This is a genomic window from Pseudomonas serbica, from assembly GCF_028823535.1.
In the GTDB taxonomy this organism is placed as follows: domain Bacteria; phylum Pseudomonadota; class Gammaproteobacteria; order Pseudomonadales; family Pseudomonadaceae; genus Aquipseudomonas; species Aquipseudomonas serbica.
Genome location: NZ_JAQIYM010000010.1, coordinates 56910 through 114580 on the forward strand (window position 1 = coordinate 56910; position 57671 = coordinate 114580).

52 protein-coding genes and 2 pseudogenes (2 of these 54 cut by a window edge) are annotated in these 57671 nt (G+C 59.5%); 21 read left to right on the forward strand and 33 right to left on the reverse strand.

Translation table 11 applies throughout. From position 1 onward, the window contains the following. Positions 1-1137: the 3' portion of a sensor histidine kinase gene (locus NQL71_RS17555; RefSeq protein WP_274643095.1), read on the forward strand. The gene continues 450 nt to the left of window position 1, outside the view; only the last 1137 of its 1587 coding nucleotides appear in the window; its start codon lies off the left edge, out of view; its stop codon occupies positions 1135-1137. Positions 1138-1139: 2 nt separating this feature from the next. Beyond that, positions 1140-2471 (forward strand): sigma-54-dependent transcriptional regulator, encoded by a 1332-nt coding sequence (locus NQL71_RS17560; RefSeq protein ID WP_248686983.1) that lies wholly within the window; start codon positions 1140-1142, stop codon positions 2469-2471. Between the two features lie 11 nt (positions 2472-2482). Here NQL71_RS17560 and thiO read toward each other — a convergent pair whose 3' ends face one another. From thiO to NQL71_RS17595, 7 genes and pseudogenes are all read right to left on the reverse strand, one after another. Further along, positions 2483-3583 carry a glycine oxidase ThiO gene (gene thiO, locus NQL71_RS17565; protein ID WP_274643065.1) on the reverse strand — a complete coding sequence of 367 codons (1101 nt, stop codon included), beginning with the start codon at positions 3581-3583 and terminating at the stop codon, positions 2483-2485. 55 nt (positions 3584-3638) lie between these two features. After that, complete coding sequence (locus NQL71_RS17570; RefSeq protein WP_046815705.1) at positions 3639-4040, reverse strand: type IV pilin protein; 402 nt, start codon at positions 4038-4040, stop codon at positions 3639-3641. A gap of 14 nt (positions 4041-4054) precedes the next feature. After that, positions 4055-5896: pseudogene (locus tag NQL71_RS17575) on the reverse strand (pilus assembly protein); the annotation flags it as partial. Positions 5897-5993: 97 nt separating this feature from the next. After that, entirely contained in the window at positions 5994-6464 is a 471-nt protein-coding gene (locus tag NQL71_RS17580) for a pilus assembly PilX family protein (protein ID WP_274643066.1), read from the reverse strand. An 11-nt stretch (positions 6465-6475) separates the two neighbouring features. Further along, on the reverse strand, positions 6476-7189 hold the full coding sequence (locus NQL71_RS17585; protein WP_274643067.1) for a PilW family protein: 714 nt from the start codon (positions 7187-7189) through the stop codon (positions 6476-6478). Beyond that, complete coding sequence (gene pilV / locus NQL71_RS17590) at positions 7186-7635, reverse strand: type IV pilus modification protein PilV (protein WP_166618917.1); 450 nt, start codon at positions 7633-7635, stop codon at positions 7186-7188. Before pilV ends, NQL71_RS17585 begins: the two co-directional genes overlap by 4 nt. Beyond that, positions 7632-8105: pseudogene (locus NQL71_RS17595) on the reverse strand (GspH/FimT family pseudopilin); the annotation flags it as partial. The pseudogene NQL71_RS17595 and the gene pilV, both read right to left, overlap by 4 nt. 85 nt (positions 8106-8190) lie before the next feature. Here NQL71_RS17595 and NQL71_RS17600 point away from each other — a divergent pair. Then, complete coding sequence (locus NQL71_RS17600; protein WP_248686988.1) at positions 8191-8703, forward strand: GspH/FimT family pseudopilin; 513 nt, start codon at positions 8191-8193, stop codon at positions 8701-8703. Positions 8704-8707: 4 nt separating this feature from the next. Here NQL71_RS17600 and ispH read toward each other — a convergent pair whose 3' ends face one another. The 6 genes from ispH to murJ form a co-directional block, all read right to left on the reverse strand. Next, positions 8708-9655 carry a 4-hydroxy-3-methylbut-2-enyl diphosphate reductase gene (gene ispH / locus NQL71_RS17605; protein ID WP_046815712.1) on the reverse strand — a complete coding sequence of 316 codons (948 nt, stop codon included), beginning with the start codon at positions 9653-9655 and terminating at the stop codon, positions 8708-8710. Between the two features lie 141 nt (positions 9656-9796). Beyond that, entirely contained in the window at positions 9797-10234 is a 438-nt protein-coding gene (gene fkpB / locus NQL71_RS17610) for an FKBP-type peptidyl-prolyl cis-trans isomerase (RefSeq protein ID WP_178134270.1), read from the reverse strand. Positions 10235-10241: 7 nt separating this feature from the next. Further along, positions 10242-10754, reverse strand: a complete 513-nt coding sequence (gene lspA, locus NQL71_RS17615; RefSeq protein ID WP_046815714.1) for a signal peptidase II — start codon at positions 10752-10754, stop codon at positions 10242-10244. Then, on the reverse strand, positions 10747-13578 hold the full coding sequence (gene ileS / locus NQL71_RS17620) for an isoleucine--tRNA ligase (RefSeq protein ID WP_274643068.1): 2832 nt from the start codon (positions 13576-13578) through the stop codon (positions 10747-10749). Before ileS ends, lspA begins: the two co-directional genes overlap by 8 nt. Beyond that, positions 13579-14529: a bifunctional riboflavin kinase/FAD synthetase gene (gene ribF, locus NQL71_RS17625; RefSeq protein WP_046815716.1), complete on the reverse strand. Its 951-nt coding sequence runs from the start codon at positions 14527-14529 to the stop codon at positions 13579-13581. 129 nt (positions 14530-14658) lie between these two features. Continuing rightward, on the reverse strand, positions 14659-16197 hold the full coding sequence (gene murJ / locus NQL71_RS17630; protein WP_046815717.1) for a murein biosynthesis integral membrane protein MurJ: 1539 nt from the start codon (positions 16195-16197) through the stop codon (positions 14659-14661). A gap of 252 nt (positions 16198-16449) precedes the next feature. On the opposite strand from murJ, the gene rpsT reads away from it, so the two are divergent. Then, entirely contained in the window at positions 16450-16728 is a 279-nt protein-coding gene (rpsT, locus tag NQL71_RS17635; protein WP_020798646.1) for a 30S ribosomal protein S20, read from the forward strand. A 183-nt stretch (positions 16729-16911) separates the two neighbouring features. Here the strand turns inward: rpsT and NQL71_RS17640 are convergent, their stop codons facing one another. The 5 genes from NQL71_RS17640 to rplU all read right to left on the reverse strand — a co-directional run bounded on the left by NQL71_RS17640 (position 16912) and on the right by rplU (position 20670). Next, positions 16912-17376, reverse strand: coding sequence for a CreA family protein (locus NQL71_RS17640; protein WP_007970921.1), 465 nt, complete (start codon positions 17374-17376; stop codon positions 16912-16914). Between the two features lie 11 nt (positions 17377-17387). Next, a complete protein-coding gene (gene proB, locus NQL71_RS17645) occupies positions 17388-18506 on the reverse strand; it encodes a glutamate 5-kinase (RefSeq protein WP_033041014.1) in 1119 nt (372 codons plus the stop codon). A 137-nt stretch (positions 18507-18643) separates the two neighbouring features. Then, positions 18644-19867, reverse strand: coding sequence for an Obg family GTPase CgtA (gene cgtA / locus NQL71_RS17650; RefSeq protein ID WP_046815719.1), 1224 nt, complete (start codon positions 19865-19867; stop codon positions 18644-18646). A 195-nt stretch (positions 19868-20062) separates the two neighbouring features. Further along, positions 20063-20320 carry a 50S ribosomal protein L27 gene (rpmA, locus tag NQL71_RS17655; protein ID WP_003281574.1) on the reverse strand — a complete coding sequence of 86 codons (258 nt, stop codon included), beginning with the start codon at positions 20318-20320 and terminating at the stop codon, positions 20063-20065. Between the two features lie 35 nt (positions 20321-20355). Then, positions 20356-20670 carry a 50S ribosomal protein L21 gene (rplU, locus tag NQL71_RS17660; protein WP_003176051.1) on the reverse strand — a complete coding sequence of 105 codons (315 nt, stop codon included), beginning with the start codon at positions 20668-20670 and terminating at the stop codon, positions 20356-20358. Between the two features lie 239 nt (positions 20671-20909). On the opposite strand from rplU, the gene NQL71_RS17665 reads away from it, so the two are divergent. From NQL71_RS17665 to NQL71_RS17675, 3 genes are all read left to right on the forward strand, one after another. Further along, a complete protein-coding gene (locus tag NQL71_RS17665; protein WP_046815720.1) occupies positions 20910-21878 on the forward strand; it encodes a polyprenyl synthetase family protein in 969 nt (322 codons plus the stop codon). Positions 21879-22002: 124 nt separating this feature from the next. Then, on the forward strand, positions 22003-22344 hold the full coding sequence (locus tag NQL71_RS17670; protein ID WP_166618920.1) for a zinc ribbon domain-containing protein YjdM: 342 nt from the start codon (positions 22003-22005) through the stop codon (positions 22342-22344). 206 nt (positions 22345-22550) lie between these two features. Then, positions 22551-22808 (forward strand): PA4570 family protein, encoded by a 258-nt coding sequence (locus NQL71_RS17675; RefSeq protein ID WP_046815722.1) that lies wholly within the window; start codon positions 22551-22553, stop codon positions 22806-22808. Between the two features lie 131 nt (positions 22809-22939). On the opposite strand, the gene bamJ is transcribed toward NQL71_RS17675, so the two are convergent. The 3 genes from bamJ to NQL71_RS17690 form a co-directional block, all read right to left on the reverse strand. Continuing rightward, positions 22940-23557: a BamJ family beta-barrel-assembly machinery protein gene (gene bamJ / locus NQL71_RS17680; RefSeq protein ID WP_046815723.1), complete on the reverse strand. Its 618-nt coding sequence runs from the start codon at positions 23555-23557 to the stop codon at positions 22940-22942. A 120-nt stretch (positions 23558-23677) separates the two neighbouring features. Further along, positions 23678-23968 carry a DUF6482 family protein gene (locus NQL71_RS17685; protein ID WP_046815724.1) on the reverse strand — a complete coding sequence of 97 codons (291 nt, stop codon included), beginning with the start codon at positions 23966-23968 and terminating at the stop codon, positions 23678-23680. A 136-nt stretch (positions 23969-24104) separates the two neighbouring features. After that, positions 24105-24593, reverse strand: coding sequence for a TIGR00645 family protein (locus NQL71_RS17690; protein WP_046815725.1), 489 nt, complete (start codon positions 24591-24593; stop codon positions 24105-24107). A gap of 159 nt (positions 24594-24752) precedes the next feature. Between NQL71_RS17690 and NQL71_RS17695 the strand changes: the two genes are divergently transcribed. Continuing rightward, positions 24753-26582 carry a hypothetical protein gene (locus NQL71_RS17695; protein WP_077185846.1) on the forward strand — a complete coding sequence of 610 codons (1830 nt, stop codon included), beginning with the start codon at positions 24753-24755 and terminating at the stop codon, positions 26580-26582. A 5-nt stretch (positions 26583-26587) separates the two neighbouring features. Here the strand turns inward: NQL71_RS17695 and NQL71_RS17700 are convergent, their stop codons facing one another. Together NQL71_RS17700 and NQL71_RS17705 are read right to left on the reverse strand one after the other, a co-directional pair. Beyond that, the gene (locus NQL71_RS17700) at positions 26588-26929 is read right to left on the reverse strand and encodes a PA4575 family protein (RefSeq protein ID WP_046815727.1); all 342 of its coding nucleotides are present in this window, start codon (positions 26927-26929) and stop codon (positions 26588-26590) included. 317 nt (positions 26930-27246) lie between these two features. Then, positions 27247-29685: a Lon protease family protein gene (locus NQL71_RS17705; protein WP_046815728.1), complete on the reverse strand. Its 2439-nt coding sequence runs from the start codon at positions 29683-29685 to the stop codon at positions 27247-27249. A gap of 279 nt (positions 29686-29964) precedes the next feature. Here NQL71_RS17705 and NQL71_RS17710 point away from each other — a divergent pair, with 279 nt between their 5' ends. The 3 genes from NQL71_RS17710 to NQL71_RS17720 all read left to right on the forward strand — a co-directional run bounded on the left by NQL71_RS17710 (position 29965) and on the right by NQL71_RS17720 (position 33006). Beyond that, positions 29965-30453 (forward strand): DUF3015 domain-containing protein, encoded by a 489-nt coding sequence (locus NQL71_RS17710; protein WP_020798660.1) that lies wholly within the window; start codon positions 29965-29967, stop codon positions 30451-30453. 95 nt (positions 30454-30548) lie between these two features. Then, on the forward strand, positions 30549-32402 hold the full coding sequence (locus NQL71_RS17715) for an Lnb N-terminal periplasmic domain-containing protein (protein ID WP_077185845.1): 1854 nt from the start codon (positions 30549-30551) through the stop codon (positions 32400-32402). 109 nt (positions 32403-32511) lie between these two features. Next, on the forward strand, positions 32512-33006 hold the full coding sequence (locus tag NQL71_RS17720; protein WP_046815730.1) for a GreA/GreB family elongation factor: 495 nt from the start codon (positions 32512-32514) through the stop codon (positions 33004-33006). On the opposite strand, the gene gdhA is transcribed toward NQL71_RS17720, so the two are convergent. Both gdhA and ettA read right to left on the reverse strand, forming a co-directional pair. Next, a complete protein-coding gene (gene gdhA, locus NQL71_RS17725) occupies positions 33003-34340 on the reverse strand; it encodes an NADP-specific glutamate dehydrogenase (protein WP_046815731.1) in 1338 nt (445 codons plus the stop codon). The genes NQL71_RS17720 and gdhA overlap by 4 nt on opposite strands. A 329-nt stretch (positions 34341-34669) precedes the next feature. Then, on the reverse strand, positions 34670-36334 hold the full coding sequence (gene ettA / locus NQL71_RS17730) for an energy-dependent translational throttle protein EttA (RefSeq protein ID WP_020798667.1): 1665 nt from the start codon (positions 36332-36334) through the stop codon (positions 34670-34672). Between the two features lie 345 nt (positions 36335-36679). Here ettA and NQL71_RS17735 point away from each other — a divergent pair, with 345 nt between their 5' ends. The 6 genes from NQL71_RS17735 to NQL71_RS17760 all read left to right on the forward strand — a co-directional run bounded on the left by NQL71_RS17735 (position 36680) and on the right by NQL71_RS17760 (position 45752). Continuing rightward, the gene (locus NQL71_RS17735; RefSeq protein WP_143512476.1) at positions 36680-40468 is read left to right on the forward strand and encodes a sensor domain-containing protein; all 3789 of its coding nucleotides are present in this window, start codon (positions 36680-36682) and stop codon (positions 40466-40468) included. Positions 40469-40691: 223 nt separating this feature from the next. After that, positions 40692-41945 (forward strand): serine hydroxymethyltransferase, encoded by a 1254-nt coding sequence (glyA, locus tag NQL71_RS17740; protein WP_150716733.1) that lies wholly within the window; start codon positions 40692-40694, stop codon positions 41943-41945. A gap of 192 nt (positions 41946-42137) precedes the next feature. Beyond that, the gene (locus tag NQL71_RS17745) at positions 42138-42701 is read left to right on the forward strand and encodes a hypothetical protein (protein WP_235431817.1); all 564 of its coding nucleotides are present in this window, start codon (positions 42138-42140) and stop codon (positions 42699-42701) included. Between the two features lie 253 nt (positions 42702-42954). Next, on the forward strand, positions 42955-44268 hold the full coding sequence (locus NQL71_RS17750) for a C4-dicarboxylate transporter DctA (RefSeq protein WP_046815736.1): 1314 nt from the start codon (positions 42955-42957) through the stop codon (positions 44266-44268). Between the two features lie 64 nt (positions 44269-44332). Next, complete coding sequence (locus NQL71_RS17755) at positions 44333-45037, forward strand: FadR/GntR family transcriptional regulator (RefSeq protein WP_046815737.1); 705 nt, start codon at positions 44333-44335, stop codon at positions 45035-45037. 25 nt (positions 45038-45062) lie between these two features. Continuing rightward, positions 45063-45752 (forward strand): GntR family transcriptional regulator, encoded by a 690-nt coding sequence (locus tag NQL71_RS17760; protein ID WP_077185840.1) that lies wholly within the window; start codon positions 45063-45065, stop codon positions 45750-45752. Here NQL71_RS17760 and yjiA read toward each other — a convergent pair. The 3 genes from yjiA to NQL71_RS17775 all read right to left on the reverse strand — a co-directional run bounded on the left by yjiA (position 45749) and on the right by NQL71_RS17775 (position 49122). After that, positions 45749-46720, reverse strand: coding sequence for a GTPase (gene yjiA / locus NQL71_RS17765; RefSeq protein ID WP_046815739.1), 972 nt, complete (start codon positions 46718-46720; stop codon positions 45749-45751). The genes NQL71_RS17760 and yjiA overlap by 4 nt on opposite strands. 122 nt (positions 46721-46842) lie before the next feature. Continuing rightward, complete coding sequence (locus tag NQL71_RS17770) at positions 46843-47040, reverse strand: YbdD/YjiX family protein (RefSeq protein ID WP_008052036.1); 198 nt, start codon at positions 47038-47040, stop codon at positions 46843-46845. A 15-nt stretch (positions 47041-47055) separates the two neighbouring features. Continuing rightward, positions 47056-49122, reverse strand: a complete 2067-nt coding sequence (locus tag NQL71_RS17775) for a carbon starvation CstA family protein (RefSeq protein ID WP_077185839.1) — start codon at positions 49120-49122, stop codon at positions 47056-47058. A 152-nt stretch (positions 49123-49274) separates the two neighbouring features. Between NQL71_RS17775 and NQL71_RS17780 the strand changes: the two genes are divergently transcribed. Next, on the forward strand, positions 49275-49643 hold the full coding sequence (locus tag NQL71_RS17780; RefSeq protein ID WP_248686996.1) for a PilZ domain-containing protein: 369 nt from the start codon (positions 49275-49277) through the stop codon (positions 49641-49643). Positions 49644-49651: 8 nt separating this feature from the next. On the opposite strand, the gene radA is transcribed toward NQL71_RS17780, so the two are convergent. Further along, entirely contained in the window at positions 49652-51019 is a 1368-nt protein-coding gene (gene radA, locus NQL71_RS17785) for a DNA repair protein RadA (RefSeq protein ID WP_046815741.1), read from the reverse strand. A 644-nt stretch (positions 51020-51663) separates the two neighbouring features. On the opposite strand from radA, the gene mscL reads away from it, so the two are divergent. Then, entirely contained in the window at positions 51664-52077 is a 414-nt protein-coding gene (mscL, locus tag NQL71_RS17790) for a large-conductance mechanosensitive channel protein MscL (RefSeq protein ID WP_046815742.1), read from the forward strand. 33 nt (positions 52078-52110) lie between these two features. On the opposite strand, the gene NQL71_RS17795 is transcribed toward mscL, so the two are convergent. Beyond that, positions 52111-52887, reverse strand: coding sequence for a ferredoxin--NADP reductase (locus tag NQL71_RS17795; RefSeq protein WP_046815743.1), 777 nt, complete (start codon positions 52885-52887; stop codon positions 52111-52113). A gap of 341 nt (positions 52888-53228) precedes the next feature. Between NQL71_RS17795 and NQL71_RS17800 the strand changes: the two genes are divergently transcribed. Together NQL71_RS17800 and NQL71_RS17805 are read left to right on the forward strand one after the other, a co-directional pair. Next, the gene (locus NQL71_RS17800; protein WP_046815744.1) at positions 53229-53960 is read left to right on the forward strand and encodes a helix-turn-helix transcriptional regulator; all 732 of its coding nucleotides are present in this window, start codon (positions 53229-53231) and stop codon (positions 53958-53960) included. Positions 53961-54125: 165 nt separating this feature from the next. Next, the gene (locus NQL71_RS17805; RefSeq protein ID WP_274643069.1) at positions 54126-55250 is read left to right on the forward strand and encodes a methyltransferase; all 1125 of its coding nucleotides are present in this window, start codon (positions 54126-54128) and stop codon (positions 55248-55250) included. Between the two features lie 68 nt (positions 55251-55318). Here the strand turns inward: NQL71_RS17805 and NQL71_RS17810 are convergent, their stop codons facing one another. The 3 genes from NQL71_RS17810 to NQL71_RS17820 form a co-directional block, all read right to left on the reverse strand. Further along, positions 55319-55486: a DUF2474 domain-containing protein gene (locus NQL71_RS17810; RefSeq protein WP_077185835.1), complete on the reverse strand. Its 168-nt coding sequence runs from the start codon at positions 55484-55486 to the stop codon at positions 55319-55321. An 88-nt stretch (positions 55487-55574) separates the two neighbouring features. Then, entirely contained in the window at positions 55575-56582 is a 1008-nt protein-coding gene (gene cydB, locus NQL71_RS17815) for a cytochrome d ubiquinol oxidase subunit II (protein WP_046815746.1), read from the reverse strand. Between the two features lie 3 nt (positions 56583-56585). Then, a protein-coding gene (locus tag NQL71_RS17820) for a cytochrome ubiquinol oxidase subunit I (protein ID WP_046815747.1) crosses the window boundary here: on the reverse strand, positions 56586-57671 show its 3' portion. The gene runs 351 nt beyond the window's last position; 1086 of the gene's 1437 nt are visible here — the last part of the coding sequence; the start codon falls outside the window, past its right edge — the gene reads right to left on this strand; it ends in the stop codon at positions 56586-56588.

Genomic DNA, 57671 nt, shown 5'->3' on the forward strand with positions numbered 1-57671 from the left:
AATGATTACTTGCAGGTCGGCACGCTCGGCGTCCTGTGTTTCGCCGCCGCATTGCTGGTCCAGGTCCTGGTCAGACGACTGGAAGTCAGCCAGACCCTGGTGGAGCAGAAGGCCAGCGAAGTCATGGGCCTGGAAGCCCTCAACGCACTGATCCTGCAACGCATGCGCACCGGTATCCTGGTGCTTGACGACCAACGGCGTGTGCAACTGGCCAATCACAGCGCCTTGACCCTGCTCGGCTGCGAGCATCTCGAAGGCCGACGGATTGACGAACATGCCCCGGGCTTGGTCGAAGACCTGCAACTGTGGATCGAAAACCCGATGCGGCGCCCGCCAAGCCTGAGAATCGCCAGCAGCGGCCTAGAACTGCAGCCGAGCTTCATTGCCCTGGCCCCTGGCCCGCATCACCAGACCCTGGTTTTTCTCGAAGACCTCGCCCAGATCACCCAACAGGCTCAACAACTGAAACTTGCCGCCCTGGGCCGCTTGACCGCCGGTATTGCCCATGAAATCCGCAATCCATTGGGCGCCATCAGTCACGCAGCGCAGCTATTGCGAGAATCGGAGGAACTGAATGCCGCGGACCGACGTCTGACGCAGATTATTCAAGACCACTCTCAGCGAATGAATCGGGTTATCGAAAACGTCCTGCAACTGTCCCGTCGCCAGCAAACCGCAACGCAACGTCTCGACCTGAAGCTGTGGCTGGAACAGTTTGTGACAGAAATCCGCGAGCAGGCGACCGAGCGCCAAAAGATCCATCTGCGCATTGCTCCCGGTGACTACAGCACCTTGATGGACCCGAATCAGCTGGAGCAGATTCTCGACAACCTGATACGCAATGCATGGCGCCATAGCGCCCTTGACCACCACCAGGCACAGGTCTGGCTCGAGTTGTTCACGGATCCCGACAGTCAGCTACCGACCCTCGAGATCCTCGACGACGGCCCCGGTGTGGCCCCGGACCATCAAGCGCAATTGTTCGAGCCTTTCTTCACCACCAGCCACCAGGGCACTGGCCTGGGGCTCTACCTGTCCCGCGAGCTGTGCGAATGCAACCAGGCCCGCCTGGACTTCAGATCACGCCAGGGCGGCTGCTTTCGCATCACCTTTGCTCACGGACGAAAACAAGGTTGAACATGAGCCCACGGCCAAAAGTCCTGATCGTCGACGACGAGCCGGACATCCGCGAACTCCTGGAAATCACCCTGGGACGGATGAAGCTCGATACCTACTGCGCCCGCAACGCTGGCGAGGCCCTGGCCCTGCTCCAGCGCGAGCCATTCGACCTGTGCCTGACCGACATGCGCCTGCCGGACGGCAGCGGCCTGGAGCTGGTGCAACACATCCAGCAACACTACCCACAAGTCCCGGTAGCCATGATCACGGCTTTCGGCAGCCTCGACACAGCAATCAATGCGCTGAAGGCCGGTGCGTTCGATTTCCTGACCAAACCGGTGGTCCTGACCCGATTGCGAGAACTGGTGACCAGCGCCTTGCTGCTACCTGTTCCTGGTAGCGCCATTGATCGTCGCTTGCTGGGCGAGTCACCGCCCATGCGCGATCTGCGCAAACAGATCGAAAAACTGGCTCGCAGCCAGGCACCTGTGTACATCAGTGGCGAGTCTGGCAGTGGCAAGGAGCTGGTCGCCCGCCTGATTCATGAGCGAGGACCACGGGCCAGCCAACCTTTTGTCCCGGTCAATTGCGGTGCGATTCCAACTGAACTGATGGAAAGCGAGTTTTTCGGCCATCGAAAGGGCAGCTTCAGCGGCGCCATCGAAGATAAACCCGGTTTGTTCCAGGCGGCGCACGGCGGCACCCTGTTTCTCGACGAAGTGGCAGACTTGCCTCTGCCGATGCAGGTCAAATTGCTGCGAGCCATCCAGGAGAAAGCGGTACGCAGCGTCGGTGGGCAACAGGAGGTGGTGGTCGATGTGCGGATACTCTGCGCCACCCACAAGGACCTTGGCGCCGAAGTCGCTGCCGAACGCTTTCGCCAGGATCTGTACTACCGCCTGAACGTGATCGAGCTGCGGGTTCCGCCGTTGCGCGAGCGCCGTGACGACATCGAGCCTCTGGCCAGCCACATGCTCAAGCGCCTGGCTGCAGACAGCGGGCAGCCCGCGGCAAAACTCCACCCGAATGCGCTCGACACCCTGAAAAACTACCGTTTCCCGGGCAATGTGCGCGAACTGGAGAACATGCTCGAACGGGCTCATACGTTATGCGAAAACAAGCTGATCGAGGCCAGCGACCTGCGCCTTGCCGAGGGTAACTGTGCTGCCGAAGGGGGCGCGCCGGACCTCACGCAGATCGATAACCTGGAGGCGTACCTGGAAAACGTTGAACGCCAACTGCTTCTCCAGGCACTGGAAGAGACCCGCTGGAACCGCACGGCAGCGGCTCAGCGGTTGAATCTTTCATTCCGGTCGATGCGTTATCGACTCAAGAAGCTGGGCCTGGATTGAGGAAACTGGTTTCAGATCCGCCCGGTTGGCGCATACGGCGCCGGATCGATGATCGGCGCCCTGCCCAGCATCACATCGGCAAATAACTGGCAAGACGCAGGCGCCAGCACCAACCCATTACGGTAGTGCCCGCAGTTGAGCCAGAGCCCATCAAAACCTGGCACCGGCCCAATATAGGGAATGCCCTGCGGCGAGCCTGGCCGCAAACCGGCCCAATGCCCCACCACCTCGGCGTCGGCCAGCGCCGGAATCAACTCCACGGCCGAGGCCTTGAGGCTTTCCAGGGCCGATTCGGTAGGCGTCTTGTCGTAGCCTTCATGCTCCAGGGTACTGCCAATCAGGATGTGCCCATCGCGCCGCGGAATGGCATAACGCCCTTTGGCCAGGACCATGCTCGGCAGGAAGTCCGCTGCGCACTTGTAGAGGATCATCTGCCCCTTTACCGGTTCGACCGGCAACTCAAGGCCCAGGCTCTTGAGCAGATCACCGCTCCAGGCGCCGGCGGTCAGCACCACTTGATCGCCTTGGATCGCACCTGTGGAGGTCTGCACGCCGACTATTTTTTCGTCTTGCCGAATAAACCCGCTGACTTCGCACTGCTCATGAATCGTCACGTTCGCCAGCGCCTGCAATGCCGCCTTGAGCGACTTCACCAGACGCGGATTGCGCACGTTGGCCACGTCGGCCATGTAGATCGCCCGGGAAAAACCACCGCCCAGCACCGGCACCGCATCGTGGGCCGCCGAGATATCCACAGCCCGCAGCGGCCGGCCCTCGCGCGCGGCCCAGGCCAGCGCCTCGGCCTCATCGTCCAGGTCCAGCCAGTACAGGCCGGTGGTATGCACCTCGGGATCGATTCCAGTGGCCGCAAACAAGCGCTCGCCCAGCTGTGGATAAAAATCCTGGGACCAATGCGCCAGCGCGGTCACCGCCGGGCTGTAGCGCCAGGGATAGAGCGGCGAAACGATGCCACCGCCGGCCCAGGACGATTCCTGGCCGACGTTCGATCGATCCAGCAGCACCACACTCTGCACCTGGGACGCGAGATTGAATGCGGTCAGCAGCCCGATTACCCCACCACCGACGATCACCACTTGCTGTTGCCTGGTCATGTTCTGATCCAACCGTTCAATAGACAGGGGCGCAAAGGGCGCCCGAAAAGGAAACTCAGCGACCCCAGCAATCCTTGGTGGTCAGGCCGTCCGCCGCATTGACCATGCTTCTGACGCCGGTGTTGGTAAGGGTGAAATCACCACACTTGTCCGTGGCCATGCCCGTGCCAGGTTTGCGCACTGCCGTCAGCAGGAAGGTCTGATCCGTCAGGGTCGGGGAAATGCTGTAGTAATCATTGCCGGCACTCAGGTCGGTGGCATTGGTGTAGACGTTATTCTTTGAATAGAAGCGCTCGAGGATCTGCGCCTGTTCCGAGAGCAGACCGGCGACTTCAGTGCGACGCCCCTTGTTCACGTACTCGGTGAGGCTCGGATAGCCAATGGTGATGACGATCCCGATGATCGCAATCACGATCATGATTTCAATCAGGGTAAAACCGCGGTTGGATCTGCGCATGCCTAAACTCTCACTTACTGTATTTGTCGCCACATGATGCGACGGCTGCCGCCGCCGGATTTTTCCACCAGCGTGGAGATACCGCCACTGGAATCGTTCACGATCTTGCGTGTCGCGCCATTGACGATGGCGTTCAGGGTCGGCATCACGCCGGTAAAGACCACGCCGCTGGACAGCGTGTCGGTGCTGTCGACCACGGCGTCGCCGTTGGTGTCGAGCACTGCGTAATTGAGCATCTTACCGCTGAACGCATCGAGTTCGACCAGTTTGCCGCTACCGAAGCCGGCGCAAGGGTCGGAGGTGTCCACGCTGGCCGTGGTAAACACGATCCGTCCGAGCACCAGGCTGGCCTGGCTGATCACCCGCTCACCGGTCAGCGCGTTGTTATACCGCAGTGGCAAATACCAACCCTTTTGCGTCGGGTAGGTCACCTCGTTCTGGCTGGTGGTGATGGACTGCCCCGATTCTCCCGAAACCACCCCGGTCACTGCCTGGGCCTGCAGGCTGGAGGGAGTGATCTGTCCGGAGCCACCCTCCGCGTCCCACACCGCGTAGAACGCTTGCAGCTCCTTGTTGGTCCTGTCCGTCGTCTCGTTGAATTTACCGGTGCCGAAAAACACCATCTTGCCACCCCGGGCGTTGTCTGCCAGCAATGGCTGTGCGGTGATGGGCTGGGTAGCGCCGCCGGCGGTGGTGAACAATGGCTGGCCGGAGAATGCGATGCCCCAGGCGTTCGGGGTGGCGCCACTGAGGTCAAACTTCCAGAGCCGCCCCTTGAGGTCGCCGCCATAGGCGGCCTGCACCACATTCTGCGAGTTCACCCTGAGCTTCACCGAAGACAAACCGTTAGTGGTTTCGCTGCTGTCGACCACGACTTTCTTGATCAGGCTGCCGTCGCGAATGTCCACCACGTACAACGCCGCCACCCCGGAGTAACTGCCATAGCCGTTGGCAATGAACGCAGCCCAGCGCCCATCCGCCAAGCGTGCCACCTCCGGACGGGCGTAGGCATAACCCAGGTCATTAAAAGCGTTCGCTGCACTGGCAGAGGCCGGCGCGCTGATTTCCCACAGGGCCTTCACAGCATTGCCCGCCGATGCGTCGAACAACTGCAGTGCATAGAAGGTTCGCCCGCCCGCCCCCGTTCCGCCCAGGGCGAGGGTCTTCCAGGCACTGTTCAGCTGGGCATCGAACACGCCCACCTGCCCATCCACCAGGAACTTGTGGCCGACGCCGTTGATGTACGCGGGATCGGCGATGTAATGCAAGGACGGCAGCACACTGGCAGGCATGTAGGCGTAGCGCCGGGCACCGTTGGCGGTATTGATGATGCTGACGAAACCGTCGTTGGCGTTGACCACGAGGCTGGCATGCATATTGGCTGCCTTGGTCGCCAGGTACGTGCTGTAGGAGGTATCCCCCGACAAATCCGCTGCGGTTTGATCCGAAGGCGCCGCCAGCACCAGCGGCGAGTTGACGATGTCGCCCAGCAATACAGGGCGCACTTTCAGGCCGGCCTTGTTGCTGCCCTTGCTCCACTCCAGCAAATCGCTGCCCGTAAGGCCGCTGGGCAAGCCCAGGCTGAGAACGCTTTGCTGGTCCGCAGACACGTTGGCGAAGGCCAATGTCACGGCGCTGTGGGTCTGGCTGTTCCATGATTGATAGGCCGGTGCCGTAGCGCCCGGCACGATCGCCGTATCGGTGGACCACAGCACCGAGGCGGTATCGACCGCGCCACTGGCGGTGAAGCCGTAGGCCTTGATGGTGCCACGCCAGTCCTTGGGGTCGTAGCTGGTCTGGAAATAACGCGTGGCGCTGGCGACACCACTGCCGCCGGAGCCGGACTTGGTGCACAACAAGGGCGAATCCGCAGGCGTGAAGGCATAGGCTGGAGCGGCCAGGAACAAGGTGCAAACGGCCCTGCTCAACAACCGCCAGCGCTGCGTGCGGCGTTCAATATTTCGCATAAATGCTCTCCACCACACTGCGCGAGCTGCCCGCAATGCCCACGGCGGTGATCCGGTACAAAGTCGCCGAGGTGTTGCTCGGCACGTTCACCGCTGCCACGCTGGTGCCAATGTTCTGCACGCCATAGAACCCGTTGCCGGATGCGATCCAGGTCACCCCTGAGTTGGAATTGAACCCGGCTGCCTTGAGGGTCGCCGATTCGGCAGGCGGGGCACACCGGGCAGTGCCACTGCACACAGGCAACGAATAACTATCGAGCTGCACCGCGCTTTCACCTACGCGCAACAGCGCTTCGGCAAGCTGGAACGACTGATTGCGCAAACCCAGGCTACCGGCCATTTTTTCCTGCAGGGTGGCGTTTTGCATCGATGAAATGCCGATCAGCGTCAGCAGCAACAGGAACACCAGGCTGACCAGCAGCGCCATGCCGCGCTGGGCGCAAGGTGCAACGCTCATAGACCCACTTTTCATGGCAAGCGGTTGCGCAAAGCGGCAACCACATTGAAGGTCTGGTCGCTCACCCGATTGTTCGGGTCAGTGAGGCTCAGGCTCAGGCGTACGCTGCGGATGCGTGTCGGGTCCGACGGGTTGCTGCTGTAACTGGACACCGCCGAATCGGCAGCCGAGCTGGCGAGGCCGAAGCTGACGTCGAAAGCACTGACGTTATCCACCAGCACTTGCTCGAGCGGCTGATCCCTGCCGACACCCATCTTCAGCTCACCGTTCTTCAAGCTGTAGATCAATCGGCGGATGGGAAATGCCAGTTGCCCCGCAGCAGGTGCATGCCAGTCGGAATACGCCGTCGCGCTGCTTCGGCAATCGGACACCACTGTCCAGGCCGGCGTCCCGCCATTACTGCCAATGTCCGACGTAACCAGGGTCAACTTGCGACCGGCGTTGTCCCAGCTGATCGGCGTTAGATGGCTGGCATTGAAGTCACCCGCTTTGCTGGCATCGGTGATAGGCCCCAGGCAGCCGAACATGCCGACCATGCGGATTTCCTGGATCATTTTGCTCAGCACGAAACGCGCGTCCTCCTGCATGGCTGCCGCGGCGTTCTGGCTGATGTAAGTATTTTTTGCGGCAATGAACACCTGCACCACCCCCAGCACCACGACCAGGCTCAAGGCCAGGGCGATCAGCAACTCGACCAGGCCGAAGCCGCGGCTGAAGCGGCTCATGGCCTCGCCACCGGGTCGACGGTCGCGCGGCTGGTGAGGACGAAACTGCGCCGTGAGTCTGCAGCGTTGGCGGCCCGCGAGTCGTCCCAGGTGATGGTGATGGTGTACACCCGCTGGTTCAGGGAGATGCTGCCGGTCGCCGTTTCGCCACCAAAACCGGCAATGTTACGGGTGAAATCGTAGAGGTCCTGGTCCCGGGCGACTTTCGGATTGCCCGAGGTAGGCGGTGTCACGGTGTAGTCGGCGGCAGCATTGGCGCGTATGCGATCCATCATGTCGTATGCGATAAAACTGGCCTGGCTGGTCATGCGCGCACTGTCGGTGTACTTCAAGGCATTCAATTGAACCGCCGCCGCGCCCAATAGCGCCACGCCCAGGAGCAGCAACGCCACCAGTACTTCGATCAGCGTCATGCCCTCCTGGGCACGCTTGCTCCATGGTCTCATCCGCAACTTCCACCCAATAGAATTCGTCCGTTCAAACACACATTCAGCGTCCTGCTTTGTGTTCCGAGCACATAGCTGATCACCACTGCCGTGGAGGGTGACGACAGCCCGCCCAGGTTATTGAAATCGATGGCCGTCACTCCGGAGGGTAGCGTCAGAGTCGCCCCGTTGCTCATCGGTGGAACAACCCGCAACACATTGGCCGGGGTGTCCGTACCGTCATACACCGACAACTCCCCGGTCCACACACTCGCGCCCGCCGTGGGTCGCAGCCGCGTGGTCAGGCCTCGGTCGATGGCTTCCATTCGGGCATAGTTCAGGGCACGTCGCAGATCACCCATCTCGGTGTCGGCCCTGGTGCCTTGTGTCGATCGGATGAACGCCGGGACCGCCAAGGTGATCAGGACCAGGAAGATCGCCAACCCCACCAGCAACTCAATCAGCGTGAAACCTTTTGAACGATGATCAACCGTTGCCCTTCGTTGCCGTCGGCTATACCTGCTTCTACTGGCGCAGGGATCGCGCGAGGCAGCATATTCCAGGGAGGGAGATTTCATGCGTGAGCAAGGTTTCAGTCTGATCGAATTGCTTATGGGACTCGCGATTGTCGGGATTGTTCTGCTCCTGGTCAGTCCGGCCTATGCAGGACTTAAAGAATCGAACCATCGCGAGGAGTCAGCTAAGTCACTCGTCAGCGGTTTGCGCAGTGCAAGGAGTGAAGCGATAGCCCGCGGCCAGGTCGTGATCATTCACGCCATCGAGGACGACTGGAGCCAGGGCTGGCGGATCATTCTGGATGTCAGCGGCAAGGGCCATGAGGACCCCGACAATCCGCTGCTGATCGAGCGCCGTAGCAGCATGGGCGTGGCGATCATCGGCAATCTGTATGTCGGGACGGCCGTACGCTTCGGTCCACTGGGTGGGCCGGTGGCCGGTGGTTTTCAAGCAGGGACATTGCATGTGTGCGCGGCACGCGAAGCGCAGAGCCAGCACCAGGTGGTACTGGCTTCGAACGGTCGCATCAGCCTGCGCAGCAAACGGGCCGCGCAGGCCTTATGCCCGGGGTGAAGGCTCAGAGCAGCGAACGGACCCGCAGTTCCTTGGGCATGGAGAACGTGATGTTCTCTTCACGACCGGCCAACTCATCGGCACCGGTAGCGCCCCAGGCCTGCAATTGCTGGATCACGCCACGCACCAGGACTTCCGGAGCGGAAGCGCCGGCGGTGATGCCGATGCGCTCGACGCCGTCGAACCAGCTTTTTTCCAGGTCTTCGGCACCATCGATCAGGTAGGCCGGGGTCGACATGCGTTCTGCCAGTTCGCGCAGGCGATTGGAGTTGGAGCTGTTCGGACTGCCCACCACCAGCACCACATCGCACTCGTCGGCCAGTTGCTTGACCGCGTCCTGGCGGTTTTGCGTGGCATAGCAGATGTCGTCCTTGCGCGGGCCACCGATGGCCGGGAAACGCGTACGCAAGGCGTCAATGACGCGACTGGTATCGTCCATGGACAAAGTGGTCTGAGTGACGAACGCCAGTTTTTCCGGGTTGTGCACCTGCAGTTCGGCGACATCCTTTTCGTCTTCGACCAGATAGATCGCACCACCGTTGCTGCCATCGTACTGGCCCATGGTGCCTTCGACTTCCGGGTGACCGGCGTGGCCAATGAGGATGCATTCGCGGCCGTCGCGGCTGTAACGGGCGACTTCGATGTGCACCTTGGTCACCAGCGGACAGGTGGCGTCGAACACTTTCAGGCCACGGCCGGCGGCTTCGGTACGTACGGCCTGGGACACACCGTGGGCACTGAAGATCACGATCACGTCGTCCGGCACCTGATCCAGTTCTTCGACGAAGATCGCCCCGCGGTTACGCAGGTCTTCGACGACGAATTTGTTGTGGACCACTTCGTGGCGGACATAGATCGGCGGCCCGAACACTTCCAGGGCGCGGTTGACGATTTCGATCGCCCGGTCCACACCGGCGCAGAAGCCACGGGGATTGGCGAGTTTGATTTGCATGCTGTGCCTCGTGTCTTGCGCGCGAAATTTCAGATCGTTACAACTCACTGTAGGAGCTGGCTTGCCAGCGATGAGGCACTTGGACTCACAGCAAGGCTTGAAGGCCTCTTCGCCGGCAAGCCGGCTCCTACAGAGAGGCGTTTACAGCGCTTTGACTTCGATGATCTCTACGTCAAAGGTCAGCGTCTTGCCAGCCAGCGGATGGTTGAAGTCGATGGTCACTTGCGCATCATCGAACTCTTTGACCACACCCGGCAATTCAGTATTGGCCGCATCGTTGAAGATCACCAGCAAACCGGGCGACAGCTCCATGTCCTGGAACTGCGAACGCGGGATGATCTGCACGTTTTGCGGGTTTGGCTGGCCGAAAGCGTTTTCCGGCTCGATGCTCAGAGTACGCTTGTCGCCGGCCTTGAAACCGAACAGCGCCGCTTCGAAACCTGGCAACAGGTTGCCATCACCGACCTTGAAGGTCGCCGGGGCCTTGTCGAAGGTGCTGTCCACCGTGTCGCCGTTCTCCAGGCGCAATGCGAAATGCAAGGTGACTTCCGTGTTCTGGCCGATGCGTTGCTCAGCCAATACCTGTTCAGTCATGAACGGCTTCTCCGGTTTTTTTACTTTTGAACATATCCAGTGCCAGCATGACAGCGCCTACAGTGATTGCGCTGTCGGCAAAATTGAACGCCGGGAAGTGGTGGCGGTTCTGCCAGTGCACCAGGATGAAATCGATCACATGGCCCAGGGCAATGCGGTCATACAGGTTGCCCAGCGCGCCGCCGAGCACCAGTGCCAGCGCAACCGCCAGCCAGGTCTCGTTACGCCCCAGACGCTTGAGCCAGACCACCAGCACGGCGCTGACCACAATCGCAATCAGGGCAAACAACCAGCGCTGCCAGCCGGAGCTGTCAGCCAGGAAGCTGAATGCAGCGCCGGTGTTGTAGGCCAGGGTCCAGCTGAAGTAGTCGGGAATCACCACGATCTGCTGGTACATCTCGAGCTTGCCTTCGAAGTAGAACTTGCTGGCCTGGTCGATGACCAGAACCAGCAGGCTCAACCAGAGCCAGCCCAGCCGCCCGAAGCGGCCAACGGCATTAGGCATAGTGACGAACCTCGCCAGCGCCGCTGATGTTGTCGACGCAACGACCGCAGATTTCCGGATGCTCAGGGTTCACACCGACATCTTCACGGCAGTGCCAGCAACGGGCGCACTTGGCGTGGGCCGACTTGACGATCTTCAGCTTCAGGCCGCTGACTTCGGTAACTACCGCGTCGGCAGGAGCCTGTACAAACGGCGCAACGCTGGCGGTCGAAGTGATCAGCACGAAGCGCAGTTCGTTGCTCAGCTTGGCCAGGTCGGCGCTCAGGGCGTCTTCGGCGAACAGCGTCACTTCGGCTTGCAGGTTGCCACCGACGGCCTTGGCCGCGCGCTGGATTTCCATCTCCTTGTTGACCGCAACTTTCACTTCCATGATGCGATCCCAGTAGGCGCGACCCAGCTCGAAACCTTCCGGCAATTCGGTCAGGCCTTCGTACCAGGTGTTGAGCATGACGGATTCGTTACGCTCGCCCGGCAGGTACTGCCACAATTCGTCAGCGGTGAAGGCCAGGATCGGCGCGATCCAGCGCACCAGCGCCTCGGAGATGTGGAACAGCGCGGTCTGGCACGAACGGCGAGCCTTGCTGTCGGCGCCAGTGGTGTACTGGCGGTCCTTGATGATGTCGAGGTAGAAACCACCCAGCTCCTGCACGCAGAAGTTGTGGATCTTCGAGTAGACGTTCCAGAAGCGGTATTCACCGTAGTGCTCTTGCAGCTCGCGTTGCAGCAGCAGGGTGCGGTCTACGGCCCAACGGTCCAGTGCCAGCATTTCTTCGGCTGGCAGCAGGTCGGTGGCCGGGTTGAAGCCGGTCAGGTTCGAGAGCAGGAAGCGCGCGGTGTTGCGGATACGCCGGTAGGCGTCCGCACTGCGTTGCAGGATCTGCTCGGACACCGCCATTTCGCCGGAGTAGTCGGTCGACGCGACCCACAGACGCATGATGTCGGCGCCCAGGGTGTCGTTGACTTTCTGCGGAGCAATGACGTTGCCCAGCGACTTGGACATCTTGCGGCCAGACTCGTCCACGGTGAAACCGTGGGTCAGGAGCTCGCGGTACGGCGCGTGGTTGTCGATGGCGCAACCGGTCAGCAGCGACGAGTGGAACCAGCCACGGTGCTGGTCGGAACCTTCCAGGTACAGGTCGGCACGCGGACCGCTTTCGTGGCCCATCGGGTGCGAACCGCGCAGGACGTGCCAGTGCGTGGTGCCCGAATCAAACCAGACGTCCAGGGTGTCACTGATCTTGTCGTACTGCGGCGCTTCAGCGCCAAGCAGTTCGGCCGCGTCCAGCTTGAACCAGGCTTCGATGCCTTCGACTTCGACGCGCTTGGCAACTTCTTCCATCAGTTCGACGGTACGCGGGTGCAGCTCGCCGCTTTCCTTGTTCAGGAAGAACGGGATCGGCACACCCCAGTTGCGCTGGCGGGAAATGCACCAGTCCGGACGGTTGGCGATCATCGAGTGCAGGCGTGCCTGGCCCCAGGCCGGAACGAACTTGGTGTCTTCGATGGCCTTGAGCGAGCGCACACGCAGGGTGTCGCCCGAGGTCGGCTGCTTGTCCATGCCGATGAACCACTGCGCAGTGGCGCGGTAGATCAGCGGGGTCTTGTGGCGCCAGCAATGCATGTAGCTGTGTTCGATGACGGTGGTGTGCATCAGCGCACCGACTTCGGTCAGCTTGTCGACGATGGCCGGGTTGGCCTTCCAGATGAACTGGCCGCCGAAGAATTCCAGCGAAGTCGCGTAGACGCCGTTGCTTTGCACAGGATTGAGGATGTCGTCGTTGACCATGCCGTATTTCTTGCAGGTCACGAAGTCGTCCACGCCGTAGGCCGGGGCAGAGTGAACCACACCGGTGCCGGCGCCCAGCTCGACGTAGTCAGCCAGGTACACCGGCGACAGGCGATCGTAGAACGGGTGACGGAAGTTGATCAGTTCCAGTTCTTTACCGGTGGTAGTCGCGATGACCGAACCTTCAACGCCATAGCGCGTCAGGCAGGCTTCAACCAGCTCTTCAGCCAGCACCAGCAGCTTGTCGCCAATATCAACCAGGGCGTAGTTGAATTCCGGGTGGACGTTCAGCGCCTGGTTGGCCGGGATGGTCCACGGGGTGGTGGTCCAGATCACGATCGAGGCAGGTTTGCCCAGCGATGGCAGACCGAACGCGGCGGCCAGCTTGGCCTCGTCAGCGATCGGGAAGGCCACGTCGATGGTCGAGGACTTCTTGTTCTCGTACTCCACTTCCGCTTCGGCCAGGGCCGAACCGCAGTCGAAGCACCAGTTCACCGGCTTCAAGCCCTTGAACACGAAACCGCCCTTGACGATTTCGGCGAGCGCGCGGATTTCACCGGCCTCGTTCTTGAAATCCATGGTCTTGTACGGGTTGGCGAAGTCGCCCAGCACGCCCAGACGGATGAATTCGGACTTCTGCCCTTCGATCTGTTCGGTGGCGTAGGCTCGGCACAGTTCGCGGGTCTTGTCCGCGCCCAGGTTCTTGCCGTGGGTCACTTCGACTTTGTGTTCGATCGGCAGGCCATGGCAGTCCCAGCCCGGAACATAAGGCGCGTCGAAGCCCGACAGGGTCTTCGATCGGATGATCATGTCCTTGAGAATCTTGTTCAGTGCGTGACCGATGTGAATCGTGCCGTTGGCGTACGGAGGACCGTCGTGCAGGACGAACTTCGGACGATCCTTGCCAATTTCGCGCAACTTTCCGTACAGGCCAATGCTGTCCCAGCGCTGCAGAATCTGCGGTTCGCGCTGAGGCAGGCCGGCCTTCATTGGGAAGGCGGTGTCCGGAAGGTTTAGCGTGGCTTTATAGTCGGTCATTTAAGGCTCTTCATTAGCGATTGGCGCTAGGTGCGACAGGGCACGGGCGGCGGCGACATCCGCATTGATCGCCGTCTTAAGCGCCTCCAGAGAGGCGAAACGCTGCTCTTCACGCAGCTTGTGGTGGAAAACCACCGTCAAACGCCGGTCATACAGATCGCCGGCAAAATCTAAAAGATGGACTTCGAGGTGGGCTTTGCCATCTCCCTGGACCGTGGGGCGAACGCCGATATTGGCGACGCCTGGCCAGGTCTTGCCGTCGATGTCGACGTTGACCAGGTAAACCCCGGTCAGCGGCACGCGACGACGCTTGAGTTGAATGTTGGCGGTGGGCGTACCCAACTGCCGCGCCAGCTTCTGGCCGTGCAGCACGCGACCGGCGATCCGGTACGGGCGACCCAGCAGCCGCTCGGCGAGGGCAAAGTCAGCAGCGGCCAGCGCATTACGCACCTGGGTGCTGCTGACGCGAATGCCATCGAGCTCGACGGTCTGCGCCGCTTCCACGGTAAAGCCCTGCATCACGCCAGCCTGTTGCAGGAAATCGAAATCCCCTACCCGGTCACAGCCGAAACGGAAGTCGTCGCCAACTTCAAGGTGTTGCACGCCGAGCCCATCAACCAGGATGGTATCGACAAATTCACTGGCGCTGAGCTTGCTCAGGCGCTGGTTGAAGGCCAGGCAAAGGACCCGGTCGACCCCTTCGGCGGCCAACAGCTGCAATTTGTCACGCAACCGGGCCAGACGGGCCGGTGCCGTGTCCGGGGCGAAGAATTCCCGTGGCTGCGGCTCGAAAATCACCACGCAGCTGGGCACACCCAACTCGAGTGCACGCTCGCGCAGCCGCGCCAGGATAGCCTGGTGACCACGGTGCACACCGTCAAAGTTGCCAATAGTGGCGACACAGCCCCGATGCTGGGGGCGCAGATTGTGGAGGCCTCGAACCAGCTGCATAACGCGCTTCTTGCTCATAAAGTGGTCGATTATAACCACACCCGGCGGCCGACGACAGGCAACACCGTATCCCAAAGTCATCGAGCCGACAAAAACGCCGACTCGCCCGTGTTTATCACTGCCCCGGCCTCAGCCAAGCGTCCTGCGGTTGAAGTCGCGCAACCGAAAGCCCATCAACACTAACATGCCGAAATACGCCACCACACCGGCAATCACCAAAGCGCCCAGGCGCAGGAAACGCTCAAGCATCTGGCCATCGCCCCAAGCAGGCATGAAGTGCATCCCGGCCAGCAATACCGCGGACATCACCGCGACCGCGACCACCAGCTTGGCGCCGAACTTCGCCCAGCCCGGTTGCGGCTGATACATCTGTTGCTTGCGCAGTTGATAGAAGAGCAGCCCGGCATTGAGGCAGGCCCCGGCACTGATGGCAAGCGCAAGGCCGGCATGGGCCAGCGGGCCGATCAAGAGCAAGTTGAACAACTGGGTGACCACCAGGGTAAAAATCGCAATCTTTACTGGCGTGCGGATGTTTTGTTGCGCATAAAAGCCCGGCGCCAGCACTTTGATCACGATAATCCCGAGCAAACCGACCGAATAGGCAATCAGAGCACGCTGGGTCATGGCCGCATCATGGGCATCGAATTGACCATACTGGAACAGTGAAACCGTCAGCGGCTCGGCCAGGATTCCCAACGCCAGGGCACAAGGCAATACCAGCACGAAACACAGGCGCAGGCCCCAATCGAGGATTCGCGAATATTCCTGGCGATCCTTGCTGGCGTAGGTCTTGGCCAGGGTCGGCAGCAAAATCGTGCCCAGGGCCACGCCCAGCACACCGGACGGCAACTCCATCAGGCGATCGGCGTAGTACATCCAGGACACCGAGCCGGCCACCAGGAACGAGGCAAAGATGGTGTTGATGATCAGCGAGATCTGACTCACCGACACCCCGAGAATCGCTGGCAGCATCTGTTTCATCACCCGCCAGACGCCGCTGTCGCGCAGATTCAGGCGCGGCAGAACCAGCATGCCGATTTTTTTCAGATGCGGCAGCTGGTAGAGCAATTGCGCCAGACCACCCGCCAATACCGCCCATCCCAGGGCCATCACCGGGGGATCGAAGTACGGCGTCAGGAACAGCGCAAAAATGATCATGCTGACGTTGAGCAGGGTCGGCACAAAGGCCGGCACCGAAAAGCGATTCCAGGTATTGAGGATCGCTCCAGCCAACGAAGACAGGGAAATCAGCAGGATGTAAGGAAAGGTCACGCGCAGCAGACTCGTGGTCAGCTCGAACTTTTCCGGTGTATCGGCGAAACCCGGTGCAGTCACCCAGATCACCCAAGGTGCGGCCAGGATGCCCAACGCCGTGACAAACGCCAGCACCAGCGTCAGCAGGCCAGAAACATAGGCAATGAAGGTTCGCGTCGCCTCATCGCCCTTCTGACTCTTGTATTCGGCAAGAATCGGCACGAATGCCTGGGAAAACGCCCCCTCGGCAAAAATCCGCCGCAACAGATTGGGCAGTTTAAAGGCGATGAAGAAGGCGTCGGTCGCCATTCCCGCACCGAATGCACGCGCAATGAGGGTGTCACGAACAAACCCCAGAATCCGGGAAAGCATCGTGATAGAGCTGACGGCGGCCAACGATTTGAGCAGATTCATTGAAAGAGTTTGTGCCTGTCGATAAACAGCAGGCGAACTACGCGCCTACTTATGCGATACTCCGCGCCGCAACAGCACAGAGCCAAAGCTCGCGAGTTTACAGGTCGCACGCTGGAAAGAAATATCCAGAGGTGTAGTACCTACCACTTAGCGGAACGTCTCAACCGCCCTTGACAAGACCTCAACTCATCGGCATGATTCGCGGCCTATTTTGTTTGCTATTTCCTAAAAAGTCTTTCGAGGAGCTCGACGGTGGCCAACTCACCTTCCGCCAAAAAACGTGCAAAACAGGCTGAGAAGCGTCGCAGCCACAACGCCAGCCTGCGTTCCATGGTTCGTACCTACATCAAGAATGTAGTTAAGGCCATCGACGCAAAAGACGCTGAAAAAGCTCAAGCTGCATACGTTCTGGCTGTGCCAGTTATCGACCGTATGGCCGATAAAGGCATCATCCACAAGAACAAGGCTGCTCGCCATAAGAGCCGCCTGAATGGCCACGTAAAGGCCCTGAACGTTGCCGCTGCTGCCTAAGCGACTCGTTCATTAAAAAGCCGACCTCAGGGTCGGTTTTTTATTGCCCGCGATTTGATGGGCACGCAAAAAAAACTGTGGGAGCGGGCTTGCTCGCGAATGCGCAGCGTCAGTCGACCTCAATATTGACCGACACACTGCCTTCGCGAGCAAGCCCGCTCCCACAGTTCTGATTGTGTGAAATTACTGAGCGTGAGCCCACGGCAAGATTGGAATCGCCGTCACCGCGTTCTGCGGACTGCCCTCGATCAAGCGATCGCTGTAGACCAGATACACCAGCGTATTGCGCTTCTTGTCGAGGAACCGCACCACCTGCATGGTCTTGAATACCAGGGACGTGCGCTCCTTGAACACCTCGTCGCCGTCCTTGAGCTCACCCTTGAAGCTGATGGGCCCGACCTGGCGACAGGCGATGGACGCCTCGGCGCGATCCTCGGCCAATCCAAGCCCACCCTTCACGCCACCGGTCTTGGCCCGCGACAGGTAGCACGTCACTCCCTCGACCTTGGGATCATCAAAGGCCTCGACCACGATGCGATCATTCGGGCCGACAAACTTGAACACCGTCGACACCTGGCCAATTTCCTCGGCCGATACCAGCAACGGCATCGCCAACAGCAACCCCAATAATCCTTTTGCCACGCGCATCAGGTATTCCTTCAGACCAGGATCAGGTTATCGCGATGAACCAGTTCCGGCTCCGCCATATAACCCAAGAGACCGACAATCGCCTCAGACGACTGACCGATGATTTTTTGTGCTTCCAGCGCACTGTAGTTGGCCAGCCCACGGGCAATTTCACGACCGTCGGGCGCCACGCAGACCACCATTTCGCCGCGACGGAAGCTGCCTTGGACCAATTTGACCCCAACCGGCAGCAGGCTCTTGTTGCCCTGGGACAACGCCGTCACCGCCCCCGCATCCAGCACCAGGGTGCCACGGGTTTGCAGATGCCCGGCCAGCCATTGTTTGCGCGCCGCCAGCATGCCGCGCTCAGGCGAGAGCAAGGTGCCGATGCGCTCACCCGCCTTGAGGCGATCCAGTACACGCTCCAGGCGACCACCGACGATGATCGTATGCGCACCGGACCGCGCCGCCAGGCGCGCCGCCCGCAGCTTGGTCTGCATGCCGCCACGCCCCAGCGCACCGCCGGTACCACCCGCCACCGCATCGAGCGCCGGATCATCGGCGCGCGCTTCGTAGATCAACTGGGCATCAGGGTTATTGCGCGGATCAGCATCAAACATGCCATCGCGATCCGTCAGGATCACCAGCAGGTCAGCCTCGACCAGATTGGCCACCAGCGCCGCAAGCGTATCGTTGTCGCCGAAACGGATTTCGTCGGTAACCACGGTGTCGTTCTCGTTGATCACCGGGATGACCTTCAACTCGACCAGCGCGCGCAAGGTGCTGCGCGCATTCAGGTAGCGCTTGCGATCAGACAGGTCATCGTGGGTGAGGAGAATCTGCGCAGTGTGCCGGCCATGCTCGGCAAAGCTCGATTCCCAGGCCTGCACCAAGCCCATCTGGCCGATTGCAGCAGCGGCCTGGAGCTCGTGCATCGCACTGGGTCGAGCAGTCCAGCCCAGACGGCTCATGCCGGCCGCCACCGCCCCGGAGGACACCAGCACCAGCTCGACACCCGCCTCATGCAAGGCCACCATCTGTTCAACCCAGACACCCATTGCCGCGCGATCCAGGCCCTTGCCGTCCGCCGTCAGCAAAGCGCTGCCGATCTTCACGACCCAACGCTGCGCACCTGTCACCTTGCTCCGCATCATCTTCAACCTTAGCTTGAGGGCAGCGCGACCTGGCACTGCCCATGACGTTATTCGTGGTTATTCGTGACCAACGATCGATTTCCAGATACTAAAACGCCGCTCGATTGAGCGGCGCTTAAGTCTATCGCAACGAATCAGTCACGCACGTAAATGATTTCTGGACCGTCTTCGTCATCCACATCTTCTTCATCCCAATCATCGTCACCGATGTCGTGGACCGACTTCACGCCGCTGCGACGCAGTGCACGCTGATCGTCCAGCGCCTGCAACTGGGCACGGGCTTCATCCTCGATACGCTGATCGAGGTCAGCCAACTCTTCCTTGTAGGCCGGGTCGTTAGCCAGTCGATCAGCACGATCTTCCAGGTAACGCATGATGTCATGACACAGGCGTTCGGTGTTCTGCTTGGCGATGGCCGAGATCACATAGACTGGACCGGTCCACTCGAGGCGATCGACGATTTCCTTGACGCGCTCGTCGTGCTCTTCCTCGAGGATCTGGTCGCACTTGTTCAGGATCAACCAACGATCGCGCTCAGCCAGGGACGGGCTGAACTTGGTCAGCTCGTTGACGATGACTTCGGCAGCGTCCGGAGCACTGGTATCGTCCAGCGGGGCCATGTCGACGAGGTGCAGCAGCAGGCGGGTACGCGACAAGTGCTTGAGGAAGCGAATCCCCAGGCCGGCACCGTCGGAAGCGCCTTCGATCAACCCCGGAATGTCCGCAACCACGAAGCTTTTCCAGCGATCGACACTGACCACACCCAGGTTCGGCACCAGGGTGGTGAACGGATAATCGGCGACTTTCGGCTTGGCGGCCGAGACCGAACGAATGAAGGTGCTTTTACCCGCATTCGGCAAGCCCAGCAGACCCACGTCGGCCAGCACTTTCATTTCCAGCTTGAGGTCACGCTGCTCGCCCGGCTTGCCCGGCGTGGTCTGGCGTGGCGCACGATTGGTACTGGATTTGAAACGAGTGTTACCCAGACCGTGCCAGCCACCATGAGCCACCAGCAGTTTCTGGCCAGCCTTGGTCAGGTCGCCAATCACTTCCTGGGTGGCAGAGTCGATCACTGTGGTACCAACCGGCACACGCAGGATCAGATCCTCACCCTTCTTGCCGGTGCAGTCGGTGCTGCCGCCGTTGGAGCCACGCTCGGCATCGAAGTGCCGGGTGTAACGGTAGTCGACCAGGGTGTTGAGGTTCTCGTCGGCCATCATATAGATGGAACCGCCATCACCACCATCACCGCCGTTAGGACCACCGTTTTCGATGAATTTTTCGCGACGGAAGCTCATGCAACCGTTGCCGCCGTCACCGGCTTTTACTCGAATCGATACTTCATCAACAAACTTCATAACAAACGCCTCTCGCCATACGGACGAGCCGAAAAACAATCAAGACATAAGACTCTTGCAAAAATGAGCGCAGCGACCCCAAACCACGATACCTACATCGTACGCCGACAGCCCATACAAACAGCTTTGCAAGAGACTCACCCCACAAACGAAAAAGCCCCGTCGCGAGACAGGGCTTTTCCAGCGATCGCGCAATTAAGCCGCGACTACGCTCACGTAACGACGACCGAAGGCGCCTTTTACTTCGAACTTGATCACGCCTTCGACTTTAGCGAAGAGAGTGTGATCTTTACCCATGCCAACGCCGTAGCCAGCGTGGAATTGGGTGCCGCGCTGACGCACGATGATGTTGCCTGCTTTGATAGCCTGGCCGCCATACATCTTCACGCCAAGGCGTTTGGCTTCTGAGTCGCGACCGTTACGGGTACTACCACCAGCTTTTTTGTGTGCCATGAGTTCAATTCTCCTAGTGAGGAATTAGGCTGTAATTAAGCCTGAATACCGGTGATTTTGATCTCGGTGTACCACTGGCGGTGGCCCATACGCTTCATGTGGTGCTTACGGCGACGGAACTTGATGATGCGGACTTTATCGTGACGACCTTGGGAGATCACTTCAGCCACAACGGTAGCGCCAGCAACAACTGGAGCGCCGATATTCACGTCGTCGCCATTGGCAACCAACAGAACGCGATCAAAGGTAACGGATTCGCCGGTAGCGATTTCCAGTTTTTCGATCTTCAGGTATTCACCTGGGGCGACTTTGTACTGCTTGCCGCCAGTAACGATTACTGCATAAGACATGGTATTTCTCCGATAATCCTGCTCACCCAGCTCTTTATAAGAAGAGGTATTGGCTGGCATGGCTGCATGGGGCTGGAGGCCCACTTGCAATTGCGTAAGGCAGGTGCTGCCCAGGAAGTTCAGGGTGCGCGATTGTACGCAAGGCACGAGCGCCTTGCAATAGGCCGTCCATCGCGCCTTGACACCTGCAGGCGTGGGTCCTAGCATGCCGCGCAACCCTTCTGGAGCAACTGTCGCTGATGCAACCCCAAGCTTTCTACCGCGCGGTGGCGGACGATTTTAGCGCCGTCGACGGCATCATCAAGAAGCAGCTGACTTCCCGAGTGCCGCTGGTATCGAAAATCGGCGATTACATTACCTCGGCCGGCGGTAAACGCCTGCGTCCATTGTTAGTGCTGCTGTGTGGCAAGGCCCTTGGCCGTGAAGGCGACGACCTGCGCCTGTTGGCCGCGACCATCGAATTCCTGCACACCGCCACCCTGCTGCATGACGACGTGGTCGACATGTCCGGCATGCGCCGTGGCCGCTCGACCGCCAATGCCATGTGGGGCAATGCGCCGAGCGTGCTGGTGGGCGACTTCCTGTATTCGCGTTCCTTCGAAATGATGGTCGAGCTGGGCTCCATGCCGGTGATGAAGATCCTTTCGCAAGCCACGCGCATCATCGCCGAAGGCGAGGTATTGCAGCTGTCGAAGGTCCGCGACGCCAGCACCACCGAAGAAACCTACATGGAAGTCATCCGCGGCAAGACCGCGATGCTCTTCGAGGCCTCGACCCACAGTGCGGCCGCCCTGGCCGGTGCGACGCCTGAGCAGTGCGAAGCGTTGCGCACCTTCGGTGACCATCTGGGGGTGGCCTTCCAACTGGTCGACGACCTGCTGGACTACAAAGGCGATGCCGAGACCCTGGGCAAGAACGTCGGTGACGACCTGGCCGAAGGCAAGCCGACCCTGCCGCTGATCTACACCATGCGCGAAGGTACGTCGGAGCAGGCTGCACTGGTGCGCAAGGCAATCCAGAAAGGCGGCATTGAGGACCTGGAGAACATCCGCGAAGCCGTGGAAGCCTCCGGCTCGCTGGAATACACCGCGCAACTGGCCCGTGATTACGTGGCCCGTGCGATCAAATGCCTCGATGCGCTGCCTGCCAGCGAGTATCGCGATGCATTGGTCGAACTCAGCGAGTTCGCAGTAGCCCGCACCCACTGACAACGAACTTCCCCTGTGGGAGCGGGCTTGCTCGCTCCCACAGGTTTGTCAGCACCACGCCCTCTCCCGCCTAAAACCCTATATAATGTGCGCTTTTAGCGATCCTGAATCCAAAGGAGCCTTAGTGAGCACGTTGCCACCCTGCCCGAAATGCAATTCCGAATACACCTACGAAGACGGCGCCCAACTGATCTGCCCCGAGTGCGCCCACGAATGGTCCGCCAGCGGTGAAGCCGAAACCGTGGCCGATGACGCAGTGAAAAAGGATTCGGTCGGCAATGTCCTGCAGGACGGTGACACCATCACCGTGATCAAGGATCTCAAGGTCAAGGGCACGTCGCTGGTGGTCAAGGTCGGCACCAAGGTCAAGAACATCCGCCTGTGCGATGGCGATCACGACATCGACTGCAAGATCGACGGCATCGGCCCGATGAAGCTCAAATCCGAATTCGTCAGAAAAGTCTGATTCAGCTGTATGCCAGCCCACGCCTTGTCGCGGGCTGGCGCTACACCCTACCCCGCCTCCCCGGACACCTCCCCGCAATAGCCAAACGCCAGCCGTTTTGACCTTACGCAATCTTTACCCTGAAAAAAGCCCAAAGCGGTCATAGGCCCTTGCTATTTATTTAATAGGAATTATTCTCATCAAACTCAATCAACGGAGATGAGAACATGACTTATTTGATCGATGCCTGGCTGGACCGCCCACACCCCTACCTCAGGATCCTGCATCGGGAAACCGGGGAAGTCTGTGCCGTGCTGGAAGAGGAAGCCTTGAACGAACTGCAGGATCAGGGTGACCTGGACGTCAATGGGTTGAGTTCCAGCGAGCCGGTAGTGCTCAAGGAAGTGGTGCGCAACCTGTTCCTGTTCTGCTATGCCCGGGCGTTGCGCCCGACCAATGAGCTGCAGCACAAGATCGAAATATGAAAATCGTTAAACCTGCAGGAGCGGGCTTGCCAGCGAAAGCGGTGTGTCAGGCAACGTATTTGTCGACTGAACCAACGCCATCGCGAGCAAGCCCGCTCCCACATTAGCCCGAGGTCATATCGGGCCGGGCATTACAGTACGTCCAGCAGCTCGACGTCGAACACCAGTACGCTGTGCGGCGGAATGCTGCCAACGCCTTGAGCGCCGTAAGCCAGTTCGCTCGGCACGTACAGGCGCCATTTGCTGCCGGCATTCATCAGTTGCAGGGCTTCGGTCCAGCCAGCGATCACGCCGCCAACCGGGAATTCCGCAGGCTGGCCACGCTCGTAGGAGCTGTCGAACACAGTGCCGTCGATCAGGGTGCCGTGGTAGTGAGTACGCACGGTGTCTTCACGGGATGGCTTGGCGCCTTCACCGGCAGTCAGTACTTCGAACTGCAGGCCGGAAGCCAGGGTGGTGATGCCCTCACGCTTGGCATTTTCAGCCAGGAACGCCAGGCCTTCGCCAGCGGCCGCTTCAGCCTTGGCTGCGGCTTCGGCCTGCATGATTTCGCGAATTACCTTGAAGCTCGCGGACATTTCTTCCTGGCCAACACGGCTTGGCTGACCGGCAAACGCGTCGGTCAAGCCTGCCAGGATGGCGTCCAGGCTAACGCCCGGTGGCGGGTTGTCGCGCAGCTGGTCGCCCAGCTGACGGCCAATGCCGTAGCTGACGCGGGTTTCGTCGGTGGACAGATTTACTTCGGACATGACACTGCTCCGCTGTGCGGACGCCTCGAAACAGGCCGTGCGTGCACAGCGCCTCCCGGAGCGCCCGAAACCAAAAGGGCCAGCAGACTAGCACAGTTGTCGTGGCGTTGATCAGAGGCGTCAGGCGATCGGCACCTTCAGGTTTTCCTCAAGATCGGCAACCAACCCGCACATTTCGTCATGAACCACGGTATGCACCAGGTTGAAGTGCAACTTTGGAAAGGAACGCAGCACATCCCGGGCATGCTCCACGGAGCGCAGACTCATCGTTTGGCCATGCGCATCGTTCAATGGATACGCCGCGCCATGCATACGCGCCTCCAGCAGATAGATCCCCCCCTCCATCGAGATCAGGTTCAGCTCATCGACCTTTCCGGCGACGGCATAGGCATTCAACTCTTGCAGGTTCATGAACGCACCTCACACAGTGGCGAGCCAACACCTTTACAGGGATATGCCTCGGCGCCTCAAAGCACAAGCCATAAACAACGCCGCCCGTCTGTTTTGCAACAGACGGGCGGCGTGCGAGGTACAGGTCAGCCGTGGCTTAGTGCTTGGTCAATTTATCCAGGTAACCCATGGCGAATGCCGACACTACAAAGGTCATGTGGATGATGACATACCACTGCAAATGCTCGGGATCGACGTTCTTGGCGTCCATGAAGATGCGCAGCAGGTGAATGGACGAGATCGCTACGATCGAGGCGGCCACCTTCATTTTCAGCGACGACGAGTCCATGGTGCCCAACCAGTTGAGCTTCTCCTTGTTGTCGTCGATGTCCAGTTGAGAAACGAAGTTCTCATAACCGGAAATCATCACCATCACCAGCAAACCGCCTACCAGCGCCATGTCAATGAGCGACAGCAGCACCAGGATCAGGTCCGATTCGGCCATCGAGAAGACGTTTGGAATGACGTGGAAGACTTCCTGGAAGAATTTCAGCGCCAGTGCCAACAGCCCCAGAGACAAGCCGAAGTAAATCGGCGCCAGCAGCCAGCGCGAGGCGTACATTGCATTTTCGATAAAGCGTTCCATTAAATCTCACATATGGACTGGAAATGGCCGCAAGTATAACAGCGGCTTGTAACACTCAGAAACCATCGGTAAATCCGCAACCTGCGCGTGTGTGTCAATTTTTTTCTGCTAGTGTCCAAACCATTGACAGCAAAATGACATCGGACAGGAAGACGGGAAATGGATGGGCGATTGCCTTTAACGAGTGCCGGGATTTGCCTGGCTTTGCTACTCAGCGCGTGCTCGCCCAGCGACGAGAAGCGTCAAGTCAGCCTTGAAGAAAAGACTGCGCAGTTCGAGAAGTCCCTGGACGCCATCGAGGACCCGAAGCTCAAGGATGCGGTAGCCCAGCTGGGTGGCTCGTTGCTGTTGCTCGAGCGTGCACAACTCAAACTCGACAGCAAACCTGTGGAAACCGAATACGGCGAAGACGCCCTCGCCGTGCTCAAGCACTACCCAACGCCACAGGCCTTGGTCGACACCTACATCAATGGCCTGTTCGTCCTGCACAAGGAATCCAGCTCCGACTACCTGACTGACCTGCAGCCGGTGTTCCCCTTCAACTTCAGCATCCCGGCGGCGTTCCTGTTTCCCCATGGCCTGCAATGGCAGTCGGTTACCCTGAGCAACAAACGGGTCATCGCCTTTCAACCGGAATGGTCGGAAACCGACCCCGGCATTCAACTGAGCCCGTCGAGCTCCAACCTGACCAACCCTGACGACCTGACGGTGACCTATCCGTTCATCGAAGGCCTGGACGTCGATATCAAGAACCAGCCACGACCGGTGAGCCTGCAAGGCCAGGTGGAAGTCATTGCGCCGCGCCGGCTCTACAGCTTCGACTTGACGAAAAAGGACATCGGCCAGACCCGCACCAACGACAACCTGAGCGTCACCTTGGTGAATCTGGCGGAGAACTACGCCGAAATCGAGTTCAGCAACAGCGCGCCGCTGGCGCCCGAAATCGCAGAAACACCGCTAAACCCGCTGATTGTCCAGGCCAGGGACGCCACCGGGCAGTTTCTCTCGCGCTCAGGCTCGATCAATGAGACCGCCGCACAAATTGCCTTCTACCAGAAACAACTGGCGAAGATGCAGCAACAGAAGCTCTGGAGCGAGTCGCTGGAAAAACAGCTCGATGAAGAGCAACAAAACTTCGAGAAACAACAGAAACGCCACTACTCCAAGGTTTATTTCAACGGGCCGATCGAAACTCTTGAGGTCAGCCTGCTGGATTTCTCGAGCGTTACGGTAACCCGCAAGGACTTGAACCTGCCGGTCCTGCGCTTCGACCGACGCACCACGGCGAAAACCATCCAGCCGCTGAACTTGCCGGTGGTGGTCTATGACGACAACGCCCCGACCTGGCTCAAGGGTGCGACGCTGACAGAGGAACAGCTGAAAAAAGGCGTCAGGATCAATCAATCGGTCGAGGACCCAAGCGCTGCACGCGTCGAGTTCACTCACCTGCGCACCTTCAATGATGAACTGCTCGGCACCTCTTTCAACCCTGGCGACAGCCCGGTCAGCTTCTTCACCGAAGACAGTAGCGGCAAGCGCGATGAGCCGATCGAATTGCCACCAGAGGCTTATGAGGTCGACCCCCTGCGCGGCACCATCACCTACGATCTGAATCTGTTTCCACAAACGCCTGCCTTTGTGGTCGGTTCCATCCCATTGTTTCTGGCCACCGTCGACAAGCAGACAGTCGAAGCCCATCACTTGCCCAAAGGTCTTGAACTCAAGGGCAATGCACTGGTGGTGGATTCCAAAGTATTTCCCGATCAGGACTGGCGTTTCTTCGCCAAGGATGACAGCGGCAATTACCTGAAGGAAATTCTTGCGGTCAGCCATGACGCGAGCACAGAAGGCCCTGCGTTATTCGCCGTGCATTACTTCTACGGGCAACCCACGCGCCTGGAAACCTATCAACGAACAGACCTCGCCACCGTGCAATACGGTTTCGAGGTCAAACTCGACAAGGCAGACATGTCCAGCCAGCCCCAATAGCGTTGTCAGTGCTCAGGCCGGAACTCGAAGCCACCCACGTTACGACAACGGCCACCATTGATTTCCCGTAACTGGGCTTGCAGATGCAGGCACCAGATCTGCGGGTCATCGGCCAGTTCATAGCCATGCAGGGTCAGGCTTTCAACGATGGTATCGAGGATGGACTCGGCCACGAAAGGGCCATGAAACGGGCCTTGGGCTTTGATGGCTGAAGGCTGTTCACCGGCCATTCCGGCGGCGAAGAGCAAGGTCCACATGCCCGTATCGCCAGCCAACGGCTTGATGGCGCATTCGATACGGGTCACAAGACCCAGGCATTGACGGGTGAGACAGAGGTTGCGCGACATGGCGGCGACCCTCGGTAGATCCGGTATTCAGCCTCCACGGGAAGGCTGTCTCGATCCAGTGATACTGTCGATATCCTTGAGCAGAGAATAGAGGAAAAGTCTGACTAGCACGTCAAGTAAGACCAGAAGGCGCCGAATGGTCATAGTGTGAATATTGGCGCCAGAGTGATGGCACTTTATTGAAATTCACAGAAGCAAATGTGGGAGCGGGCGTGCTCGTGAAAGCGTCGTGCCAGACAACATCAATGTTGAATGTCAGACCGCCTTCGCGAGCAAGCCCGCTCCCACAGTGGATCGGGTGAAGCCTCAGTTTGGTGTCAGGCCGGCTTGGCCTCCACCAGCGCCTCGACCGCCATTTCCTTTTCGGCCTCTTTCAGATCCTCCTCGCTGATCATCTCCGCGATCACCCGCAGGCGCTCCACCACCCGTGCGTTGACGCTGCCTTCAGGGAACTCGCCATTCTCATCGGGTTCGCCCGCCGGCTCGCCCACCAAAAGGCTCAGCGCCTCGTCAGCCTGGCGCACGGCATAGACATGGAACTGACCGGCGCGCACCGCCGCCAGCACCTTCTCATCGAGCATCAGCGTGGCGACGTTGGCATGAGGAATGATCGCGCCCTGCTCGCCAGTCAACCCGCGGGCTTCGCAGAGCCGGAAGAAGCCTTCGATCTTCTCGTTGACGCCACCCACGGCCTGCACTTCACCAAACTGGTTGATCGAGCCGGTAATTGCAAAACACTGCTTGAGCGGAGTTTTCGACAAGGCCGATATCAAAGTGCACGCCTCGCCCAGGGAAGCACTGTCACCATCGACGTAGCCGTAGGACTGCTCCAGCGCGATACTCGCGGAGATGGCCAGCGGAAACTCCTGGGCATAACGACTGCCCAGGTAACCGGTGAGGATCATCACCCCTTTGGAGTGGATCGGCTGGCCGAGGTTGACCTCACGCTCGATGTCGACGATGCCGCTGCCGCCCGGATACACCGTGGCGGAAATCCGCGCCGGTACACCGAAGGCCGAGTCGCCGACTTCCAGCACGGTCAGGCCGTTGCACTTGCCGACCGCCGCGCCTGCGGTGTCGATCAGGATGATCCCCGCCAGCATGTCGTCGAGAATCCGCGCCGACACGCGCCCGGTACGGGTGGCCTTGGCCTTGAGCGCACGCTCGATGTGACCGGCGTCGGTCATTTCATCCGAGGCCAGGTGACGAATGAAGTCCGCCTCGCTGACCAGCTGGAACAGATCGCCGATGCGCGCCGACAACCGTCCCTGGTGCTCGGCCAGGCGTGCGCTGTAGGTCGCCAGGCGTGCCACCGCATCGGCCGTCAACGGCGCCATGCCCTCCTCGGAAGTACGGGTCTTGAGCAACTGGGCGAACTGCTCCAGGCTCTCGTCGACCATCGGGATGTCTTCATCGAAATCCACCAGGACGCGAAACATTTCCTGGAAGTCCGGATCGAGGTCTTGCAGCGTGTAGTAGAGCTGGCGGGCACCGATGATGACGACCTTGACCTGCAAAGGAATGTGCTGCGGCGTCAGGGTGACGGTAGCAAAACGGCCCATCTCGCCCAGGGGCGATTCCATTTTCAGTTTGCGCGATTGCAGGGCGCGCTTCAGCGCATCCCACACGAACGGCTCGCTGAGCATTTTATCCGCTTCAAGGATCAGGAAGCCGCCGTTGGCCCGGTGCAACGCACCGGGTCGCAGTTGCCGATAGGTGGTGTAGAGCGCGCCCTGATCGGTGGTGTACTCGATACGACCAAACAGATTTTCGTAGGTCGGGTGCGGCTCAAAGACCACTGGCGCACCGCCGCTGAACGGATGACCGACCACCAGGCTCGGCGCGTATTGCTCCTCCAGCAGCTTGCGGGCGACAGCATCGGTCTTGCTGTCGTCGACCAGTTGCTCGACCACGGTCTTGAGCAAATACACTTGCATCGCTTGCAGGTAGCCGCACACCGCAGCGTTCTCGGCGTATTTCTCCGACAACGGCGACAGCAATGGCTGCAGGGCCAGGGTAATGGTTTCCTCGTTGAGATGGCGCAGTTGATTGCTCGACTCACGCTTCCATTGCGGCAGGCTGGCGAGCTCCTCGTTCAGACGCTCTTCGAGGTTGGATATATCCTCGTGAAAGCGCTCGCGCTCGGCTTCCGGCAACTGGGCGAATTCCGCCTCGTCCAGCGCCTTGCCTTCGAGCATCGGCGTGAAGGCGATGTTGCTGCTGTCGCGGTACAGCGCGACCTCTTTTTCCAGCGCCAGCCGCTCGATCACGTCCAGCGCCTTGTCGTAGCGCTGGTTGAACGCTCGGTCGATGGCGCTTTTTTTCTGCTGGTAGGACGGGTGCTCGAACACCGCCGGAAAGGTCGCCAGCAGGTTGTCGATCAAACCGTTGATGTCGCCGATGAAGGCACCGGCGGTGCCCGATGGCAACTCCAGGGCGCGGGGTTCGCGCGGCTCATCGAAATTATTGACGTAGACCCAGTCCGCCGGGGTCTGCAGGCGCTTGCCTTCGGCCTTCAGGTAACGTTTGACGAACGAGAAGCGACCGGTGCCAGGCTCGCCCATGACGAATACGTTGTAACCGGGGCGTGGCATGGCCACACCGAACTGCAAGGCTTCGACCGCACGTTCCTGGCCAAGCACACCGCGAAAGGGCTCCAGATCATTGGTGGTAGAGAAGCTGAACTGTTCAGCGGAAAACGGACGGGTCAGCGCTTCAGGCGCTAGACGCAAGCTGGCAGCAACAGGATCAGGCATCGGGCTTCCTTAACAATCAGGCGGGGCAGATAGCGGCATTCTGGCGCTGCCCATACCTCACTTGCAAGGCGCGCCTCATGGCAAAGCATAGACAAACCATCTGAGCCAGGCGGGCCGGGGTCAAATCAAGGTTTGCACTGAATATTCAGCAAAAAATCACGGAACCCCGGGAACGTGCCTAAACTCCAAACTGCGCGGCTGGACTAATAACCGGCCCAACTGGCATCAGATAGGCGCCAGCACCCTTGTCCATTGGTATGCACACAAGAGAATAAAGCTATGAAACGGATTCTTCTCGGTACTCTCTTCACCGCTGTATCCATCAACGCCATGGCTCAGGCGCCAGGCGGCCCGGATTGCGGTTGGGGCAACATGCTGTTCGAAGGCCAGCGTGGCACCCCGGCTCACTTCCTGGCATCCACCACCAACGGCACCTCCGGCAACGCAACGTTCGGTATGACTTCTGGTACCAACGGTTGCTCGACCAACGCGTCGCTGACCTATGGCGGCAAATCCTGGTTTGCCATGAATGGCATGATGAACGAGCTGTCCGAAGACATGGCTAAAGGTCAGGGCGAAGCGCTGACCACCTACGCCGTGGTACTGGGCGTGGCGCCGGAAGACCGCGCGCACTTCGCCGCCGTCACTCACGAGCACTTCCAGCAGATCTTCAGCAAGGCTGACGTGACCGCGGAAGATGTGCATACCAACACTCTGGCCGTTCTGAAGAGCGATCCTCGTCTGGCCAAGTACGCCACTCAGGCATAAGCTCGACCCGCCCGCTTCTTTCGGGAAGCGGGTTTTTATTTTTTTGACCCCGCCCTGCCTTGGGTCTTTGTTTCTTTCGACTTAAGTTGCCACTTATGCTCAAACGCCTTTCCTGGCTGGCGCTCTGTGTCTGCGCCCCGCTGTCCGCCGCGCCTCATATCGATCCTCAACGTTTGCAGCAGCTGGCCAACGACCCCTTCTGGATTTCCCTGGGTCATTACGAAACCGCCAAGCTCGGTGGCTGGCGCAGCTATGTCAGCGACAAAAAATTCTTTCTCGCCGCCGATGGCAACGAACGTCCAGACCATGAACTGGCGGCCACCGTGCAGGCGTTGTATGCCCCGGCCAGTGCAGGTGAACAGCATGCACAGTGCGTCTACCCGGCACGAACCCGCTGGCTGAAATCGCAGCTCAACCTGACCGACCTGCCTGCGCTTCCCTGCGCCGAGTTCAAGCAATGGTTCAAGGACGTCTCGCCCCACAGCGCGGTGATGATCTTTCCGGCGGCCTACCTGAACAGCCCGTCATCGATGTTCGGCCACACCCTGCTGCGCATCGATCAGGCCGATGTACAGAGCGACAAGACCTCGCTGCTCAGTTACGCGATCAATTTCGGCGCCTACATCGAGGGCTCGGACAACAGCATCCTGTACGCCTGGAAAGGCTTGATGGGTGGCTATCCAGGGCTGTTTGCGCTGGTGCCCTACCAGGAAAAACTCTCGGAATACCGCAGCCTCGAAAACCGCGACTTGTGGGAATACCGCCTGAACCTGACCCAGCAGGAAACGGCGCGCATGGTCGAGCATGTCTGGGAACTGAAGCAGATTCAGTTCGACTATTTCTTCTTCGACGAAAACTGCTCCTACCGCCTGCTGGAACTGCTGCAAGTGGCGCGCCCGAGCCTGCGCCTGACCGAGCAGTTCCCCCTGACCGCCATCCCCACTGACACTGTAAAAGCCGTGAAAGAAGCCGGGCTGGTGGAGTCCATCCAGTACCGTCCTTCGCGCGAACGCGAACTGCTAAGCCGTGCCGAGCCCCTGACCGATGAAGAACAGCAGTGGGTACTGAAAGTCAGCGCCGACCAGAAACAACTGCAAACAGCCGAGTTCAAGGCACAGCCCCGCGATCGCCAAGCACTGATCATCGATGCGGCCTATCGCCTGGAACGTTACCGCGCCAACGGTCAGGAGCGTGATCCGCAACGGGCGCAGCGCAGCTTTGAATTGCTTCGGGCGATCAACCAGAACCCCGCACCGGAACTGGACATCCCGCAGCCTGGCCTGCCCGAGGATGGCCACGAATCGCGGACCTGGCAGGCCGGTCTCGGCACCCGCGGCGACCGTGCCTTTGGCGAGTACGGCCTGCGCATGGCCTATCACGACCTCAACGATAACGCCGAAAGCTTTCCTCTCGGCGCACAGATCGAAATCCTGCAGCTGAAACTGCGCCAGTACGAAGGCAATGACTGGCAAGTGCAGCAATTGGACCTGGCGACGATACGTTCCCTGACCCCGCGCAACGAGCTGCTGCAACCGCTGTCCTGGCAGGTCACCGGTGGCCTGGAGCGGGTGCCGGGCAAGCATGACGATGAAACCCTGGTCAGCCACGTCAATGGCGGCGGCGGTGGCACCTGGCAACTGGCCGACGACACGCTCGGTTTTGCCTTGGGCACCGTGCGCGTGGAGCACAACAATGACTTCGCCGAGTTCATCTCGCCGGCGGCGGGTTTCAACACGGGCCTGCTGTGGAAAAACCCGCTGGGCAATTTGAGCCTGGAGGCAAAGGGCGACTTCTTCACCAACGGTGAAGTGCGCCGCAGCCTGAGCTTGAACCAGCAGTGGGAACTGTCGCGCAACCTCGGTCTGCGCCTGAGTGCCCAGCGCGAATTCAGCCACCTGGCCACGCCCGAAAATGAAGTGATGCTTGAGCTGAAGTGGTATCACTACTGACGCCTGTAGGAGCCGCGAGAGGCCTATCGCTCGCAATAGGTCGCTTCCAGACATCCAGTGAAACCAAATGCCTGCCAGCATGGCCAAAACCCTATTACGGGAGAAAACCATGAGCCGGGCATTCGTCAATGAAGATAACGCCGCTGCGCAAGCCGATCAGCCGGTCGAGCGGCAGGTCAGCACGCAGCCCAACTATGTCACTCCATCCGGCCTGAGCCAGTTGCAGGACAAAGTCGTCGAGTTGCAAACCCTGCATGCCGAGCAATTGGCCAAGGGCGACCAGGCAGACAAGCAGCGCCTGGCCGACCTCGAACGTGACTTGCGCTACTTCAAGCAGCGACTGAGCAGCGCCCAGGTGGTGCCCGCCGCCACTTCGACCGAGAACGTGCAGATCGGTAGCTGGGTGACTTTCGTCGATGAGAATGGCACCGAACACCGAGTGCAACTGGTGGGTGAGGATCAGGCCGATGCAGCCCGTGGCCTGATCAACTGGAGCTCACCGCTGGGTCGGGCATTGCTGGGCGCACATCGGCACGATGAAGTGCTCTGGCAACGCCCCGCCGGCAATCAACGGATAGAAGTGATGCGCATCGAAGCGGCTTAAACCACGCCCTGGGCGAGCATGGCGTCGGCAACCTTGACGAAACCGGCGATGTTGGCCCCCTTGACGTAGTTGACCTGACCGTTTTCTTCCCCGTAATGCACGCAAGCATGGTGGATCGACTGCATGATCGCGTGCAGCTTGCTGTCCACTTCACCACCGGTCCAGAGCAGGCGCATGGCGTTCTGCGACATCTCCAGGCCGCTGACGGCAACTCCACCGGCATTGGACGCCTTGCCCGGCGCGAACAGGATGCCGGCCTCGATGAACAGGTCGACGGCTTCGAGGGTGGTCGGCATGTTCGCGCCTTCCGCCACACAGATGCAGCCATTGCGCAGCAATGCACGTGCGGCATCGGCATCCAGTTCGTTCTGCGTGGCGCACGGCAGCGCAATGTCGCAGCTCAGCCCCCAGGGGTGCTGGCCGGCCAGGAACTCCAGGCCAAAACGACCTGCCAGTTCACTGATGCGTCCGCGCTGGACGTTTTTCAGTTCCAGCACGGCCTGCCATTGCGCCTCGGTCAGCCCGCTTTCGCAATACAGCGTGCCTTCGGAGTCAGACAGCGAAATCACTTTACCGCCCAGGTCCATGACCTTGCGCGCGGCGTATTGCGCAACATTACCGGAACCGGAGATCGCCACGCGCTTGCCTTCGACGGTGGCACCGCGACGCTTGAGCATTTCCTCGGCGAAGTACACGCAACCGAAGCCGGTGGCCTCAGGACGAATCAGGCTGCCGCCGTAGCTCGGGCCCTTGCCGGTCAACACGCTGGTGAACTGGTTGCTCAGGCGCTTGTACTGACCGAACAGGAAGCCGATCTCACGGGCACCGACACCGATGTCGCCAGCCGGCACGTCGACATCGGCGCCGATGTGACGGTACAGCTCGCTCATGAAAGCCTGGCAGAAGCGCATGACTTCGGCGTCGCTCTTGCCTTTGGGGTCGAAATCCGAACCACCCTTGCCACCGCCCATGGGCAGAGACGTCAGCGAGTTCTTGAAGGTTTGCTCGAAGGCGAGGAACTTCAAGACTCCCAGATTCACCGACGGATGGAAACGCAGCCCACCCTTGTACGGGCCGATGGCGCTGTTCATCTGGATACGGAAACCGCGATTGACCTGGACCTTGCCGTGATCGTCGACCCAGGACACGCGGAACACGACGGCCCGCTCAGGCTCGCAGATGCGCTCAAGAATGCCGGAGCTCAGGTAATGCGGATTGGCTTCAAGAAAGGGCCACAGGCTACGCAGCACTTCTTCGACGGCCTGATGAAATTCAGGCTGGTCCGGGTCGCGTTTTTTCAGGCGGGCAAGGAAGGAGTCGACGGATTCGATCATGGAAAAAGTCTCGGCAAATTTATTGTCGTTGGAATAATTGAGCCGGACTTTAACAAACCAATCGCGCACAGGAACAGCGCAGAATGTCGCATTTGTGAAATTAAATGGTGCACAGGATATAAATCAACCCTGTTTCCGCGGTGTTTTTGCACCCAAACAGGGATTCCAAAATCGAGTTTCGCACCATCAGTTAGCCCGCTTCCACAGGGGAACGCATTTCAAATGTGGGAGCGGGCTTGCTCGCGAAGGACGCGACTCGGTGTCACTGAATAGACGCACACAAAAAACGGAGCCCGAAGGCTCCGCTTTTTCATGCAACCACCCTGAAATCAGGCCAGTTTCTTGTGGCGTACCCGGTGCGGCTGGGCAGCAGCTTCGCCAAGACGCTTTTTGCGATCGGCTTCGTACTCGGTGTAGTTACCTTCGAAGAACACCGCTTGCGAGTCGTCTTCGTACGCCAGGATGTGAGTCGCGACGCGGTCAAGGAACCACCGATCGTGGGAGATCACAATGGCGGCGCCCGGGAAGTCGAGCAGGGCTTCTTCCAGGGAACGCAGGGTTTCGACGTCGAGGTCGTTGGACGGTTCGTCGAGCAGCAGGACGTTGCCGCCCTCTTTCAGGGTCAGGGCCAGGTGCAAGCGACCCCGCTCACCACCGGACAGGTCCTTGACGAACTTCTGCTGGTCGCCACCCTTGAAGTTGAAGCGACCCACGTAGGTGCGCGACGGAATCTCGTAGTTGCCGATGCGGATCTGGTCCGAACCGTCGGAGATCTGCTGGAATACGGTCTTGCTGCCGTCCAGGTCTTCGCGGCTCTGGTCGACGCAGGCCAACTGCACGGTTTCGCCGACTTCGATGCTGCCCGAATCCGGTGTTTCCTTGCCCATCAGCATGCGGAACAGGGTCGATTTACCCGCACCGTTACCGCCGATCACACCCACGATGGCGCCTTTAGGCATGGAGAACGACAGGTTGTCGATCAACACGCGATCGCCATAGCCCTTGGTGACGTTCTTGAATTCGATAACCTTGTCGCCCAGGCGAGGACCGGCCGGGATGTAGATCTCGTTGGTTTCGCTGCGCTTCTGGAATTCCTGCGATTGCATTTCTTCGAAGCGTTGCAGACGTGCCTTGGATTTCGACTGGCGGGCCTTGGCGCCTTTGCGCACCCACTCCAGTTCTTCCTTCATGGCTTTTTCGTGGGCCGACTGCTGCTTGGATTCCTGGGCCAGACGATCGGACTTGGCTTCCAGCCAACCCGAGTAGTTGCCCTCGTAAGGAATGCCAGCGCCGCGGTCGAGTTCCAGGATCCAGCCAGCGACGTTGTCCAGGAAGTAACGGTCGTGCGTGATCGCTACCACGGTGCCCGGGAAGTCGTGCAGGAAGTGCTCCAGCCATGCAACGGAATCGGCGTCCAGGTGGTTGGTCGGCTCGTCGAGCAGCAGCATGTCGGGTGCGGACAGCAGCAGGCGGCACAGGGCCACACGACGCTTTTCACCACCGGAGAGGTGTTCGACCTTGGCATCCCAGGCCGGCAGGCGCAGCGCGTCGGCGGCAACTTCCAGCTGGCGCTCCAGGTTGTGGCCGTCGCTGGCTTGCAGGATGGCTTCGAGCTTGGCCTGTTCGGCCGCCAGCTTGTCGAAGTCGGCATCCGGGTCGGCGTAGGCCGCGTAGACCTCGTCCAGGCGCGCCTGGGCGTCCTTGATCACGCTGACCGCTTCCTCGACCACTTCACGCACGGTCTTGGTCGGGTCCAATTGTGGTTCTTGCGGCAGGTAGCCGATGTTCAGGTCCGGCATCGGACGGGCTTCACCGTCGAACTCGGTGTCGACGCCGGCCATGATTTTCAGCAGGGTGGACTTACCCGAACCGTTGAGGCCGAGCACGCCGATCTTGGCGCCCGGGAAGAACGACAAGGAGATGTTTTTCAGGATTTCCCGCTTCGGCGGAACAACTTTACCCAGCCGATGCATGGTGAATACGTATTGAGCCATGGAGAACCTAGGGTCAGTGACTGATGAATGATTAGGGTGCAGGCGATGCCTGGCCAGACTGTGCGCGTCGTCCGCTTGAATTGCTTCAATGCGTGCGCGCTGAAAAAGCCTGATTCTAGGAGCTGGAACGCTCCCGCGTAACCGGCAAAGCTACCTTAATGACAGATGGCAGTCCAGCCGAGCGGGACTGGCACTTTGCCACAACTCAAGGCATGCTAGCCGCCCTTCGGGCGTCCGGCTTATAGTGCACGTCGCGCCAGTCCAGCCAAACCGCAGGATTACAGTTTGTCCAGTGTCCCTCCGTCCCTGATCACCCGTGCACCGACTGTTGCACCTGGCTCGCCCATGCGCGGCACACTCAAGGGCGCGTTGGCGATGCTCGTGTTACTGCTATTGGCATTGCTGTTCTGGCAACTCCTGGATCAATTGCGCGAAACCCAGAAGAACCAGCGCCAGACCACCATCGACTACACCGCCGACCTCGCCGCGCAAGTCAGCCTGAACATGGCGCTCAACGCGCAGATCGCGCTCAACCTGCTGCCGATTGTCGAGCAGCCGCAAAGCACCGACGAGCTGCAGGACCTGCAGCGCAAACTGCAAAAGTCCCTGCCCGACCTGCTGAGCCTGGCACTGCTCAGCCCTTCGGGAAGAATCCTCAGTGACACCGCCAGCGCCAGCGACGATGCCAACTATTTGGGGGAACTGGTCCGCCGCAGCCGCGCCCAGCCTCACTATTACAGCAACGCCATCGACGGCTCGCGCGTGGATCTGCTGTTGCATCAAACCAGCGGCAGCAACCGCGGCTATTGGGCTTTGCGCTTCAAGCCGACGTTCTTCGCATCGTTGACCCAACTGAACGATTCAGGGAATGCTCCGCTGTGGCTGGTGGAAAATCGCATCAATCACCAGATCATCAGCCGCGATAAGGCGCTGCCGCAGGTCAACCCGGGCACCTTGACCCAGGACGATGTGGCCAACAGCGTGCTGACCGTTGCGCTGAGTGGCAGCGACTGGCAACTGCGCGGGTTGTTCGATCGCCAGCGAGTGCTCGAAGAACTGCTGCCGGCCTTCATCGGCAAATGCCTGCTGGGCCTGGCCTTCTCCATGCTGCCGTTCATCGTCCTACTGAACATGCGTCGTCGTCAGCGCCAGCTGCACGAGGGTCGCCGACGCTACCAGGAGATATTCGAAGGCACCGGCGTGGCCCTGTGCGTACTCGACATGTCGGGACTGCGCAGCCTGTTCGACAAGGCCCAGCTGCGGCACGACGAGCAACTGCAAGCATGCCTGACGAACCCGGAACAACGCCGGCAGTTATTGCAGGAGTTGCGCATCACCGAGATCAATCAGGTCGCCTTGCAACTGCTTAACGTCAATACCTGCGACCAAGTCTGGAACCTGCTGATCGATGGCAACCCGGTTGAGGGCAGCGCCATCGGCAATCAGGTACTCGAAGCAGTGCACAGGCAACAGCAACAGCTTGAGCTGGAAATCAAACTCCAGGACGCCAGTGGTCGTGACCAGCACCTGTGGCTGGTGTTGCGCCTGCCGCAAAACCCTGACGACTTCAAGGCAGTGATCCTGAGCATCACCGATATCACCAGCCGCAAGCTCATCGAGCTGTCGCTGCAGGAGCGCGAAAGCTTCTGGTCCGACGTCGTGCGGACCGTGCCCGATCACCTTTACGTGCAAGACGTGATCAGCCAGCGAATGATCTTCAGCAACCACCATCTGGGCCAGACACTGGGCTACAACCGTACCGAACTGCAGCAGATGGGCGAGTACTTCTGGGAAATCCTCCTGCACCCTGAAGATGCCGACTACTACCGCCGTTCACGCAAGAGCCAGCGGCAAGACGGCTACAGCCAGTTGATGCAGTGCCAGCTGCGCTTTCGCCACCGTGACGGCGAATGGCGGCGTTTCGACATTCGCGAGCAGGCACTGGCCCGGGACAAGCACGACCAGGTCACCCGCATCATCGGCGTGGCCAAGGACGTGACCGAGCAGATCGAAGCCAGTGAGTCGCTGCGCGATAGCGAACAGCGCTACAGGATGCTCGCCGAAAGCATCAGCGATGTGATTTTCTCCACCGACAGTCGCATGGTGCTCAACTATGTCAGCCCTTCCGTGCAGTCGGTGCTGGGCTACGAAGTCGAGTGGATTTTCCAGAACGGCTGGCAATCGACCATCGCCAATCCGCAACAGTTGAGCGGCATTTATCTCCTGATGGATCGCGTCAGCAAGGCGCTCGATAAACCCGAACAACTGGCCCTGTTACGCAGCCAGGTGCAGACCCAACTGTTCCTGTTCGACTGCCTGCGGGCCGACGGACGCAAGATTCCTATCGAACTGCGACTGGTCTTGGTCTGGGACGAGCACGGCGCGTTCGAAGGCGTGTTGGGGGTAGGTCGCGACATCAGCCAGCAACGCCGGGCCGAGAAAGACCTGCGAATGGCCGCCACGGTATTCGAACACTCGACCTCGGCGATCCTGATCACCGACCCGGCCGGCTATATCGTCCAGGCCAACGAAGCCTTCAGCCGTGTCAGCGGTTATGCCGTGGAACAGGTACTCGACCAGTTGCCGAACATGCTCACCGTCGATGAGCAGCAGGAAGCCCACTTGCGCTACGTGCTCAAGCAGTTGAACCAGCACAGCACCTGGGAAGGCGAAGTATGGCTCAGGCGCCGCAACGGCGAGCATTATCCGGCCTGGGTCGGCATTACTGCAGTACTGGACGACGAAGGCGACCTGGCCAGTTACGTGTGTTTCTTCAGTGACATCAGCGAACGCAAGGCCAGTGAGCAACGGATCCACCGCCTGGCTTATTACGACGCCCTGACCCACCTGCCCAACCGCACGTTGTTCCAGGATCGCCTGCACACGGCGTTGCAAGCGGCCGAGCGACAGAAGTCCTGGGTGGTATTGATGTTCCTCGACCTGGACCGCTTCAAGCCGATCAACGATTCCCTGGGCCATGCCGCGGGTGATCGCATGCTCAAGGAAATGGCCACGCGCCTGCTCGGCTGCGTCGACGACGACGACACCGTGGCGCGCATGGGCGGCGATGAGTTCACCTTGCTCCTGCAACCGCGGGCCAACCGTGAAATCGCCCTGAACCGCGCCATTCACGTGGCTGAGCAGATTCTCGCCAGCCTGGTAAAACCCTTCGTGCTCGAAGGTCGCGAGTTCTTCGTCACGGCCAGTATCGGCATCGCGCTGAGCCCTCAGGATGGCAATGAACTGAGCCAGTTGATGAAAAATGCCGATACCGCGATGTACCACGCCAAGGAGCGCGGCAAGAACAACTTCCAGTTCTATCAGGCAGACATGAACGCCAGCGCCCTGGAGCGCCTGGAACTGGAAAGCGACTTGCGACATGCCCTGGAACAGAACGAATTCGTGCTGTATTACCAGCCGCAGTTCAGCGGCGATGGCAAACGCCTGACCGGCACCGAAGCCTTGCTGCGTTGGCGTCATCCGCGCCGCGGCCTGGTGCCGCCGGGGGATTTCATCCCGGTGCTCGAAGAGCTCGGCCTGGTAGTGGATGTCGGCGACTGGGTGATCAGCGAGGCCTGCCGGCAGCTCAAGACCTGGCACCAGGCCAAGGTGCGCGTGCCGAAGGTATCGGTGAACATCTCCGCCCGGCAGTTTTCCGACGGCCAACTCGGCACACGGATCGCCACCATCCTCAAGGAAACCGGCCTGCCGCCGGCGTGCCTGGAACTGGAACTGACCGAAAGTATCCTGATGCGCGAAGTCAGCGAAGCCATGCAGATTCTCGCCGGGTTGAAAAACCTTGGCCTGAGCATCGCGGTCGACGACTTCGGCACGGGATACTCATCGCTCAACTACCTCAAGCAATTCCCGATCGACGTCCTGAAAATCGACCGCACCTTCGTCGACGGTTTACCGTCGGGTGAACAGGATGCGCAGATCGCCCGGGCGATCATCGCCATGGCCCACAGCCTCAACCTGGCGGTGATCGCCGAGGGTGTGGAAACCCAGGAGCAGCTTGATTTCCTGCGTGAACATGGTTGCGACGAGGTTCAGGGGTACCTGTTCGGTCGGCCGATGCCGGCCGACACCTTTGAAGCGCAGTTCAGCAATGATGCGTTGTTCATGTTTGACTGAAATCTTCAGGTGAAGCGAGCGACGCCTTCGCGAGCAAGCCCGCTCCCACAGGGGACCGTATTTCAAATGTGGGAGCGGGCTTGCTCGCGAAGGCGCCGGCACAATCACCGCTGATCCCGTCATGAAGCCCACTTGTCTGCGACATGATGTCGTTTCATATGCCTTCCAAAACCCATTGGGTTAGAATGCCCCCCTTTTCCGCCCCCGATCCTTGAGGACCGCCATGTTCAGCCGTGATTTGACTATTGCCAAGTACGACGCCGATCTCTTTGCCGCCATGGAGCAAGAAGCTCAGCGCCAGGAAGAGCACATTGAGCTGATCGCTTCGGAAAACTACACCAGCCCTGCGGTGATGGAAGCTCAAGGCTCGGTACTGACCAACAAGTACGCCGAAGGCTACCCGGGCAAGCGCTACTACGGTGGTTGCGAGTACGTAGACATCGTCGAGCAGCTGGCTATCGACCGCGCTAAAGAGCTGTTCGGCGCTGACTATGCCAACGTTCAGCCGCACGCCGGTTCGCAAGCCAACAGCGCCGTTTACCTGGCCCTGCTGTCGGCCGGCGACACCATCCTGGGCATGAGCCTGGCCCACGGCGGTCACCTGACCCACGGTGCCAGCGTTTCGTCCTCGGGCAAGCTGTACAACGCCATCCAGTACGGCATCGACGCCAACGGCCTGATCGACTACGACGAAGTCGAACGCCTGGCCGTTGAGCACAAGCCAAAAATGATCGTGGCCGGTTTCTCTGCCTATTCGCAGATCCTCGACTTCCCGCGCTTCCGCGAAATCGCTGACAAGGTCGGCGCGTACCTGTTCGTCGACATGGCCCACGTGGCCGGTCTGGTCGCCGCTGGCGTCTACCCGAACCCGGTTCCATTCGCTGACGTAGTGACCACCACCACCCACAAGACCCTGCGTGGTCCACGTGGCGGCCTGATCCTGGCTCGCGCCAACGCCGACATCGAGAAGAAGCTGAACTCCGCGGTATTCCCTGGCGCCCAGGGTGGCCCGCTGGAGCACGTGATCGCCGCCAAAGCGATCTGCTTCAAGGAAGCGCTGCAGCCTGAGTTCAAGGCTTACCAGCAACAAGTGGTGAAAAACGCCAAGGCCATGGCCGGCGTATTCATCGAGCGCGGTTTTGACGTGGTTTCCGGCGGTACTGAAAACCACCTGTTCCTGCTGTCGCTGATCAAGCAGGAAATCTCCGGTAAAGATGCCGACGCCGCCCTGGGCAAGGCGTTCATCACCGTGAACAAGAACTCCGTGCCAAACGACCCACGCTCCCCGTTCGTCACTTCCGGCCTGCGCTTCGGCACCCCGGCTGTGACCACTCGCGGCTTCAAGGAAGCAGAGTGCAAGGAACTGGCCGGCTGGATCTGCGACATCCTGGCTGACCTGAACAACGAAGCGGTGATCGACGCCGTTCGCGAGAAGGTCAAGGCGATCTGCAAGAAGCTGCCGGTATACGGCGCTTAATCAGCCCGCTAAACCGTAGTTGAAAAACCGGCCAGCGATGGCCGGTTTTTTTTCGTCTGGATTAATTACCCACTGCTACGCCCGCTCAACCTCTTGCAACACAGACAAACATCAACTAACCAAAAAATCACTTAACCTGAAGCCGACTCCATTGCGAGAGTTACTAAATAAATAAACGAAAAGGACTTCAGCGTGAACAGTGATATTGAAAAATCTTTTACCGCCACACTTCAAATGTTTGACCACAAACTCAATCTGCTTGAACTGCTCCACGAAAAACCGGCGATGGCCACCGTGGGCCTGTTCAGCGGCGGTTTCTTTACCGGCAGACCGCAAACTTTCGACCACTCACACCTGCTTGGCATCCGCCCCAATGCGCAGGCCGGCGTGGTCAAGCCCTTGAAACTGCACTTTCGGCACACGGCGGATGGTTATCTACTGTCAATCAAGAACCCCGGCGAATATTACAATCGCTTGATAAGTCAAAGTTGGCAGGAAGTGTTAGGGGCCATGAATTCAGGCATTGATGATCCGACAGTTTTTACCCTGATCAATCATCAGGGCAAACCGATAACGCTCGCCGACATCGCCTCCCAACACTCGCCCATCTCGCTCATGACTGAAGACAAACGTTACTTGGGTGGACGTAAAGTAAAGAGCTCGCCTTATATCTATCTTGCGAAGACCGAAGAACGTTCAAAAATCACTTTCATCCTGAGTATTCTCGAACGGAAAGTTGCGCACACGACGAAATGATCCAAAAAGCGCGTCGGCTTGCTCATCGGAGCCGATGCGTTTTTTTCGATAACCCTCTAACCGCTCAAGATCGGGCCTCGCCCCTCAACTGGTAAGACCGGTCATGCCAATTCTCAATCTTTTACTTGCGATCACCCAAAAACAGCGCCTAGACTGCGCCTGCACTGGACATACCGGTAAGACCACAATAATTAAGTCCTGAATCCGATGCGCGCAGCGCACGGCAGCCAGGACACCGACCAGGATTCCTCCCATGCTCAGATGGTGCTCGCGTTCAATCTTTCTCCAAGTGGTTCTCGGACTGGTGCTCGGCATCGTCTGCGGGCTGACCCTTCCCGAATACTCCGCTCAGCTCAAACCCCTCGGTGACGGGTTTATCAAGCTGATCAAAATGCTGATTGGCCTGATCGTGTTCTGCGTGGTGGTCAGCGGCATCAGCGGTGCCGGCGACCTGAAAAAGGTCGGTCGCATCGGTCTTAAATCAGTGATTTATTTCGAAATCCTGACCACCATCGCCCTGGTGATCGGCCTGGTGTTCGCCTTCAGCACCGGTATCGGCAGTGGCGCGAACATTCATCTGGAACAGCTTTCCGCAGCCGACATGGGCGATATCGCCCAGCGCGGCCAGCACATGCACACCACCACGCAGTTCCTGATGGATTTGATTCCGACCTCGGTGATCGGCGCATTTGCCGATAACAACATCCTGCAAGTCCTGCTGTTTTCGGTGCTGTTCGGCAGCGCCCTGAACCTGGTGGGTGAGGCGGCGTCGGGCATTTCCCGACTGATCAACGAACTCAGCCATGTGATCTTCCGCATCATGGGCATGATCGTGCGCCTGGCACCGATCGGGGTATTCGGCGCCATCGCCTTTACCACCAGCAAATACGGCCTCGACTCGCTGCAGCATCTGGGCAGTCTGGTCGGCCTGTTTTACCTGACCTGCGTAGCCTTCGTAGCGCTGATTCTCGGCCTGGTCATGCGTCTTTCGGGCCTGAAGATGTGGCCGTTGCTCAAGTACCTGCGCGAAGAACTGCTGATCGTCATGGGCACCGCCTCGTCCGACGCCGTGCTGCCACAAATCATGCGCAAGCTTGAGCATCTGGGCATCGGCAGCTCGACGGTCGGCTTGGTGATTCCCACCGGCTACTCGTTCAACCTCGACGGTTTCTCGATCTACCTGACCCTGGCCATCGTGTTCATCGCCAATGCCACCGGCACGCCGCTGGCCATGACCGATCTGCTGACGATTCTGTTGGTGTCGTTGATCACCTCCAAAGGCGCGCACGGCATCCCGGGATCGGCCCTGGTGATTCTGGCGGCCACCCTGACGGCGATCCCGGCGATTCCAGTGGTCGGCCTGGTGCTGGTGTTGGCCGTGGACTGGTTCATGGGAATCGGCCGGGCCCTGACCAACCTGATCGGCAACTGCGTGGCAACCGTGGCAATCGCTCGCTGGGAAAAAGACATCGATGTGGAGCGGGCGAACAAGGTGCTTTCCGGCCAGGTAGGTTATACCTTCCAGCCGAGAAAACCCGTGGCCCCGGCCCATCAGCAGGAATTTTGAATGAACGCCGTGCCTGCTCCCGGGCAGGCACGGCCAACAACGTTTAGAGCTCATGGAGCGAACAGTGATTACCTCGTCGACCGTTGTAAATTCAGTCGTAGAAAAACTTCGGGCCGCGCTGGCCCGCGGTCAGTGGCGTTCCGGCGACATGCTGCCGGGGCAACGCGAGCTGGCCGAACAATTGGGCATCAGCCGCCCCAGCCTGCGTGAAGCCGTCACCGTGCTCGAAACCCTCGGCCTGGTGCGTTCCATGCCCGGTAAGGGCGTGGTGGTGCTGGAGGCCAATCTTGCCGACAGCCAACAGCACGACAGCGCGGTGGCCGCGGCAAGCCTGGAAGATGTTCTGCAGCTGCGCTACACCCTTGAGCCGTTCATCGTGGGCTTGGTGGCGCAATCGATCAGCAGCAAGGAAGTCGGGCAACTGCGCCTGACCCTGATGGACATGCGCGAAGCCCTGGAGGCCAACGACAGTGAAGCCGGAGTGAGCGCCTACATCGCGTTCCACGAAGAACTCTTCACCCTGACCTCGAACCCGATCTTCCAGAGCGTGGTCCAGCAGACCAGCAATGCCCTCAAGCAAAGCGCCCAAGTGCTGCGCAACTCCCCGGAACATCTGGCTGAACGCCTGGAGGAAAATGAAGCGGTGGTACGGGCGATCCGCAGCAAGAACAGCGCCCAGGCCAGTGCCGAGATGCGTCGGCACATTCTTCGCGAAGGCCAGCGGATGGGCATTGAACTGAACATCCCGGAAGACAACCTCGGCAGTTGAACCCTCTTTGAACCGGAGAAAGGCCATGAACAGCTTCGTTTCAGCGCAAACGCTTACCACCCTGCCCTTTCCACCGGCGGCGGATGATCTGTACTCGCGGGTCCTCGACGCCATTCTTGAACAGCGCATCCATGAAGCCAGTCGTTTTACCGAGGAAAGCCTGGCGCAAATGTTCGGTGCCCGACGCAGCGACATTCGCAACGTGCTGACGCGACTGTCCCATCAGCAGATCATTATTCTGCGGATCAATCATCGTCCCCGCGTCGCGGCGCTCGGTGTCGATCAGGTTCGGCAAACGCTGCATGCCCGGCGACTGACCGAACTCATGCTGGTGAGGCTGACCTGCCAGAGGCCCTGCACGCATGCCTTGAAGCGCCTGCGCACGCTGGTCGATAGTGAGCGTCAATGCGCCGAGCGTGGCCGGGCGATTCGTTTGTCGGGGGAGTTTCACCTGCAGCTGGCAGAAATGGCGGGCAACGCTCCGTTGGCGCATTTTCTCGGCAGTCTCGTGCCTCTGACCTCCTTGGCGATTGCGCAGTTTGATGCATGCGTAGAGAACAATTGCGGCTGGCAACTTCACGAGAAAATAGTGGACGCGATAACGCGCATGGATACCGCGATGGCCTTGGCACTACTGAATCGTCATCTGGACCATCTGGAGGCGGCGTTGCTGAGCGCTCGACCGCTACCCCGTCAGGATCGTATTGCCGGTTAGCTCGCTGCCACTCGGGCGAACCCCTGGCGAATCTTGTCCTGCGGCAAATCATCGGCAATGAACACAATCACGCTTTCACGGGTTTCATCGGCAGCCCACTCCGTGTCCCAGTCGAAACCGTAGAGCTTCAGCACCCCCTGGAACACCATGCGGCGCGGCTCGCCGAGAATGTTCAATACACCTTTGTAGCGCAACAGTTGCTTGCCGTGCTCCTCCAGCAGCTCGTTCATGAACTCGCTGAGCTTGTCGATATCCAGCGGTTTGTCGGTGCGCAGCACCAGGCTGGAAATACGGTCGATGGACGGGGCCTGGCTGACCGGGCGCAAACTCACGCCGCCGCCCAGATCGGCGTTGAGATTGAAACCACGCACGTCGAGCAGTTCGGCCAGGTCGATCTTGCCGTGATCGACCACGCGGATGGGCGCTCGGCGATTGATACGGGTCAGGCGTTCGCTCAATGCCGTGAACGCAGGTTCGTCCACCAGATCACGCTTGCTCACCAGCAGCCGATCGGCAAAACCGATCTGCGCCTGGGCGATGGTCTGGGCCAGATGCTGTTCGGCGTGCGCCGCATCCACCAAGGTGATGATGCCGTCGAGGATGTAGCGCTCGCGCAGCTCCTCGTCGATGAAGAAGGTTTGCGCCACCGGAGCCGGGTCCGCCAGGCCGGTGCATTCGATCACCAGCCGGTCGAAGGCGATGTCTCCACTGTCGAGGCGCTCGAGCAACAGATACAGGGCCTTGGTCAGGTCGGTGTGGATGGTGCAGCAGACGCAACCGTTGGACAGCGTCATGACCTGTACCGGTTCGTCACCCAACAGTTGGGTGTCGATGCCGGCGTCGCTGAATTCATTTTCGATCACGGCGATTTTCAGGCCGTGCTCGGCTTTGAGCAGGTGGCGCAACAGCGTGGTTTTGCCGGCACCGAGGAAGCCGCTGAGGATCGTTACGGGGATTGGGGCTGACAAAATAAGGTCTCCCGGACGCAAAAAAAATTGTAGGAGCCCGGCTTGCCGGCGAAGGCGTCCTGAAGATCGCTTCCGCCGGCAAACCGGCCTCCTACAGTGGTGTGTTGCCTAGGCGTGGTGCATCAACAACACTTCGGCCCACCCTTGCCACCGTAACGAGCCTCCTGGCGTTCCCGAAAGAACATCTCGTAGCTCATCACCGGTTTGTCAGGGTGCTTGCTTTGCATATGCTCGACGTAGTTGTCGTAGTCGGGCATGCCGACCATCAGGCGCGCGGCCTGGCCGAGGTATTTACCGAGGCGACTCAAGTCATTGAACATGCTGCAATCCTCTGGTTACGCATCCGGCAGCACCTGGAAAGGCGATTCTTTGTCCGTACGATCTTTTGTACCCCAGGCGGCAATACCGACCTTGAGTGCATAGAACAGGATGCTGAACACCACGAACAGGAACAGCGCAGTCAGCGTGGCGTTGGTGTAGGCATTGAAGATCACGTGCTGCATCTGGGTGATGTCCTTGGCCGGGGCGAGGATCTGGCCGTTGGCCAAGGCATCGCTGTATTTTTTCGCCAGCGACAGGAAGCCGATCGCCGGGTTGGCGTCGAACAGCTTGATGAAGCCCGCAGTCGTGGTGCAGATCAGCAGCCACAACGCCGGCAACAGGGTGACCCAGACATAACGCTGGCGTTTCATCTTGATCAGCACCACGGTGCCGAGCATCAGCGCGATACCGGCCAGCATCTGGTTGGAAATACCGAACAGCGGCCACAGGGTATTGATACCACCCAACGGATCGATCACACCCTGATACAGCAACCAGCCCCACATGGTCACGCAGCCGGCAGTGGCGATCAGGTTGGCGGTCCAGGATTCGGTGCGCTTGAGCGATGGCACGAACGAGCCGAGCAAGTCCTGCAGCATGAAACGCCCGGCACGGGTGCCGGCGTCCACCGCGGTCAGGATGAACAGCGCTTCGAACAGAATCGCGAAGTGGTACCAGAACGCCATGGTGTTTTCACCCGGCAGCACACTGTGCAGGATCTGCGCGATACCGACCGCCAGGGTCGGTGCACCGCCGGCACGGGCCAGGATGGTGGTTTCACCGATGTCGTGGGCCACCGCCTGCAGCGCTTCCGGGGTGATTGCAAAGCCCCAGTTGCTGACTGCGGTCGCCACCGCCACCACATCACCGCCAACGACGGCGGCCGGGCTGTTCATCGCGAAGTACACGCCTGGCTCGATCACCGACGCCGCGACCATGGCCATGATCGCCACGAAGGACTCCATCAACATGGCGCCGTAACCGATGTAACGGGCATTGACCTCGTTATCCAGCAGTTTCGGCGTGGTGCCGGAGGAAATCAGTGCGTGGAAACCCGAGACCGCGCCACAGGCGATGGTGATGAACAGGAACGGAAACAGCCCGCCCTTCCACACGGGGCCAGTGCCGTCGACGAATTGGGTCAGCGCCGGCATTTTCAGCTCGGGCATGGTCACCAGGATGCCGATGGCCAGTGCGACGATGGTGCCGATCTTCAGGAAAGTCGAGAGGTAGTCACGGGGCGCCAGGATCAGCCACACCGGCAACACCGCGGCGACAAAGCCATAGCCGACCAGCATCCAGGTGATCTGGATACCGGTGAAGCTGAAGGCCTTGGCCCACACCGGATCAGCGGCAATCTGCCCGCCGAGCCAGATGGAACCCAGCAGCAACAGCACGCCGATCACCGAGATTTCACCGATACGGCCCGGGCGGATGTAGCGCATGTAGATGCCCATGAACATCGCGATCGGGATGGTCGCCATCACCGTGAAGATCCCCCATGGGCTCTCGGCCAGGGCCTTGACCACGATCAGCGCCAGCACCGCAAGGATGATGATCATGATCAGGAAGCAGCCGAACAGCGCGATGGTGCCGGGAATGCGGCCCATTTCCTCACGGACCATGTCGCCCAGCGAACGGCCGTTGCGGCGGGTGGACATGAACAGGACCATGAAGTCCTGCACGGCACCGGCCAGCACCACGCCGGCAATCAGCCACAGCGTGCCGGGCAGGTAGCCCATCTGCGCCGCCAGTACCGGACCGACCAGGGGCCCTGCGCCGGCGATGGCCGCGAAGTGGTGACCGAAGAGGATATGCTTGTTGGTCGGGACATAATCCAGACCGTCATTGTTGAGCACGGCGGGGGTAGCCCGTCGCGCATCGAGTTGCATGACATTATTGGCGATGAACAGACTGTAGTAACGATACGCAACGAGATAGATGGCCACGGCGGCGACCACAATCCACAACGCGTTGATCGCTTCACCTCGGCGCAGTGCCACGACGCCAAGGGCGCACGCCCCAACGATTGCCAGCAGCAGCCAGGGTAAGTGGCGTAGCGGGCTATTATTATTTTTCATTTTATTATTCCAGCCAGAGTGGACAAGAAAGACAACCACCTCGAGTTTAGCTCGCCTGACAGCAAAGGCCATACCCTGACAACGGTCTGGACGCCTGGCAGCGTTTCGCGATGGCGGTCTATAGTCAGCGTACATTTCCGAGGATCGTGCCAATGACCGAGCGCCCTGCCGAACGTCGCCGCTTCAAACGTATTGCGTTCGATGTCAGAACCGAGCTGGGCCAGGAGGCGTTCATCTGGCCGGTGAAACTGATCGACCTGTCGCTCAAGGGCTTGCTGATCGAGCGACCGGAACCCTGGCTGGGGGATCCGCAGAAGGATTTTTTTGTCCACATTCATCTGAGCGAAGGCGTCGATATCGACATGGATGTGCAGTTGGCCCACGAAGACAACGGGCAGCTCGGCTTCGAGTGCAGGCATATCAGCCTGGAATCCATTGAAAGCCTGCGGCGATTGATTGAGTTGAACCTGGGAGATCCGCAGGAGCTTGAACGGGAGCTGGGCGCCCTCATCGAAATCTGAACCCGGAGTTATTCGAAGAGAGCGTCGAGGGCCTGTTCCAGGCGCGTCACCGCGATGATCTGCAACCCCGGCGGCGCCTCTTTCGGCGCATTACCCTTGGGCACGATCGCCCGCTTGAAGCCGTGCTTGGCTGCTTCTTTCAAGCGCTCCTGGCCGCTTGGCACCGGGCGCACCTCCCCGGACAGACCGACCTCTCCAAACACCAGCAGATCATGGGGCAGCGGCCGGTTACGCAAACTCGACATGACAGCCGCCATCAAGGCCAGGTCAGAGGCTGTTTCCAGTACTTTCACCCCACCAACCACGTTGAGAAACACGTCCTGATCGTGGGTGGGAATGCCCCCATGCCGGTGCAAGACAGCCAACAACATCGCCAGCCGGTTCTGGTCCAGCCCCAGCGTCACCCGGCGCGGATTGGCCAGGTGACTGTCATCCACCAGCGCCTGGACTTCCACCAGCATCGGCCGTGTGCCTTCCCATGTCGCCATGACCACGCTGCCGGGGACTTCTTCCTGTGCACGGGTCAGGAAAATGGCCGAAGGGTTGGAGACTTCTTTCAGGCCCTTGTCGGTCATGCCGAACACGCCCAGTTCGTTGACCGCGCCGAAACGATTCTTTACCGCCCGCAACAGGCGCAGGCGCCCGTCTGATTCGCCTTCGAAATACAATACGGTGTCGACCATGTGCTCCAGCACCCTAGGCCCCGCCAGCGCGCCTTCCTTGGTCACATGTCCCACAAGGAAAATCGCGGTGCCACTCTGCTTGGCGTATCGCACCAACAGTGCCGCGCTTTCGCGAACCTGGGACACGCCACCCGGCGCCGATTGCAGTTGCTCGGTGAAAATCGTCTGGATCGAGTCGATCACCATGACCCGGGGTTTTTCCAGCCGGGCGGTGGCAATGATGGTTTCTATGCAGGTCTCGGTCATGACCCGCAACTGATCCTGGGGCAGCCCCAGGCGTCGGGCACGCATGGCGACCTGTTGCTGCGACTCTTCACCGGTGACATACAGCGCCGGCATGCTCTTGGCGAGATTGCACAGGGTTTGCAGCAGAATGGTGGATTTGCCGATACCGGGATCACCGCCAATCAGCACCACCGAGCCGTCCACCAGGCCGCCACCCAGCACCCGGTCAAGCTCACCGGAAGCCGTGGAGAAACGCGGGACTTCCTCGACACTGACCTCAGCCAGGGTCTTGATTTGCGCCTGCTGGCCGGTCCAGCCGGTGCGACCGCTGGGCGCCGCTGCGCCGCCGCTTTCCACCATGGTTTCAGTGAGCGTGTTCCAGGCGCCGCACTCGCCACATTGTCCGGCCCACTTGGGAAAGGTTGAGCCGCACTCGGTGCAGCCGTACATGCGCTTGGCCTTGGCCATCGGAACTCCCGGCAAAAACCGCGATGATAGCTCAGGTCAGCTGTCTTGGTACCTCGCGATTGATGCCATTAATCTGGAGTAACGAGTCACATCTGACACTTCAAACATCACCCAACAGAACTTAAACAAAAACTCACGAACTACCCATACAATATCCACCAGCACCTTGATAATTATTTGTACACCAATGGACCAACTACCCAACCATCGCAAACGCCCATTGAAAAAAACCTATACGGAAATTAACCAACAACTCGCCATGCGTATAACAAAAGCCCTTTTCTAAAAAGTCATACAAATAAAAAACACCAATTCGCATGGCAACAGCGTTGAATGATAGATCGACAACACTGACCAATAAAAATCCAGGACAACCTGCTGGAATGATTACTGGCCGACGGTGTAAACGCTCAAATCACAGCGTGCAATCCGTAGTGTTTTCTCGCCTGCCAATTGCTCCCTTGCCAAGGGTCAAGACGCCGCTGCGAGGCAAAGTTGTCGCCGAGAAGTGAGTCATTTTGTAAACTTTTCACCGCAGGATCAGTCGATTGCAAGCGAACCCCACACGCAGTCGTATCGGGCAGGATGCGATTTGCTGATTTACACTGCGTTCACCAACCTCATCTGTAACAAGGAAATGACCTATGGGCGTGATAAGCGAGTTCAAGGCCTTCGCCGTCAAAGGCAATGTGATCGACATGGCCGTCGGTATCATCATCGGCGCGGCTTTCGGCAAGATCGTGACGTCGTTTGTCGGCGATGTGATCATGCCCCCAATCGGCTTGCTGATCGGCGGGGTGGACTTCAGTGACCTGGCCATTACGCTCAAGGCCGCCCAGGGCGATGTCCCGGCGGTGGTCCTGGCGTACGGTAAATTCATTCAGACCCTGATTGATTTCGTCATCGTAGCGTTCGCGATTTTCATGGGCGTCAAGGCCATCAACCGCCTCAAGCGCGAAGAAGCCGCCGCACCGACCCTGCCGCCGGTTCCGACCAAGGAAGAGGTGTTGCTCGGTGAGATTCGCGACTTGCTCAAGGCCCAGAACACTCGACCCTGAATCAAACGGCGCCTCCATGGCGCCGTTTTTGTTTCACCAGAAGTTCTCCACAGCCACCTGACCGGGCCGCCGGCTGAGGCTCAAGTGCATGTCTCGCTGCTTGAGCAATTTGCGCGTGTCATCGATCATCTGCGGGTTTCCGCACAGCATCACTCGCGAATGCTCAGGGGTCAGCGCCACGCCAGCCGCCCGCTCCAGCTCGCCATTTTCAATCAGGGTGGTGATCCGTCCGTTCAGCGCGCCGGGGTGCCGCTCGCGAGTCACGGTGTTGATGAGCTGCAACTTGTGGCCAAACGCCTGCAAATAGTCGCGCTGCGCCAATCCGGCAATCAGCGCCTGATAAGCCAGCTCCCTGGACTCGCGGACGCTATACACCAGGATGATCCGCTCGAATTTTTCCCAGACCTCGAAGTCCTGCAAAATCGATAGAAAAGGTGCCAGGCCTGTACCGGTGGATAACAGCCACAAATCACGGCCGTCGACGAAGCGGTCGAGTGTCAGGTAGCCATACGCCTGCCGATCGACCAGCAGCGTGTCGCCAACACCCAGCCGGCTTAGCTCGCTGGTGAATTCGCCGCCAGGCACGACGATGGAAAAGAACTCGAGAAACTCGTCGTAGGGTGAAGACACCATGGAATAGGCACGCCACACCGTACTGCCGTCCGCCTTGACTACACCCAGCCGGGCAAATTGCCCTGCGCGAAAGCGAAAGCCTGCATCCCTCGTGGTGCGCAGGGTGAACAGGTTCGGCGTCAACGGTTGGACGTCGAGCAAGGTCTGGCGGGTAAATTTCTCTTCACTGGCGGTCATGGGGTGCTCCCTTCAACACATGACCGCAGTGTCTCGCAAAGCGAACCCCATAAACACCGGTGATTTGTAGTGTCTTTAGCGATCATAATCGAATGCCTGACACTCCCAACCTTCTCACACCCTTTTAACTAATCAGTTACCCCGATAACAATACCGACAATCATATTAAAATCGACATTTAATACCTGCTTTTAACTCAACCACATTAGAACCATAAACCCGTTTTATAAATTCAAATAAAACAAAAAATTCTCACCCCCGTGTATGAAACATCCTACAATCCGTGCGTACTGGACATTGGATCCATACACGTCGGAGCCAATATAAATTGGAGCTCAAAGATGGAAAGGTGGAAGGAATTACAACTCAGCCAGTTAGCCAGCGCCAAGGAGATTGATACCGCCTATCAGGTAGCGCTGCGTTTCGCGAAAAATATCGGATATAAATTTTTCGAATTTTCAGTCGCTTACAAAATCAGACCGGAGCAATTGAATACACTTAGACTCAACAATTACCCTGCAAGCTGGAACAACGAATATGAACAAAAAAAGTTCAGGGACATCGATCCGATAGTGGCACATTGCAATCAAACAATGCTGCCGGTGCTCTGGAGTGAAGAGCTCTTTTGCAAAGTCCCTTCGATGTGGGACGCGCTGGAAACACAGGGATTCCAGCATGGCTGGTCGCAATCGGTGCATGACGACGAAAGCGGTCTGTGCAGCATCCTGAGCCTGGCCAGGAGCCATTGTCCGATCAGCTCGTTCGAGCTGTACGAGAATCTCGGTTTCTCCGTCTTCATGGGACAGCACCTGCATGCACTGGCCGTACGATCACTGCCAAAGCACCCGGCAAAATTGGCTTCGCCGCATCTGTCGCTGCGGGAAGTCGACGTGCTGAAACTCGCAGCCGATGGCAAGACGGCCTACGAGAGCGCCAGGATTCTCAATCTCAGTGCCCGCACCGTCAATTTCCATGTGCAGAGTGCGATCGAGAAACTGGGCGTCAACAACAAGATTTCGGCCGTCATTGCCGCGGTAAAAGGCGGTTATCTGGGGAGCGACGCGCTGCGCTGATCACAAAACCTGCGAGTAATCCAAAAGAAAAAATCGTACCATTTGCATCCCTCTCGAGTGATGACGTGTAAAACATCATGCAGCATTTCACTCGGACGGTCCCGCCCGCAACAACGCCCCAGGGCCGCGGAACATCCTCGTCCATCTATCAGAGCCTCCTGCCCGATGCCCTTGCTCGAAACCCCGTTCGCCCAGCTCGACCTGATCCGCCAGCCCGAACAGCAGAACGAACCGCTGCAAGCCTTTGACGCTGCAGATGAGTACCTGCTCAATCACCTGGCTGAACAGCGGCCCACGGTGGACACGCGGGTGCTGGTGCTCAACGACAGTTTTGGCGCATTGGCCGTCAGCCTGGCAGGCAAGGTCAATGTGACCAGCAGTGGCGATTCATTCCTGGCCTTGCAGGGGTTGGAAAAGAATCTGGTCCGCAATGGCCAGGCGTTTGACGCCGTGCCCTACGTACCGGCCAGCGAATCCTTCGCGGGGCCGTTCGACCGGGTGCTGATCCGGGTGCCAAAGACATTGGCATTGCTGGAAGAACAGCTGATCCGTCTGCAGGGCCAATTGGCTCCCGGTGCCCAGGTGATTGCCGGGGCAATGGTCAAGCATCTGCCGCGCGCTGCAGGCGATCTGCTTGAGCGTTATGTCGGCCCGGTGCAGGCCTCATTGGCGGTAAAAAAAGCCCGGTTGCTGATCGCCACGGCTCAAGCCAAGGCTGGCGTCGCGTCCCCCTACCCGACCCGCTATCGACTCGATGAACCGGCGATCGAGCTGCTCAATCACGCCAACGTGTTCTGCCGGGAAGGTCTGGACATCGGCACGCGAGCCTTCTTGCCGCACCTGCCCAAGAACCTCGGCGGCGCCAGGGTCGCCGATCTCGGTTGCGGTAACGGCGTGCTGGCGATTGCCAGTGCCCTGCAAAACCCCGAAGCCCGCTACACGCTGGTAGATGAGTCTTTCATGGCGGTGCAATCGGCCGCCGAAAACTGGCGCGCCACGCTGGGCGAGCGGGAGGTGATCGTACGGGCGGGCGATGGCCTGGCCGGGCAGGAACCGCAATCGCTGGATGTCGTGCTGTGCAATCCACCGTTTCACCAACAACAGGTGGTCGGCGACTTCCTCGCCTGGCGGATGTTCCAGCAAGCCCGGGAGGCGCTGGTGGTGGGCGGTGCGCTGTACATCGTCGGCAACCGTCATCTGGGCTATCACAGCAAGTTGGCGCGTTTGTTCCGCGGGGTCGAGCAAGTGGCGGCCACGCCTAAATTCGTGATTCTCAAAGCGCGTAAGTAACACGCAAGAAAAAAAAAACCCTCCAGATGGAGGGTTTTTTTTATGCCAAAGGCTGGATTTCGATTCTGTCAGTGAGTGGTAAGGCCTGCGGCATTCATGAACATCCGCATCAGGCTGGCCACGATGAACAGCGCACCGACGCTGCCAGCCCAGATCAAGGCCAACCAGCCGATCCGTTGCCACAGCGGTTTTTTCTCAGCTTCTTCAATGTCGTGCAGGGAGTGTTTGCCGGGCATGACACATCCTCCAATCAAGGTTGGATGGCGCCGGTAATGACGCCATCGTCGCAACGCCGCCCTTAGTCGGCTGGCGCCCACAGGAGTCCTAGTGATAACCATCCTCGTGGGTGACCTTGCCGCGGAACACGTAATAGCTCCAGAAGGTATAACCCAGGATGAACGGGATGATGAACAGCGTCCCTACCAGCATGAATCCTTGGCTTTGCGGGGGCGCGGCGGCGTCCCAGATCGAGATCGACGGCGGCACGATGTTCGGCCACAGGCTGATCCCCAGGCCGCTGTAACCGAGGAAGATCAGCACCAATGTCAGCAGGAATGGCGTGTAGTGCGCATTGCGGGCCACGGCACGCATCAAGCCATACAACGTCACCAACACCAGGATCGGCACCGGCAGGAACCAGAACAGGTTCGGCAAGGTGAACCAGCGGGCTGCGATCTCGGCGTGGGCCAGAGGTGTCCAGATGCTGACGATACCGATCACCGCCAACAACACGAACGCCAAGGGTCGCGCCAGGTCGTGCATCTGCTCCTGCAACTTGCCTTCGGTCTTCATGATCAGCCAGGTGCAACCGAGTAATGCGTACGCCACGACCAGCGCCGCGCCGCAGAACATTGTGAAGGGTGTCAGCCAATCCAGCGAGCCGCCGGCAAACTGCCGATCGACCACCGGCAAGCCATCGATGAACGCCCCCAGCGCCACGCCCTGGAAAAACGTTGCCGCAATCGAACCGCCGATGAAGGCCTTGTCCCACAAGTGACGCTTGTCATCCTTGGCCTTGAAGCGGAACTCGAACGCCACGCCGCGGAAAATCAGCCCGACGAGCATGAAAATCAGCGGCAGATACAAGGCTGAGAGCACCACCGAATAGGCCAGCGGGAAAGCCCCGAACAACGCCGCACCGCCCAGCACCAGCCACGTCTCGTTGCCGTCCCAGACCGGGGCCACGGTGTTCATCATCACATCGCGGTCGGTCTTGCCGGGAATGAACGGAAAGAGAATGCCGATACCGAGGTCGAAGCCATCCATGACCACGTACATCATGATGCCGAAGATGATGATCACGGCCCAGATCAGCGGAAGATCAATACCCATGATTCAAATCTCCTTGGTCACGATGTGGTCGGCATCCGCGGGTTCATCGTCGGCGGCGGACAAAGGACGCGCCGGGGTGCGTTTCTGGCCGGGGCCGCCTTCGTTGGTTTCCTTGCCTTCGTCGATCTTCGGCCCTTTGCGCACCAGGCGCATCATGTAGCCGAGGCCGGCACCGAAGAGTGCGAAGTACACCACCACGAACAGGATCAAGGTGATGCTCATCTGCATGAAGCTATGGTTGGAGGATGCATCCGCCGTGCGCATCAGGCCGTAGACCACCCAGGGCTGACGACCGATTTCAGTGGTGAACCAACCGGCGAGGATCGCGATCAGCCCGGACGGCCCCATCCACAATGCCAGGTAGAGGAAAGGCCGTGAGGTGTACAGCCCGTCGCGCTTGCGCAGCCACAGGCTCCACAGGCCGGTGAAGATCATCAGGAATCCGAGGCCGACCATGATCCGGAACGACCAGAACACAATGGTCGAGTTGGGCCGATCCTCGGGCGGGAACTCCTTGAGCGCCGGCACTTGCTTGTCCAGCGAGTGGGTCAGGATCAGGCTGCCCAGGTACGGGATCTCGACGGCGAACCTGGTTTTCTCTTCTTTCATGTCCGGCCAGCCGAACAGGATCAGTGGCGTCGCCTCGTCGCCTTTGTTTTCCCAGTGGCCTTCGATCGCGGCGATCTTGGCCGGCTGGTGTTCCAGTGTATTGAGGCCATGGAAGTCGCCGATGACGGCTTGGATCGGCGCGACGATCAAGGCCATCCACATTGCCATCGACAGCATCTTGCGAATGGCCGGGTTATCCTTGCCGCGCAGCAGATGCCAGGCTGCCGAGGAGCCAACGAAGAACGCCGTGGCGACAAACGCCGCCGTCGCCATGTGCATCAGGCGGTACGGGAACGACGGGTTGAAGATCACCGCCAGCCAGTCGGTGGGAATGACCTGGCCGTTGATGATTTCAAAGCCCTGGGGCGTTTGCATCCAGCTGTTGGAGGCGAGGATCCAGAAGGTCGAGATCAGCGTGCCAATGGCCACCATGACCGTGGAAAAGAAGTGCAGGCCGCGCCCAACCTTGTTCCAGCCGAA

Bases quoted from the DNA above. Each gene is read 5' to 3' on its own strand.
- NQL71_RS17560 (WP_248686983.1), top strand. From the start codon at position 1,140: ATGAGCCCACGGCCAAAAGTCCTGATCGTCGACGACGAGCCGGACATC.
- thiO (WP_274643065.1), bottom strand. From the start codon at position 3,583: ATGACCAGGCAACAGCAAGTGGTGATCGTCGGTGGTGGGGTAATCGGG.
- NQL71_RS17570 (WP_046815705.1), bottom strand. From the start codon at position 4,040: ATGCGCAGATCCAACCGCGGTTTTACCCTGATTGAAATCATGATCGTG.
- NQL71_RS17580 (WP_274643066.1), bottom strand. From the start codon at position 6,464: ATGAGCGTTGCACCTTGCGCCCAGCGCGGCATGGCGCTGCTGGTCAGC.
- NQL71_RS17585 (WP_274643067.1), bottom strand. From the start codon at position 7,189: ATGAGCCGCTTCAGCCGCGGCTTCGGCCTGGTCGAGTTGCTGATCGCC.
- pilV (WP_166618917.1), bottom strand. From the start codon at position 7,635: ATGAGACCATGGAGCAAGCGTGCCCAGGAGGGCATGACGCTGATCGAA.
- NQL71_RS17600 (WP_248686988.1), top strand. From the start codon at position 8,191: ATGCGTGAGCAAGGTTTCAGTCTGATCGAATTGCTTATGGGACTCGCG.
- ispH (WP_046815712.1), bottom strand. From the start codon at position 9,655: ATGCAAATCAAACTCGCCAATCCCCGTGGCTTCTGCGCCGGTGTGGAC.
- lspA (WP_046815714.1), bottom strand. From the start codon at position 10,754: ATGCCTAATGCCGTTGGCCGCTTCGGGCGGCTGGGCTGGCTCTGGTTG.
- ileS (WP_274643068.1), bottom strand. From the start codon at position 13,578: ATGACCGACTATAAAGCCACGCTAAACCTTCCGGACACCGCCTTCCCA.
- ribF (WP_046815716.1), bottom strand. From the start codon at position 14,529: ATGCAGCTGGTTCGAGGCCTCCACAATCTGCGCCCCCAGCATCGGGGC.
- murJ (WP_046815717.1), bottom strand. From the start codon at position 16,197: ATGAATCTGCTCAAATCGTTGGCCGCCGTCAGCTCTATCACGATGCTT.
- NQL71_RS17640 (WP_007970921.1), bottom strand. From the start codon at position 17,376: ATGCGCGTGGCAAAAGGATTATTGGGGTTGCTGTTGGCGATGCCGTTG.
- proB (WP_033041014.1), bottom strand. From the start codon at position 18,506: ATGCGGAGCAAGGTGACAGGTGCGCAGCGTTGGGTCGTGAAGATCGGC.
- cgtA (WP_046815719.1), bottom strand. From the start codon at position 19,867: ATGAAGTTTGTTGATGAAGTATCGATTCGAGTAAAAGCCGGTGACGGC.
- rpmA (WP_003281574.1), bottom strand. From the start codon at position 20,320: ATGGCACACAAAAAAGCTGGTGGTAGTACCCGTAACGGTCGCGACTCA.
- rplU (WP_003176051.1), bottom strand. From the start codon at position 20,670: ATGTCTTATGCAGTAATCGTTACTGGCGGCAAGCAGTACAAAGTCGCC.
- NQL71_RS17665 (WP_046815720.1), top strand. From the start codon at position 20,910: ATGCAACCCCAAGCTTTCTACCGCGCGGTGGCGGACGATTTTAGCGCC.
- NQL71_RS17675 (WP_046815722.1), top strand. From the start codon at position 22,551: ATGACTTATTTGATCGATGCCTGGCTGGACCGCCCACACCCCTACCTC.
- bamJ (WP_046815723.1), bottom strand. From the start codon at position 23,557: ATGTCCGAAGTAAATCTGTCCACCGACGAAACCCGCGTCAGCTACGGC.
- NQL71_RS17685 (WP_046815724.1), bottom strand. From the start codon at position 23,968: ATGAACCTGCAAGAGTTGAATGCCTATGCCGTCGCCGGAAAGGTCGAT.
- NQL71_RS17690 (WP_046815725.1), bottom strand. From the start codon at position 24,593: ATGGAACGCTTTATCGAAAATGCAATGTACGCCTCGCGCTGGCTGCTG.
- NQL71_RS17695 (WP_077185846.1), top strand. From the start codon at position 24,753: ATGGATGGGCGATTGCCTTTAACGAGTGCCGGGATTTGCCTGGCTTTG.
- NQL71_RS17700 (WP_046815727.1), bottom strand. From the start codon at position 26,929: ATGTCGCGCAACCTCTGTCTCACCCGTCAATGCCTGGGTCTTGTGACC.
- NQL71_RS17705 (WP_046815728.1), bottom strand. From the start codon at position 29,685: ATGCCTGATCCTGTTGCTGCCAGCTTGCGTCTAGCGCCTGAAGCGCTG.
- NQL71_RS17710 (WP_020798660.1), top strand. From the start codon at position 29,965: ATGAAACGGATTCTTCTCGGTACTCTCTTCACCGCTGTATCCATCAAC.
- NQL71_RS17715 (WP_077185845.1), top strand. From the start codon at position 30,549: ATGCTCAAACGCCTTTCCTGGCTGGCGCTCTGTGTCTGCGCCCCGCTG.
- NQL71_RS17720 (WP_046815730.1), top strand. From the start codon at position 32,512: ATGAGCCGGGCATTCGTCAATGAAGATAACGCCGCTGCGCAAGCCGAT.
- gdhA (WP_046815731.1), bottom strand. From the start codon at position 34,340: ATGATCGAATCCGTCGACTCCTTCCTTGCCCGCCTGAAAAAACGCGAC.
- ettA (WP_020798667.1), bottom strand. From the start codon at position 36,334: ATGGCTCAATACGTATTCACCATGCATCGGCTGGGTAAAGTTGTTCCG.
- NQL71_RS17735 (WP_143512476.1), top strand. From the start codon at position 36,680: ATGCGCGGCACACTCAAGGGCGCGTTGGCGATGCTCGTGTTACTGCTA.
- glyA (WP_150716733.1), top strand. From the start codon at position 40,692: ATGTTCAGCCGTGATTTGACTATTGCCAAGTACGACGCCGATCTCTTT.
- NQL71_RS17750 (WP_046815736.1), top strand. From the start codon at position 42,955: ATGCTCAGATGGTGCTCGCGTTCAATCTTTCTCCAAGTGGTTCTCGGA.
- NQL71_RS17760 (WP_077185840.1), top strand. From the start codon at position 45,063: ATGAACAGCTTCGTTTCAGCGCAAACGCTTACCACCCTGCCCTTTCCA.
- NQL71_RS17770 (WP_008052036.1), bottom strand. From the start codon at position 47,040: ATGTTCAATGACTTGAGTCGCCTCGGTAAATACCTCGGCCAGGCCGCG.
- NQL71_RS17775 (WP_077185839.1), bottom strand. From the start codon at position 49,122: ATGAAAAATAATAATAGCCCGCTACGCCACTTACCCTGGCTGCTGCTG.
- NQL71_RS17780 (WP_248686996.1), top strand. From the start codon at position 49,275: ATGACCGAGCGCCCTGCCGAACGTCGCCGCTTCAAACGTATTGCGTTC.
- radA (WP_046815741.1), bottom strand. From the start codon at position 51,019: ATGGCCAAGGCCAAGCGCATGTACGGCTGCACCGAGTGCGGCTCAACC.
- mscL (WP_046815742.1), top strand. From the start codon at position 51,664: ATGGGCGTGATAAGCGAGTTCAAGGCCTTCGCCGTCAAAGGCAATGTG.
- NQL71_RS17795 (WP_046815743.1), bottom strand. From the start codon at position 52,887: ATGACCGCCAGTGAAGAGAAATTTACCCGCCAGACCTTGCTCGACGTC.
- NQL71_RS17800 (WP_046815744.1), top strand. From the start codon at position 53,229: ATGGAAAGGTGGAAGGAATTACAACTCAGCCAGTTAGCCAGCGCCAAG.
- NQL71_RS17805 (WP_274643069.1), top strand. From the start codon at position 54,126: ATGCCCTTGCTCGAAACCCCGTTCGCCCAGCTCGACCTGATCCGCCAG.
- NQL71_RS17810 (WP_077185835.1), bottom strand. From the start codon at position 55,486: ATGCCCGGCAAACACTCCCTGCACGACATTGAAGAAGCTGAGAAAAAA.
- cydB (WP_046815746.1), bottom strand. From the start codon at position 56,582: ATGGGTATTGATCTTCCGCTGATCTGGGCCGTGATCATCATCTTCGGC.